Annotated in this window: 58 protein-coding genes and 5 pseudogenes (1 of these 63 cut by a window edge); 32 read left to right on the forward strand and 31 right to left on the reverse strand. The window is 63.1% G+C overall.

Going from position 1 to position 56176, the window contains the following annotated elements:
- Positions 1 to 169 precede the first annotated feature (169 nt).
- Complete coding sequence (istA, locus tag AO692_RS27715; RefSeq protein ID WP_054310055.1) at positions 170 to 1705, forward strand: IS21 family transposase; 1536 nt, start codon at positions 170 to 172, stop codon at positions 1703 to 1705.
- Positions 1706 to 1719: 14 nt separating this feature from the next.
- Positions 1720 to 2475, forward strand: coding sequence for an IS21-like element helper ATPase IstB (gene istB, locus AO692_RS27720; protein ID WP_054310052.1), 756 nt, complete (start codon positions 1720 to 1722; stop codon positions 2473 to 2475).
- A gap of 63 nt (positions 2476 to 2538) precedes the next feature.
- On the opposite strand, the gene AO692_RS32505 is transcribed toward istB, so the two are convergent.
- The 4 genes from AO692_RS32505 to AO692_RS27735 all read right to left on the reverse strand — a co-directional run bounded on the left by AO692_RS32505 (position 2539) and on the right by AO692_RS27735 (position 6661).
- Positions 2539 to 3315: a TniQ family protein gene (locus tag AO692_RS32505; RefSeq protein WP_082407593.1), complete on the reverse strand. Its 777-nt coding sequence runs from the start codon at positions 3313 to 3315 to the stop codon at positions 2539 to 2541.
- The gene (locus AO692_RS27725) at positions 3245 to 4126 is read right to left on the reverse strand and encodes a TniB family NTP-binding protein (protein WP_054313279.1); all 882 of its coding nucleotides are present in this window, start codon (positions 4124 to 4126) and stop codon (positions 3245 to 3247) included. Before AO692_RS27725 ends, AO692_RS32505 begins: the two co-directional genes overlap by 71 nt.
- Positions 4127 to 4132: 6 nt before the next feature.
- Positions 4133 to 5749 carry a Mu transposase C-terminal domain-containing protein gene (locus AO692_RS27730; RefSeq protein ID WP_054313280.1) on the reverse strand — a complete coding sequence of 539 codons (1617 nt, stop codon included), beginning with the start codon at positions 5747 to 5749 and terminating at the stop codon, positions 4133 to 4135.
- A gap of 336 nt (positions 5750 to 6085) precedes the next feature.
- Positions 6086 to 6661 carry a peroxiredoxin-like family protein gene (locus AO692_RS27735; RefSeq protein WP_054313281.1) on the reverse strand — a complete coding sequence of 192 codons (576 nt, stop codon included), beginning with the start codon at positions 6659 to 6661 and terminating at the stop codon, positions 6086 to 6088.
- 122 nt (positions 6662 to 6783) lie between these two features.
- Here AO692_RS27735 and AO692_RS27740 point away from each other — a divergent pair, with 122 nt between their 5' ends.
- Positions 6784 to 7374, forward strand: coding sequence for a TetR/AcrR family transcriptional regulator (locus tag AO692_RS27740; protein ID WP_082407594.1), 591 nt, complete (start codon positions 6784 to 6786; stop codon positions 7372 to 7374).
- The gene (locus AO692_RS27745) at positions 7371 to 8474 is read left to right on the forward strand and encodes an FAD-dependent oxidoreductase (protein WP_054313283.1); all 1104 of its coding nucleotides are present in this window, start codon (positions 7371 to 7373) and stop codon (positions 8472 to 8474) included. The genes AO692_RS27740 and AO692_RS27745 overlap by 4 nt, the downstream gene beginning before the upstream one ends.
- Positions 8475 to 8503: 29 nt before the next feature.
- On the opposite strand, the gene AO692_RS27750 is transcribed toward AO692_RS27745, so the two are convergent.
- The 12 genes and pseudogenes from AO692_RS27750 to AO692_RS27800 all read right to left on the reverse strand — a co-directional run bounded on the left by AO692_RS27750 (position 8504) and on the right by AO692_RS27800 (position 18315).
- Positions 8504 to 10555 (reverse strand): adenylate/guanylate cyclase domain-containing protein, encoded by a 2052-nt coding sequence (locus AO692_RS27750; RefSeq protein WP_054313284.1) that lies wholly within the window; start codon positions 10553 to 10555, stop codon positions 8504 to 8506.
- Positions 10556 to 10627: 72 nt separating this feature from the next.
- Positions 10628 to 11287 (reverse strand): DUF3047 domain-containing protein, encoded by a 660-nt coding sequence (locus AO692_RS27755; RefSeq protein ID WP_054313285.1) that lies wholly within the window; start codon positions 11285 to 11287, stop codon positions 10628 to 10630.
- A gap of 171 nt (positions 11288 to 11458) precedes the next feature.
- Positions 11459 to 12115, reverse strand: a complete 657-nt coding sequence (locus AO692_RS27760) for a DUF1109 domain-containing protein (RefSeq protein WP_244483513.1) — start codon at positions 12113 to 12115, stop codon at positions 11459 to 11461.
- A 2-nt stretch (positions 12116 to 12117) separates the two neighbouring features.
- Positions 12118 to 12687 (reverse strand): sigma-70 family RNA polymerase sigma factor, encoded by a 570-nt coding sequence (locus tag AO692_RS27765; protein ID WP_200911799.1) that lies wholly within the window; start codon positions 12685 to 12687, stop codon positions 12118 to 12120.
- Between the two features lie 232 nt (positions 12688 to 12919).
- On the reverse strand, positions 12920 to 13696 hold the full coding sequence (locus AO692_RS27770) for a lipo-like protein (RefSeq protein WP_082407613.1): 777 nt from the start codon (positions 13694 to 13696) through the stop codon (positions 12920 to 12922).
- 32 nt (positions 13697 to 13728) lie between these two features.
- Positions 13729 to 14034 (reverse strand): annotated as a pseudogene (locus AO692_RS33950) (DUF6789 family protein).
- A gap of 3 nt (positions 14035 to 14037) precedes the next feature.
- Positions 14038 to 14241, reverse strand: coding sequence for a hypothetical protein (locus AO692_RS33790; RefSeq protein ID WP_244483515.1), 204 nt, complete (start codon positions 14239 to 14241; stop codon positions 14038 to 14040).
- A gap of 9 nt (positions 14242 to 14250) precedes the next feature.
- Entirely contained in the window at positions 14251 to 14760 is a 510-nt protein-coding gene (locus tag AO692_RS27780; RefSeq protein WP_054313379.1) for an RNA polymerase sigma factor, read from the reverse strand.
- A gap of 304 nt (positions 14761 to 15064) precedes the next feature.
- The gene (merBA, locus tag AO692_RS27785) at positions 15065 to 17329 is read right to left on the reverse strand and encodes a bifunctional organomercurial lyase/mercury(II) reductase MerBA (protein WP_054313287.1); all 2265 of its coding nucleotides are present in this window, start codon (positions 17327 to 17329) and stop codon (positions 15065 to 15067) included.
- Positions 17330 to 17333: 4 nt separating this feature from the next.
- Positions 17334 to 17573, reverse strand: coding sequence for a mercury resistance system transport protein MerF (gene merF, locus AO692_RS27790; protein ID WP_054313288.1), 240 nt, complete (start codon positions 17571 to 17573; stop codon positions 17334 to 17336).
- A gap of 1 nt (position 17574) precedes the next feature.
- Complete coding sequence (locus AO692_RS27795) at positions 17575 to 17868, reverse strand: cation transporter (protein WP_054313289.1); 294 nt, start codon at positions 17866 to 17868, stop codon at positions 17575 to 17577.
- Positions 17869 to 17889: 21 nt separating this feature from the next.
- On the reverse strand, positions 17890 to 18315 hold the full coding sequence (locus tag AO692_RS27800) for a mercuric transporter MerT family protein (RefSeq protein ID WP_054313290.1): 426 nt from the start codon (positions 18313 to 18315) through the stop codon (positions 17890 to 17892).
- Between the two features lie 85 nt (positions 18316 to 18400).
- Here AO692_RS27800 and AO692_RS27805 point away from each other — a divergent pair, with 85 nt between their 5' ends.
- Positions 18401 to 18844: a helix-turn-helix domain-containing protein gene (locus AO692_RS27805; RefSeq protein WP_054313291.1), complete on the forward strand. Its 444-nt coding sequence runs from the start codon at positions 18401 to 18403 to the stop codon at positions 18842 to 18844.
- A gap of 93 nt (positions 18845 to 18937) precedes the next feature.
- Here AO692_RS27805 and AO692_RS27810 read toward each other — a convergent pair whose 3' ends face one another.
- Complete coding sequence (locus AO692_RS27810) at positions 18938 to 19573, reverse strand: NrsF family protein (RefSeq protein WP_054313292.1); 636 nt, start codon at positions 19571 to 19573, stop codon at positions 18938 to 18940.
- A gap of 266 nt (positions 19574 to 19839) precedes the next feature.
- On the opposite strand from AO692_RS27810, the gene AO692_RS27815 reads away from it, so the two are divergent.
- Genes AO692_RS27815 through AO692_RS27830 form a run of 4 tightly spaced genes read left to right on the forward strand, consistent with a single transcriptional unit; the run spans position 19840 to position 22443 of the window.
- Positions 19840 to 20163 carry a DUF2282 domain-containing protein gene (locus tag AO692_RS27815; protein WP_054313293.1) on the forward strand — a complete coding sequence of 108 codons (324 nt, stop codon included), beginning with the start codon at positions 19840 to 19842 and terminating at the stop codon, positions 20161 to 20163.
- A gap of 36 nt (positions 20164 to 20199) precedes the next feature.
- Positions 20200 to 21126 carry a DUF692 domain-containing protein gene (locus tag AO692_RS27820; protein WP_054313294.1) on the forward strand — a complete coding sequence of 309 codons (927 nt, stop codon included), beginning with the start codon at positions 20200 to 20202 and terminating at the stop codon, positions 21124 to 21126.
- Between the two features lie 46 nt (positions 21127 to 21172).
- Positions 21173 to 21916, forward strand: coding sequence for a DNA-binding domain-containing protein (locus AO692_RS27825; protein WP_054313380.1), 744 nt, complete (start codon positions 21173 to 21175; stop codon positions 21914 to 21916).
- 5 nt (positions 21917 to 21921) lie between these two features.
- A complete protein-coding gene (locus tag AO692_RS27830) occupies positions 21922 to 22443 on the forward strand; it encodes a DoxX family protein (RefSeq protein ID WP_054313381.1) in 522 nt (173 codons plus the stop codon).
- Between the two features lie 309 nt (positions 22444 to 22752).
- Here AO692_RS27830 and AO692_RS33795 read toward each other — a convergent pair whose 3' ends face one another.
- The 4 genes and pseudogenes from AO692_RS33795 to AO692_RS33810 form a co-directional block, all read right to left on the reverse strand.
- A complete protein-coding gene (locus AO692_RS33795) occupies positions 22753 to 22965 on the reverse strand; it encodes a hypothetical protein (RefSeq protein WP_244483531.1) in 213 nt (70 codons plus the stop codon).
- Complete coding sequence (locus AO692_RS33800) at positions 22901 to 23266, reverse strand: LysR substrate-binding domain-containing protein (protein WP_348271482.1); 366 nt, start codon at positions 23264 to 23266, stop codon at positions 22901 to 22903. The genes AO692_RS33795 and AO692_RS33800 overlap by 65 nt, the downstream gene beginning before the upstream one ends.
- A complete protein-coding gene (locus AO692_RS33805) occupies positions 23242 to 23529 on the reverse strand; it encodes a LysR family transcriptional regulator (RefSeq protein WP_244483516.1) in 288 nt (95 codons plus the stop codon). The genes AO692_RS33800 and AO692_RS33805 overlap by 25 nt, the downstream gene beginning before the upstream one ends.
- Positions 23530 to 23672: 143 nt before the next feature.
- Positions 23673 to 23771, reverse strand: a pseudogene (locus AO692_RS33810) (LysR family transcriptional regulator); the annotation flags it as partial.
- 273 nt (positions 23772 to 24044) lie between these two features.
- On the opposite strand from AO692_RS33810, the gene AO692_RS27840 reads away from it, so the two are divergent.
- Entirely contained in the window at positions 24045 to 24395 is a 351-nt protein-coding gene (locus AO692_RS27840; RefSeq protein ID WP_200911800.1) for a hypothetical protein, read from the forward strand.
- A 431-nt stretch (positions 24396 to 24826) separates the two neighbouring features.
- Here AO692_RS27840 and AO692_RS27845 read toward each other — a convergent pair whose 3' ends face one another.
- Positions 24827 to 25870 carry an IS110 family transposase gene (locus tag AO692_RS27845; protein ID WP_054313382.1) on the reverse strand — a complete coding sequence of 348 codons (1044 nt, stop codon included), beginning with the start codon at positions 25868 to 25870 and terminating at the stop codon, positions 24827 to 24829.
- Between the two features lie 209 nt (positions 25871 to 26079).
- On the opposite strand from AO692_RS27845, the gene AO692_RS27850 reads away from it, so the two are divergent.
- The 5 genes and pseudogenes from AO692_RS27850 (at position 26080) to AO692_RS27870 (ending at position 33810) form a co-directional block, all read left to right on the forward strand.
- Positions 26080 to 26262, forward strand: coding sequence for a hypothetical protein (locus tag AO692_RS27850; RefSeq protein ID WP_054313295.1), 183 nt, complete (start codon positions 26080 to 26082; stop codon positions 26260 to 26262).
- Positions 26263 to 26491: 229 nt separating this feature from the next.
- Positions 26492 to 27466: a DUF3991 and TOPRIM domain-containing protein gene (locus tag AO692_RS27855; RefSeq protein ID WP_054313296.1), complete on the forward strand. Its 975-nt coding sequence runs from the start codon at positions 26492 to 26494 to the stop codon at positions 27464 to 27466.
- A gap of 127 nt (positions 27467 to 27593) precedes the next feature.
- Positions 27594 to 28196 (forward strand): DUF1419 domain-containing protein, encoded by a 603-nt coding sequence (locus tag AO692_RS27860; RefSeq protein WP_054313297.1) that lies wholly within the window; start codon positions 27594 to 27596, stop codon positions 28194 to 28196.
- A 9-nt stretch (positions 28197 to 28205) separates the two neighbouring features.
- Positions 28206 to 28604 (forward strand): annotated as a pseudogene (locus AO692_RS27865) (DUF3085 domain-containing protein).
- Positions 28605 to 28689: 85 nt separating this feature from the next.
- Complete coding sequence (locus AO692_RS27870; RefSeq protein WP_054313298.1) at positions 28690 to 33810, forward strand: helicase-related protein; 5121 nt, start codon at positions 28690 to 28692, stop codon at positions 33808 to 33810.
- A 4-nt stretch (positions 33811 to 33814) separates the two neighbouring features.
- Here the strand turns inward: AO692_RS27870 and AO692_RS27875 are convergent, their stop codons facing one another.
- Both AO692_RS27875 and AO692_RS27880 read right to left on the reverse strand, forming a co-directional pair.
- A complete protein-coding gene (locus tag AO692_RS27875; protein WP_054313299.1) occupies positions 33815 to 34312 on the reverse strand; it encodes an RES family NAD+ phosphorylase in 498 nt (165 codons plus the stop codon).
- Positions 34313 to 34316: 4 nt separating this feature from the next.
- Entirely contained in the window at positions 34317 to 34667 is a 351-nt protein-coding gene (locus AO692_RS27880; RefSeq protein WP_054313300.1) for an MbcA/ParS/Xre antitoxin family protein, read from the reverse strand.
- Positions 34668 to 35014: 347 nt separating this feature from the next.
- On the opposite strand from AO692_RS27880, the gene AO692_RS27885 reads away from it, so the two are divergent.
- From AO692_RS27885 to AO692_RS27900, 4 genes are all read left to right on the forward strand, one after another.
- Positions 35015 to 36769: a ParB N-terminal domain-containing protein gene (locus tag AO692_RS27885; protein WP_054313301.1), complete on the forward strand. Its 1755-nt coding sequence runs from the start codon at positions 35015 to 35017 to the stop codon at positions 36767 to 36769.
- A gap of 97 nt (positions 36770 to 36866) precedes the next feature.
- Complete coding sequence (locus AO692_RS27890) at positions 36867 to 37340, forward strand: hypothetical protein (protein WP_054313302.1); 474 nt, start codon at positions 36867 to 36869, stop codon at positions 37338 to 37340.
- A complete protein-coding gene (locus tag AO692_RS27895) occupies positions 37337 to 38230 on the forward strand; it encodes a hypothetical protein (RefSeq protein WP_054313303.1) in 894 nt (297 codons plus the stop codon). Before AO692_RS27890 ends, AO692_RS27895 begins: the two co-directional genes overlap by 4 nt.
- Positions 38227 to 38631, forward strand: a complete 405-nt coding sequence (locus AO692_RS27900) for a hypothetical protein (protein WP_244483517.1) — start codon at positions 38227 to 38229, stop codon at positions 38629 to 38631. The genes AO692_RS27895 and AO692_RS27900 overlap by 4 nt, the downstream gene beginning before the upstream one ends.
- Here AO692_RS27900 and AO692_RS27905 read toward each other — a convergent pair.
- Positions 38588 to 38893 carry an alkylphosphonate utilization protein gene (locus AO692_RS27905; RefSeq protein ID WP_054313304.1) on the reverse strand — a complete coding sequence of 102 codons (306 nt, stop codon included), beginning with the start codon at positions 38891 to 38893 and terminating at the stop codon, positions 38588 to 38590. The genes AO692_RS27900 and AO692_RS27905 overlap by 44 nt on opposite strands.
- 198 nt (positions 38894 to 39091) lie before the next feature.
- Between AO692_RS27905 and AO692_RS27910 the strand changes: the two genes are divergently transcribed.
- The 10 genes and pseudogenes from AO692_RS27910 to AO692_RS27955 all read left to right on the forward strand — a co-directional run.
- A complete protein-coding gene (locus AO692_RS27910; protein WP_244483518.1) occupies positions 39092 to 39571 on the forward strand; it encodes a hypothetical protein in 480 nt (159 codons plus the stop codon).
- 17 nt (positions 39572 to 39588) lie between these two features.
- Complete coding sequence (locus AO692_RS27915) at positions 39589 to 39891, forward strand: hypothetical protein (RefSeq protein ID WP_054313306.1); 303 nt, start codon at positions 39589 to 39591, stop codon at positions 39889 to 39891.
- Between the two features lie 700 nt (positions 39892 to 40591).
- Entirely contained in the window at positions 40592 to 41176 is a 585-nt protein-coding gene (locus AO692_RS27920) for a hypothetical protein (protein ID WP_054313307.1), read from the forward strand.
- A 356-nt stretch (positions 41177 to 41532) separates the two neighbouring features.
- A pseudogene (locus AO692_RS27925) lies at positions 41533 to 42246 on the forward strand (ArdC-like ssDNA-binding domain-containing protein); the annotation flags it as partial.
- Positions 42247 to 42414: 168 nt separating this feature from the next.
- A complete protein-coding gene (locus tag AO692_RS27930) occupies positions 42415 to 43839 on the forward strand; it encodes a site-specific integrase (RefSeq protein ID WP_054313308.1) in 1425 nt (474 codons plus the stop codon).
- A gap of 77 nt (positions 43840 to 43916) precedes the next feature.
- The gene (locus AO692_RS27935) at positions 43917 to 45623 is read left to right on the forward strand and encodes a hypothetical protein (protein ID WP_244483519.1); all 1707 of its coding nucleotides are present in this window, start codon (positions 43917 to 43919) and stop codon (positions 45621 to 45623) included.
- Entirely contained in the window at positions 45620 to 47788 is a 2169-nt protein-coding gene (locus AO692_RS27940) for a hypothetical protein (RefSeq protein ID WP_054313310.1), read from the forward strand. The genes AO692_RS27935 and AO692_RS27940 overlap by 4 nt, the downstream gene beginning before the upstream one ends.
- 61 nt (positions 47789 to 47849) lie before the next feature.
- Entirely contained in the window at positions 47850 to 48653 is an 804-nt protein-coding gene (locus AO692_RS27945) for a sulfite exporter TauE/SafE family protein (protein WP_054313311.1), read from the forward strand.
- A 419-nt stretch (positions 48654 to 49072) separates the two neighbouring features.
- A complete protein-coding gene (locus AO692_RS27950; protein WP_054313312.1) occupies positions 49073 to 49975 on the forward strand; it encodes a zincin-like metallopeptidase domain-containing protein in 903 nt (300 codons plus the stop codon).
- A gap of 59 nt (positions 49976 to 50034) precedes the next feature.
- Positions 50035 to 50247: pseudogene (locus AO692_RS27955) on the forward strand (zincin-like metallopeptidase domain-containing protein); the annotation flags it as partial.
- Positions 50248 to 50555: 308 nt separating this feature from the next.
- On the opposite strand, the gene AO692_RS33245 reads toward AO692_RS27955, so the two are convergent.
- Positions 50556 to 50696 (reverse strand): hypothetical protein, encoded by a 141-nt coding sequence (locus tag AO692_RS33245; RefSeq protein ID WP_161808137.1) that lies wholly within the window; start codon positions 50694 to 50696, stop codon positions 50556 to 50558.
- Positions 50697 to 51171: 475 nt separating this feature from the next.
- On the opposite strand from AO692_RS33245, the gene AO692_RS27960 reads away from it, so the two are divergent.
- Both AO692_RS27960 and AO692_RS27965 read left to right on the forward strand, forming a co-directional pair.
- On the forward strand, positions 51172 to 51570 hold the full coding sequence (locus tag AO692_RS27960) for a single-stranded DNA-binding protein (RefSeq protein ID WP_054313314.1): 399 nt from the start codon (positions 51172 to 51174) through the stop codon (positions 51568 to 51570).
- A 64-nt stretch (positions 51571 to 51634) separates the two neighbouring features.
- Positions 51635 to 51904, forward strand: coding sequence for a DUF4326 domain-containing protein (locus AO692_RS27965; protein ID WP_054313315.1), 270 nt, complete (start codon positions 51635 to 51637; stop codon positions 51902 to 51904).
- Between the two features lie 14 nt (positions 51905 to 51918).
- Here AO692_RS27965 and AO692_RS27970 read toward each other — a convergent pair whose 3' ends face one another.
- From AO692_RS27970 to traC, 5 genes are all read right to left on the reverse strand, one after another.
- Positions 51919 to 52215: a WGR domain-containing protein gene (locus AO692_RS27970; protein ID WP_348271483.1), complete on the reverse strand. Its 297-nt coding sequence runs from the start codon at positions 52213 to 52215 to the stop codon at positions 51919 to 51921.
- Between the two features lie 78 nt (positions 52216 to 52293).
- Positions 52294 to 52488, reverse strand: coding sequence for an HU family DNA-binding protein (locus AO692_RS27975; protein WP_244483520.1), 195 nt, complete (start codon positions 52486 to 52488; stop codon positions 52294 to 52296).
- Positions 52489 to 52772: 284 nt separating this feature from the next.
- Positions 52773 to 54695: a Ti-type conjugative transfer system protein TraG gene (traG, locus tag AO692_RS27980; protein WP_054313316.1), complete on the reverse strand. Its 1923-nt coding sequence runs from the start codon at positions 54693 to 54695 to the stop codon at positions 52773 to 52775.
- Complete coding sequence (traD, locus tag AO692_RS27985) at positions 54682 to 54897, reverse strand: conjugal transfer protein TraD (protein WP_054313384.1); 216 nt, start codon at positions 54895 to 54897, stop codon at positions 54682 to 54684. The genes traG and traD overlap by 14 nt, the downstream gene beginning before the upstream one ends.
- A 4-nt stretch (positions 54898 to 54901) precedes the next feature.
- The gene (gene traC / locus AO692_RS27990; protein WP_054313317.1) at positions 54902 to 55198 is read right to left on the reverse strand and encodes a conjugal transfer protein TraC; all 297 of its coding nucleotides are present in this window, start codon (positions 55196 to 55198) and stop codon (positions 54902 to 54904) included.
- 247 nt (positions 55199 to 55445) lie between these two features.
- Here traC and traA point away from each other — a divergent pair, with 247 nt between their 5' ends.
- Positions 55446 to 56176, forward strand: partial view of a Ti-type conjugative transfer relaxase TraA gene (gene traA / locus AO692_RS27995; protein ID WP_054313318.1) — the 5' portion only. 2572 nt of this gene lie beyond the right edge of the window; only the first 731 of its 3303 coding nucleotides appear in the window; its start codon is at positions 55446 to 55448; its stop codon lies off the right edge, out of view.

Genomic DNA, 56176 nt, shown 5'->3' on the forward strand with positions numbered 1-56176 from the left:
TGCGGATTCCGACGTTATCCGGCCGGGCATTCCAACTTGAAGCCGGCCACCATTCCGGAATGAAGCCGGCCAGCATTCCGATCAATATCCGGCCGCTTTGAGGGACTGAAGACGCACCACCTGGGTCAGCAACTTTGGCATGACGGACCTTTTCAACAAGGGACGGGCGATGCCGGCAAAGAGAAGGCTGACCATGAGACAATTACGACAGATGCTGCGGCTTGCCGGCGATGGCACGAGCAGCCGCGAGATCGCGCAGATGCTGGGCATCGCGCGCAGCACCGTGCAGGACAATCTGAAGCGCGCGACCGCGGCGGGGTTGCGTTGGCCGCTGTCTGGCGACCTAACCGACGATGCGCTGGAGAACCGGCTGTTTGCTCGCGCCGGGGTCAGGCAGGGCCAGCGCCGCCTGCCCGAGCCGAACTGGGCGGATCTTGCGCTGGAGCTGAAGAAGCCCGGCGTCACGCTGATGCTCCTGTGGGAGGAGTATCGCACCGTCCACCCCGGTGGCTACGGCTACAGTCGTTTCTGTGACCTGTTCCGCGGCTTCGAGAAGCGTTTGTCGCCGACCATGCGCCAGGAACATGTCGTCGGCGACAAGGTCTTCGTGGACTATTCCGGCAAGAAGCTCTCGATCGCCGATCCGCTGACCGGCGAGATCCGCGAGGCGGAGATCTTCGTCGGCGTCCTCGGGGCGTCGGGCTTCACCTATGCGGAAGCGACCTGGACGCAGGCGCTGCCGGATTGGATCGGCGCGCATGTGCGCATGTTCAACTTCTTCGGCGGTGTCCCGCGCCTGATCGTGCCCGACAACCTGAAGTCCGGCGTCAATCATGCCTCCTTCTATGACCCCGAGATCAACCGCAGCTACGGCATGATGGCCTCTCATTATGGTGTCGGCGTGCTGCCGGCTCGGCCGCGACGGCCGAAGGACAAGGCCAAGGTCGAGAACGGGGTTCGCTTTGCCCAGACCTGCATCCTCGGCCGGCTGCGGCGGCAGACCTTCTTCTCGCTGGCCGAGGCCAACGCGGCGATCGCCGGGGCGCTCGATCGCATCAACGACCATGTCATGCGCCGCCTCGGTGTCAGCCGCCGCCATCTGTTCGAGACCGTGGAACGACCCGTTCTGACCAGCCTGCCGGTGCAGGGCTACGAGTTTGCAGAATGGCGTCTGGCGCGCGTCGCCACTGACTACCATGTCGAGTTCAAGGACTTCTTCTATTCCGTGCCGCATGGCCTCATTCGTCAGCAGGTCGATATCCGCGCGACGAGCAGGACGATCGAGATCTTCCATCGCGGCAAGCGCGTCGCCGTTCACCAACGCCGCTATGGCGGTCGCCGCTACGGCACCAACCCCGATCACATGCCCAGCTCTCATCGCCGCTACGCCGAGTGGACGCCGATGCGCTTCCGCCGCTGGGCGGCGTCGATCGGGCCGCAGACGGAAGGCCTGATCATCGCCATTCTGGCAAGCCGCCCGCATCCCGAACAGGGTTTCCGGACATGCCTGGGCGTTCTGCGCCTCTATCGCGATCTCAGCCATGAACGCGCCGAGGCGGTCTCGGCGCGTGCCGTCGAGATCGGCGGGCTGACCTGCAAGAGCATCGCCGCCCTCATCACCAACCACAAGGCCGCCCGAGCCGGTGCCGGTGCCGGCGCCATCATCGATCACGCCAATCTGCGTGGTCCCGGCTACTTCCATTGAGGAGACAACAGATCATGCTGACCCATCCCACCCTCGACATGCTGCGCGACCTTGGCCTGCACGGTATGGCCAAAGGCTTCCAGGACCTCGACGCCCAAGCGGAAGCGCGCACCCTCGATCATGGCGAATGGCTCGCCATTCTGCTCGAGCAGGAAGCGACACTTCGCCGCCAGAAGCGCTTCGAAGCCCGTGCCCGCGCGGCAAGGTTGCGTCATGATGCGCAGGTCGAAGATGTCGACTTCCGTACCGAGCGAGGCCTCGACCGCGCGCTGTTCCTCAAGCTCGCTGGCTGCGACTGGATCCGCCAGCGGCATGGGCTCCTGATCATAGGACCGGCCGGCGTCGGCAAGAGCTGGCTTGCCTGTGCCCTCGGCCACAAGGCCTGCCGCGAGGACTTCTCCGTCGCCTATCATCGCGCGCCACGGCTCTTCGCCGCTCTTGCCCTAGCACGGGGCGACGGCCGTTATGCCCGGATGCTGAAGGCGCTGGCCCGGACCGATCTGCTCATCCTCGACGACTGGGGCCCCGAAAAGCTCAGCGACGATCAGCGCCGTGATCTCCTCGAGATCATCGAGGACCGATACGAGCGGCGCTCGACCATCGTCACCAGCCAGGTTCCCGTCGATCGCTGGTACGAGATCATCGGCAATCCCACCATCGCCGACGCCATTCTCGACCGCCTCGTGCACAATGCTTACCGCATCGAACTGGGTGGCGAGAGCATGCGAAAACAGCGAGCCGTCGCCATGCCGCAAACCGCTCAGGCTTGACCCGAAACGAAACTCGAACCAAACCTCAACAACGACCCAGGTGATGTCCAAAGGTGGCCGGCTTCAAATCGGAATCCCGGCCGGAATGAAATCGGAATGGGTGGCCGGTGATTGTTCGGAATCACTGGCCGGCTTCGTCGGAATTCGCAGGCAGACGGCGCCGAGAACTCTGAAGCGTTCAAGGCATGTATCTTGACTTATGTTTCTGGGAATACGGCGCATAAGTAGTAGTCGCGCTATTTCGGATGGGTTTGCCCAGCTTTGAACACCTTCCTCGCTCTCGGTTTCGAATAGCCTCTGGCCGTTGAGAGCTTGGTTCCAGTAGCGGCATAGAGGGGAGGGGCCATGAGTTTCGGATTTATCGAGCAGGCGTCCTGCGCACAGCGGACATGTGAGGCGCCATCCTTGCAATTGGCTTCGTCGCGTTCCCGCTCGTATGGTCCCGCAGTCGCTGCCAGTACACGCCGGGCAGAACTGGATCGGTTCGGCGGCAAGCATTCTTCGCGTTGATTGCGAGACTGTTGCAAAGCTCATACTACGGATAGCCTTAGGTTCCATTCGGAACATATGGGAAAGCCGAACAGCCTGCTCATCGTTCAGATGGAGATCGATTGCCCGCAACGATCCCGCGGTCGGCAGGCAATGCTGCAGCATGATGATCGGCGGGACGCCATAGAAAGCAGCATGCCGGTCGATCCATGACGACAGAAGTTCGTCGACCACTGGTGCCAATACGACCGGCAATTGCCGGTTCGGGATGGGTCCTTCCTCATGCGAAAGCGGCTTCCACATCGAACTCTGGATGCCATTTTTCGACTGCTTCGTCGGTGAACTGCTCATGCCCGTTCTCGATTGCCTCGACAGCGAGGCTGTTGATCATGTGGAAGATGCTGGCCGTGACGCCTTCCGTGATCTGCAGTATTCGGCGCAACGATTTCGGTGTGAGGACGGATGGACGACGCAGTGGCGTGTTTCGCAATATTGATGCCACAAGGGTCTCGAACTGCTCGTTTGCTGACCATCTGGTCAATGTGAACTGCTCGAACCGGCGCGCCAATTGAACATCGCCGCCGATCGCCTCGCGCGCGTCATTGACGCCAAAACAAACGAGCGAGATCTGGAGGCGGTTGCTCAGGAAGCGAAGCGTGTTCAAAACGATCCGCTGTTCTCGATATGAGCCGGCCAGGATGTTATGCACTTCGTCGATGACGAGCACCTGAACGCCAATTGCCTCCATGATCCTCAATGCCGCCTGCTCCATCTGGGCGATGTCGGCACGTGGTCGTTGCGGCGCGCCCAGAAGGGTGAGCAGTTCGGCATAGAACCGTCGCTCTCCCGGCCGGCTGGTCATTTCCATCGCAAGAACGGGCGTTCTCAAGGTTCCGGTCACGGAATTGAAGCTTGGCGGATGATCGTCCCTGAACCTCTTCATGATCATGGTTTTGCCCATGCCGCTATCGCCGTAGACAGCTACCGATGGCATTCGCGTGCCACGCGGGTGATCGAGGAGCAGGCTCAAACGATCGAGAGCCTGTTTGGCTCGTGGATAGAGAACCCAACGACGCGATCGTATTGCACGAATGCGCCGCTCATCGCTTTCAGCAAGGAGGGCTGCGGCGCCAGCGGTCAGATGGGAATTTTCATCATCCATATCAGTTCAATCCGTATCCTCGACAAAGGGTACAGGTTTGCTGGAATCGACGCCGCGAAGCGAGCCCCAGCCGCTGTCATCCACCTTCGATTTCGAACCACTTGTATTCTGCCGTCGCGCTGCGGCCGTTTTCTTCGCCGCGGTATCAACCAGTTCACGCTGCGCCATGACCGTGCTAACGATCGTACGCGTATTGACTTCTCGGCGCCCCATTTCCAGCAAAGTGCGCCGGGCTGTCTTCGCTTCCCGGAGAGTTACCGACGGCAAGGTCACGTCGGCATAGCGTGCCTCGACAAAATTTCCCGAGGGACGCCGCACGAAGATGCGTGACATGTCACGCGGATCATATTTGACGAGAAGGCGACGTTTGGAACGGCCGACATCAGCGCTCAGGGCAGGTGACCAATAGCGCAAGCCGAACAGATGAATGCCGTCAGGTCGCAGGGTGCGTTCCTCCTCGGGCAGAAATGTCAGCCAGAAGTGCATCCGATCCTGAGGCAGTCGAAGTGGAATTTCGTTCTCGCGCTCCCGCCAGACAGCAATCGGCGGCCGGCCCAGACTGCTATGGATCGACTGATGATACGAGCCGACAATTTCGAGTGCGATATAGCGCTCGAGTTCGCGCAACGTTAGAGCCGAATGTCGCCGCGAATCGTATTTGCCACGCTCTTCTACGTTGCTGAATGTTGTCCCAGGCAGCAGGCGTAGCGCGCCCATCTGGGTTCCGATGATGCGTTCTATGTGGCCACCAAAATGCGGCTCGCCTGGCGGCCGCCATTCGATCTTCATTCCTGCGTCCTGACACCCACGCTCGAAGGCGCGGCTGCGGAAGTCGGCGCCATTGTCAACGTGCAGCGTTTCCGGGAGACCGGCGACAGGCCAGGGTTCGTTGATCTCTCGTTCCCGCAGCCAGGCTGATTTGTCGAATACGGAATGCAGCAGGCAAAGACTGGTCGACAACCGGGACGGCGCTTCCATCGTTAAATGGAAGCCGGTCACCATGCGGCTGCAAATGTCCAGGGCCAGTGTGAGCCACGGACGACCGATGGGCGCACGTGTTTCCTCGTCCACAACAAACACATCGGCTTCCGTGTGGTCGATCTGTACAATTTCCAGCGGGCGCGCCGTGCGGAACTCCCCAGGCGTTGCCGTAGTCGCCTTTATGATCTTGGTCTCGCCACGCCATTTGGCGCGCTTTTGCAGGTCGACGTCGTCGAGGCGAGCCTTGATCGTGCGCCAGTTCGGCGGCCCGAGCCCAGCCGATATACAATTGGCTTGGACTTCGCGGACCAGTCGCGAGAACGGTGGACGGTTTTGCTTCAGATAGACAGCCGCGATCGTCGTGCGGATGATTTCCTGTCGTTGCTCGTCGAGGGTTCGAAATCCCTTGCGGCGTCCGCGCTTGCGATCCAGTAGAGACGTTACCGTCCCGCCTTCACGAAACAACTTGATCAGACGGTAGGTCGTAGCCCGGCTCAAACCAAGCTCAGCGGCGAGTCCATCAACACTGTTGGGCTCTGAGCCGCCTGGCCTTACCTGTAGAAAATCACGGATGGCATCTGCGCGGCGGCACGCCTCATCCCAACGTTGTTCGTCAACTTCGGCGGAAGACGGATCGTTCATGATCACAGAAACTCGGATCAGTGTTGCGAATCCAGATTCGCATACTAAGTGCAGTAAGCCAAGCCGAATTCTCAAATTAAGTACAATGTCTCAATTTAAGTGCAAGGCTAAGCCGCTGAAATTGCTGAAATGCGAGTCTCATGATCAAGTGCAGTGTGACACTCAGTGGGGTCGAGATACCCCCTTGCAAGCAATGCCAGGACAAGGATTGCTGCCAAAAGAAGAACTGCGCCAACGGTCTTCGTCCGGCGGCGAGCAACCCTAGTTCCATGCATGATTAGAGCGGCTTTCTTTACACGGGACGCCACTCACGGCGCCGGACGTTACGTTCTTGTTCTATTTCGCGGCGGCAGACTCAAAAGTTACTCCGTCGACCTCGCCGCGCGCCGGATAATTCGTCTTCAGGACGTAGTCGATCGCCCCGAGGATGTCGGAAAAATGAGGGCGCGCAAACGGCATGGTCTGGACGCTGCCAAAGAAAAGGGTGCCGTCAGGGCGCACCAGATAAAGTGCGGGTTCTGAAAATAGCTCCGGCTCCTCGATTCCAAGCGAGGTCTTTCCACGGCCGCGAGAGAGGTAGAGGCCCCATTCGCGCGCTACCGGCAGTGACAGGCCGTAACCTATGCGAAGCTGTGGCAATTGCCATTCGAGGTTCGTCATGACCGCGCGCTCCTCGACGTCTGTCGAGATCGCAACAACAGACACGCCCCGCCGATCGAACTCGCCGATCTTTGCGTCGAGGTCCTTGAGTTGGGTTTTGCAGACCGGACAATGCAGCCCGCGGTAGAAGACGACCAGGGAGAATGCTGTCGGCGTCTCGTTCCGAATGTCGTAGGTGCGTCCTCCGACAACCGGCACCCTAAGTTCAGGTACGGCCCGGCGCGGAACAAGGTGGGGAAATGCGGTGTTCATTGCAGACGTCCTTTCGACCCTGCGCCAAGCGGTAGAGGTTGTAGTTTTAGATCGACCGCTATAAAACGCGCACAGCTCCATTGCATTTGCAAGGGGCGGTGAGACGCAGAAGAGTTCACAAAATGGGGAGACCACGAACTTTTGATCAGCCGGCGGCGCTAGCGGCGGCGTTGGACCAGTTCTGGCGTCGCGGATACGAGGCAACATCCGTCCGCGATCTTGCCGGTGCAATGTCGATCACCGGCGCCAGCCTGTACAATGCCTTCGGAGACAAACGCTCCTTGTTCCGGCGCTGCCTGCACGCTTACGTGGACACATACGCGCGGAAACGCATCGCAGAACTCGACGCCAGCGATGATCCGATCCGTGGAATCCGGGCGTTCTTCGACGATCTCGTGAAGGCATCGTTGCGTGACCGTCGCGGCTGCCTTCTCGTCAATTCCGCGATGGAGGTCGCACCATGGGATGCCGAGTTCGCCACCTTGATCGAACAGTGCCTGCTGGAAATCGAGGATGGTTTCTATCGCGCGCTGAAACGGCTCCCGGTTTCAGGACCGCGTCAATCTCCGGGCAACGAACGGTCGACGGCAAGGCTGATGCTGTCCACAGTCATGGCATTGCGCGTGCTCGCCCGCGCGGGTGGTGAGGAGGAACGGCTGCGCAGCATCGCCAGATCCGCGGTTGCGCTGGCCGAAGGAGGTCCGCACCTGTGAACACACGCGTCGTGCTTGTCGGGGCTGGCCATGCCCACCTTCATCTCCTGAAGAACGTCACCTCCCTCATTCGGCTCGGGGCCGACGTCACCATCGTGGCACAGGATGACTTCTGGTATTCGGGTATGGCGACGGCTATGCTCGCCGGTCTCGTCAGCCCACACGAGGATCACGTCGACATAGCCCGACTCGTGGCCGGCACCGGCGCTGTGCTTTGCCGCGGCACCATGATCGGGCTTGATAAGGACACTCGGGAAGTGCTGCTCGACGATGGGAAGCGATTGGCCTTCGATCTCCTCTCGCTCAATCTCGGAAGTCGGCCGCCTCCGCTGCCGGCGCAAGGGCAAGTCGTCTATTCGGTGAAACCGGTTCGTTCGCTTGTCGAGCTGCGGCGTCGCATCGAGCAAGCCTGGCAATCCCGGATCAACGGTGTACTGCGCGTTGCGATCGTCGGTGGCGGCGTTACCGGTGTCGAGGTAGCCGCCAATCTTCGCGCTCTGGCTGACCTCCACCGGCAACAAATGCAAATCTGCATCTACAACCGATCCGAGCCATTGAAGCAGCTCCCACATGGTGCGGCGGCCGCGCTCCTGCGCCATCTTCGTAGATCGGGAATAGAGGTTCGCTGGCCGGTTTCCATCACGATGGCCGGAGCGAGTAGCGTCCATTTCGACGACGGGACGTCTGACGATTGCGATGTCGTCATCAATGCAACCGGCCTGGTTCCGCCCGACCTTACGCGCCGACTCGGGCTGCCGACCTGCGGCGACGGGGCGCTGGTCGTCGATGAGTACCTGAGATCGGCTGGGGACGCCTCGATCTTTGCCGCCGGCGACTGCGCGGCGTTGGGCGGGTTTTCCCTACCGCGCGTTGGCGTTTATGCCGTCAGGCAGGCGCCCGTCCTGCTTGCCAATCTCTGCGCAACGTTGTCCGATACACCGCTGACCGAATTCGTGCCGCAACGACGCTTCCTGTCCATCATTGGGCTAGGGCATACGTCCGCACTGATGCAGCGGGGTCCGCTCTGGTTCAAGGGGCCGCCAGCGCTGTGGCTCAAGCGCTGGATCGACCACCGGTTTGTCGAGGACCATCGGACCTGAGCAGGCCGAAAGGCTGTTGCATCGACATCCTATTTGGACTCCATGACCGTGACCGGCTGCCAGGTTTCATCCGGAGGTAGCTCATGCAGCGCACGGCAACGAGCGATCATCCGGCGAGATGGAGGATCATCGCCGCGAGCCGCCAGTGTCTCCTGGAACTTGCTCTCCGCGTCGCACCACCTTCTCGCCCTGTAGAGCTCAAGGCCGGCTTCGTACGGACCGATCCATGACGGCCTCTTCTCCCCGGACAAGCCGATAAGCTCGAAAATCGCGATGCCACCTTCGCGGCCGTAGACGGCGATGCGATCGAGCTCGCGCACGATGATGTTGGGGCCAGCAGCCTTGCGGACCTCCTCTCCCATTATGATGCCTGTCCCGTAGAGCTTGTTGGCGGTTTCGAGCCGGCTTGCTACATTCACCGCGTCGCCGATGGCGGTATAGCTAAGGTGTGTGGCAGACCCGATATTGCCGACGAGGGCGACCCCGCTGTTGATCCCGATCCGGACGATGAGCGCATTGCCCGCGTCGTCTCTCGGTCCCTTGAGTGCCACGGCCCGGCAGATTCCCAGTGCTGCCCTGCAAGCGGCAATGGCGTGATCGTGTCTTCCGCGCGGAGCGCCCCAGAAGGCCATCACGGCGTCGCCAATGAACTTGTCGATGGTGCCGCCCTCGGTTTCGATCGCCTGCGAGGCGAGGTCGAGGTAGCCACTGATCACCGGCACGATGTCCTTGCCGAGCCGTTCGGACATCCCGGTAAATCCCGCGATGTCGGCGAAAAGTATGGTGAGGGGTTTCATTTCCCCGCCGGGTCTTGCCTCAATGCCCTCCGTCACCAGCGTCCGGACGAGATCGGTGGGAATGTATTTCGCAAACGCGCTCAGTCCGGTTGCCATGCGAACCAATGCGGCGGAAAGCGTGTCGAGTTCGATCAGCCATGAACTCCGTTTCGCAATGCGGTTCAGTTCGAAGGTCTCGACAGCTCGCAGATCCTCAACGACCGCGCGAAGGGGCTCGGTTAGAAGACGTCGTGCAATCGTCACCGACACGATACCCGCCACCACAACGAGCGCCAGTAGCGTCAGGGCCAGGCGGGCAGTCGTGCGATCGATCTCAGCGAGAAACTCCGCTTCTGGAATGATGACGGCAACATGCCAGTCGAGGAAATCAAGCGGCGTCAGGGTCACGTTGTACGACACACCCTGATCGACAATGCGCACCCTGATCGCCTCGTCAGACGCGGCCTCCGTGCGGCTGGCAAGACGCTGACCGAGCTGATGCGCGACCCCGAGAAGGGGGTGACCGCCAAGATTGGCGCCATTGACCTCGTCGGCTGTCTTGTCCGGGCCGGCTACGATGTCGCCTCCGGACGACATGATGAAGGCGGCTCCGGTGCGGGCGACCTGAAGGAAGCCGAGGAAGCGTGACAGACGATCGAGTTCGATCATCGTGGCGAGCACGCCCTGACGTCTCTGGTAGACGTCGATGGGGCCCGCGAACGCGGCCGCCGAGCGCGTGGCAACCGGGTGTTCGGTGACGATGAACCACGCGGGCGCATTGGCCTTGATGGCCTGTTGGTACCAGGCATGGTCGGTGACGAGGTAGTCGGTCGGCTCGAACTTCCTCTGGTAGAACTCGATGTCGCCCGGCACGACCTTATAGCGGTCGACGCGCCGGGTCCTGGCGCCGTCCTTGACGTAGATCTCCATCATTTCCAGTTCGCCGTCGCCAAGCTTGTGGGAGGCGAAGAAGTTCGAATCGGGCCATCCGAAAGCGACCCACGAAAGCGCGGGCTGCGCTTGCAGTTGGGACAGGAAAACGAACTCGCGCTTGTCGGCCTGTCGCGTCTCGATCACGTTCTGCAGGAAGATTGTGCGAACCGCGCCGAACGCCGCTTCCGCGCTTGTGATGCGTCCCGCCACTTCGCTGCGCACCGTTTCGGTGATCTGGTGGTCGAGGGTCGCCACGAGAAGACGACTGTTGCTGTCGGCAGTTCGCCGCCACAGTACATGCACCGCTATCGCGCTGACGGCGATGCAGCACAACAGAAAGACCGAAATGGCGACGCTGACCCTTACCCGCATGTACCGCTCTGTCGCTTGCCGGGCGGACCGTTCCGTCGGAGCGATCCCTAAGCAAAGACGGAGTGAAGCTCATTATTCCGGACTAAACCAGATGTCACCGTAGAAGGTCTGTGCGCGCCCCTTGTGATCATCGGCGTCTGTCATGATCGCAACCGCATCGATCTCACCGATCTCCTCGCCGAAGACCCTCCGCAGGTCGTCCCGGACGTTGCGCTTGTATTGGACCCAGGAGCCGAGCCCCTTTTGCCCGCTATCGACCGCGATCAGGCGGACCTGAGCCGTGTAGGGGCTTGGCCACTCGCTTCCCGCGCCGTGTTGGCTCGCCCATACGTAGTTGAGAGCGAGAGAGCGGGCTCCCAGGAGGCCGCGTTCGACGACAACATAGATACGTGCCGGGAAGTCATCACCTGCCTTTTGCCCTTCGTCGATCCCCTCGAAAATATCGGTCACCTTCCAGGACCAGTTTAGGAACGGTGTTTTTGTCAGATCAATCCTGATCTCGCGGTAGCGGCCCGATGCTGCCGCATTCGTCGCCGCCGCGAGCACGACGGTTCGCTGACTGGTATCCTCGACGAGTTCGTAGCTTGTCTCGCCCTTGAAGGAGCGGCTGCTCCAGTCCGAGAGCGAACCTCGCGAAAAAGAGCCAACCGGGATGTCCTGGCTGTCCGCTCGCGCAGGCGGGAAGTTCACGACGATGACAGACAAGAGAATACAGATCAGCCTCACCGTCATTTCTCCTCGCTCCACTGCTCCGTCACGATCGCGGAGGTCTGCAGGTTAGTTCGGTTGTCAAGGACGGAAAGTTACATCACCGGGCAGCGACGTAGCCGTACTCCGGTTGAAAAGGTCGCGCGATCTTCGGGTGAGCTGTTGCCGGCGGCGAGCACGTGCAGCGGATCTAAGTCAGGCGCTCCCGACGTGCCGCCAGGCCAGTATCTGACGGCCTCCCCAGCCTGCAAGCAGGGACAGGAGCGCCACGCTCCCGAACTGCCAGACAAGAACCATGAGACTGGCATCCTGAGGATGGAACAGGCGCAACCCGACGTTTCCGAGAGCTGCGGCCGCCAGCGCGCCCAGTATGACGGTCAGTCGCGGGGCGATCGGCGCGCCCCTCCGCAGCATGACGACCATCGTCAAAGCCGGTATGGCGCCGACTACCGCAATTGCCGGTAGACAAACCCAATCGGGCGAGAGCCGCCAGGCCTCGTCGCCGAAGTTGAGCCAAGCCTGCCAACAGCCTTGTCCGAGGCTACCCAGCCATATGGCCAGCGATGGCGTGGGAAGCAACGCCACGGCTCGGCTGTGGCCAGGAACGATCAGACAGAACGCAGAGAACGCCGCTGCCACCGCGGTGGCGAGCGCGGCCACCTCTTCGATCAAGAACCGGGTATCGGTCAGCTTTGCGGCCAGGTCGTCCCGCGGCGACATCAGCACCACGACGGCTGCCACGCTGCACAGCGCGATCGACAGCCAGTGCAGAGCCCGGTTCCGTGGGGGCGCCAGACGGCGGATCGGCTGGTGGCGAGTCGCCAGGAGCTCAATCAGGTCATCTGTTTCCAAGTTCAAGTCCCTTTGCTCAGCACTTCGCGCAACGTCCCCATGGCTCTGTGCACGGCGATCTTCAGGGCGCCGACGCTCGTGCCGCTGACAGCTGCGGCCTCCTTCAGGGACATTTCGCGCAGCTTCAGCAACTCCATTGCCCGGCGTTGCTGGTTCGGCAGACCGTCAATGGCCCGCCGCAACGCCTCGGGATCGCGGTACACGTCCGTTGACATATTCGCTCCGGGATCCAAAAGGGTTTCGGGTACTTGCTCGACAATTTGCTCGTGCGCTGCCCGCCGGGCATGGCGGCGCACCGCATCTGCAATGCGATTGCGAGCGATTCCCATCAGCCAAGGTATGAAGGGCCGCTCGGGGTCGTAGGTCGCCCGGGCGGCGTGCAGCGACATCAGGATGTCCTGCACGACATCTTCCACGTCCTGGCGATTGTAAACGGGGTACTGCCGGCGAGCTGCTGCACGCAGCATCGGTGTGACTGCGCGAAGCAAGTCAAAATAGGCTTTGCCATCGCCGTCTTGCGCGAACCGCATGAGATCGGTGAGGCGCTGGCTCTTTTCGGGAGTCTCGGTCATTGGAGCGTCGACCTCTGCAATGGGCCGAGAAGCAAGCACTCATACGATCCTTGCCCTGGGACCGACCCGCCCAGATCTGGTCTGATGGAGGGTCGATGAGGAGCGCGCGTCTGGCCAGAGCCCGACCGTGCGGCACAGGCATGCGCCGCCCCGAGCCGATCCTTCGCACCGACCGCCCAGTGGTCGGAACGAGGACCGGGATGCTTTGCAAGACAAAAGCACGGCGAGGGCATCACAACCCTACCATCTGATCGACCTTTGCCCAGGTCAAGGTCCGGTAGTCGACTGTATGCATCAATGATGGCTTGATCACTGAAAAGTATGGCGACACGTCGAAGTCCCGCGGCACGAAAAGGCTATGATGGCGAATGTGATAGATTTCGCGCATACAATCGCGACAGTCCGGTACGGAGCCTACCTCAGCACTGATCACGGGCAGGATCGGAAAGCCAACCGACTGGAAAGCCTGGGCAATCAGCGTTGAGCAAATGGCTCGTGTCGGGTCGCCGCTACCCAGTGCCAGCATACGCCTCCTCCAAGGGGCCGGCACCGGCGGCGTCGGCAGAAGATAGCGTGCAAGGTCGACTACATTCTTGAGATCGTATCGGTCGCCTAGTCTGGCCAGCACGTAGTCGATCACGCGGAGGGCGTCCTCCGGAGCCAGCCCGGCTGGCCGACAGATGCGGAGGTGGTAGCCCTTGAGCTCATCAAGGGGAAATGCTCGTATCCCATGCTCGGTGTCAGCCTCAGCGAGAGCACGAACGCGCCCTTCTGCATCGACGCCACCGCGCTCGCCTACAAAGAGCGCCGCATGAGACCAGGTTGATTGGGTCAGGTACTTGATCGCGCCGCTGATACGCCGGTCGCCTTCGACCAGTACCACGTCCGCTGGCTGCAGAAGCTGACGCATTGCATCCAGGTCTGCCGCGGGGTGTGGGTACGGACCGCGAGCCCGAGCACTCAGATAGCGGGCCAGCAAAGCGCCTACTGCACGCGACAGACGATTCATGTCCATCCCTCCGGTCAACCGGGATCTCGGCGTCAGGCCGGCATCACCGCCTCGGCCGGCAGCATGCGGAACATGACGCCGAGCACAGCCCCCCAGATGAAGTGCAGGATGAGGGTCATGACCGGCGCCATCATACCAAGCGCCAACCCAAACAAGCCTGCGCCTGCCATCGGCATCGGCAGGATCATCATCAGCAACCACGCCGAAGGAGATGCCCTTCAATACAGCTCGGAGCCTGGCAGCTTCTCATAGAGGAGGGTGAACAGAACGCCCCACAATACCGTTCCAATCAGGAAATGGGCCAGCCAACCGATGCCGGCGCCGCCAATGCCCATCATGTCTTACGACATCTCACTCAACATCGAAATAACGTCGAGCTGCGGCATCACGCCCATCGCGGCTTTCATGATCATGAGCACGGACAGGACAATGGTCGCAGCAAAGCCGGCAATCATCGAGCGAACGTAGATATTCATGGTGATATCCTTCCTTTGGTTCGCGCCGTCGCTGATCAATGCCCCCCGCTGCAGGACATTCTCCGGCACGTGGGCTTCCTAATCGTTCAAATATTCGCGGATCATCAAACGGGCCCGGTGAATGCGGCTCTTGACGGCCTCGCGGGTCAGCCGCAGCTCGATTGCAATCTCACTGATCGAGAATTCTTGGATGTCTCGCAGAACGATAACGTCGCGGTATTTGTCCGGCAGCGAGTGGATTGCCGCGATCAGGTCTTGGCGTAATTCTGGGTCCGGCCGGAGGATGAAAATAGGATCATCGTCCGGCGGCAACGCGGCTTGGCCATGCATCCGCCGCCACAAGTGACCGCATTCGCGCCGGACGATTGAGAACACCCAAGCTGAAAACGATGTGACTGTGCGCAGCGCACCAATGCGCCGGTACACGAGCCACAGAGTCTCCTGTACGGCATCGTCGGCATCGCTCGCCCCAGCGCACTGCGTCTTTGCATACCGTCGGATGTCAGGTTGAGTGACGGCAAGGAGACGCTCCAACGCCAGGCGATCGCCATGCCGGGCGGCGTCGATCAGTGTGTCGCGTTTTTCCATAGGCCGCCTCATGTATCCGCGCCGCGCCAAGGTGGTGCCGTTAGCCATTGCGGGCCTCTTCAAGCAGTTAAATGCCAGGCCAATAATTTCGGCCTTTGCCTGATAGAGGCTCCCAAAAAGAAAAAGGGTTCGGCTAGGTGGAAAGAATACTATCACAGCTGCGTGATGAAGGCCCGCAGGCCATGCTCACATGGCAATCGGGTGCGTCGAGGAGCCCGGTATGGGCCGGTCCTGCAAATGCAGTCGGAACCGTTAAGTCGCCGTCTAGGATCACCAGCGCCACATTGTAATTTGCCGCGACCGATCAGCCGGCGCAGCACGACAGCTTTGTCACATCCTTGTCAAAGGCCAATGCCGCGAGTTTCAGGCCCTCGACGGTCGTGAGGTAGGGAAAGATCGTGTCCGCGAGATCGTCGATGGTGAGGCCCTTCCGGATCGCGAGCGTTGCGGTCTGGATGCTGTCGGCGCCCTCCGGTGCGAGGATATGCGCGCCGAGGAGGCGACCGCTTCCAGCGTCAGCGACGAGCTTGATGAGTCCGCGAGTGTCGCGGGCAGCAAGCGCACGCGGTATCTGGTCGAGACCAATCATAGAGACGCGGACGGCATGTCCGGCGGCGCGGGCCGCGGCCTCGGCCAGCCCGACGCTCGCTACCTGCGGGTCCGTGAACACGATGGCGGGCATTGCGCTATTGTCGTAGCGCAGGCTGTCGCCGTTGAGCGCATTCTTTGCCGCGAGCTTGGCGCCGTAGGCAGCCATGTAGACGAACTGGTCGCGACCGGTGACGTCGCCGGCGGCATAGACGCCAGCCTTGGTGGTTCGCATGCGGTCATCGACGACAATGCCGCCCTTCGGCGAGAGGGCGATGCCGTGCTCGGCGAGCCCAAGGCCTTCGATATTGGGCGTGCGCCCGGTGGTGATCAGCACGTGATCGGCATCGATCGTCGTGTTCTGGCCGCCGCGCGAAACATCGAGCGCAATGCCGTTCTCGGTCTTGTGGACCGCCCGGTAGGCGATGCCGGAGACGACTGTGATCCCCTCGTCTTGGAAGTATTTCGTCAGCGCCGCGCCGATCTCGGGCTCGGCCTCGGGGAGCAGGCGGGACCGGCAGACGAGCGTCACCTTGACACCGGCACGGGCGAACATCTGGGCGAGCTCCGTGCCGATATAGCCGCCGCCGATGACGAGCAGCGATTGGGGCAGCTCCTCGAGGTCGAGCGCCGTCGTGCTGGTCAGATACGGCACCGTGTCGATGCCGGGAATAGCGGGGACCGCCGGTCGTGCGCCGGTAGCGATGATGATCCTGCCGGCGGGAATGTGCGTTCCATCCACCGCGACGCCGCCGGCCACGAGGCGTGCCGGCCCGTCGCGATAGGCGATGCCGTAATAGGCCGGCAGCAGGTCAACATACTTGGCCTGGCGCAGATCGGAAAGCAGCGCGTCCTTCTGGCGGATGGTTCCGCGCCAGTCGGTCAGTTCGGCCTCCGCCGTGATGCCGGCGAAACGGGCTGCAGCCCGGGCGTTGTGGAGCGTCTCGGCGGCACGGATCAGGGTCTTCGACGGCACGCAGCCGATATTGACGCACGTGCCCCCGATGGTGCCGCTGCCGATGAGCGCCACCTGCGCGCCCTGGTCGGCGGCCGTGATCGCCGCAGAGAAGCCGGCTGACCCGGCGCCGATCACGATGAGGTCGTAGGCACCCCTATTGCCACGGTTCTTGCGGACGGGGCGGTCCCTCACTGCCGTGCTTGCCAATGTCGGCTCACCCGGCGGGCGCGGCGCTGTCTCGGGGCCGGCGAGGCTCGGCCCGAAAAGAGCGCGGCCGGCCTCCAGCCCTTCCTCGGTCGACAGTCGAAATCCGGGCTCGCCTGCGGAACGTTCGCGGTGCCACGCGGCGAGGTGATCATCTGAACAGAAGAACGACGTTGCCGCGCATAGCGAGTTCGCGGCGCATCCGCCTTCATAGCGGACGCTGAGCCATACGACCGCCGTCACTGGAGCAACGTCGGCCAGCGCCCGTCCTTCGTCGTGCGTGGTGATCCGGATCGGTGTACCGCAATGGCGGCAGCGCGAGGCAATCGTGATGTCGCGACCGGTCATGGCGCCGATGCCGAGCGCGTCGACCGCGCACATGGCATTGAGAACGCGCCCGTCCAGCATTACCTGATGACCCGTGTCCTGGTCAGTGAAGGGATAGGCGCCGACGATCCGCTCGCCGTCGAGAACGACCAAATCGCGGCGGCGGAGCTCTTGCAGCAGAGGCCGGATAGCAGTCTCACTCAAGCCGGCGCGCTCGGCGAGCGCGCCAATGGCCGGGGCGCGTCCATCTTCGGCGTAGAACTGAAGCAACGCAACGCGCACGCGATCCGTGGCGGGATCATAGCCGCTCCAGCGATTGAGCACATGGTCGGAGCCGACCATAGCCAGAAGGGCCTCCTTCACCACGGGCGACGAAACCACCGACCAGTCCGGAAACGTCACACCCGGCCGCACCGCAAAGCTCGGCAGCGTCGCGGGAGCGGAAGCAGTCACGTTGTTCCGGGACGAGGAGGATGCACAGCAATCGTTCATGACTTCAGGCTTCCTTCCGGTTCTCGTTCTCGCTGCTCGCCGGATCGGCCCGGCGGCGGTAGAGGCCCCACGCTATGAGTCCCAGGCTGACGGCGAGCAGCGAAAACGCCAACAGATCGGCGCTGGCGAGCCGCGCGCCCAGACCGACAAGCGGTAGGAGCACGGCGAGAATGGGCGTCACGCAGCAGATCGCGGCAACAATGGCGCCGGCGGAGCCGGTGCGGATCAGGGCGCGGTCATTCATCTCAGCTGCCCTGTTGCCGAGGGTGTGCGGGATAGCCGGCATTGGCGCTGGCAGCCGCGATGGCGTCGGAGTTCGTCTTCGTGTCTTCGAAGGTGACGGTCGCGGTCTGGGCCTTGAATGAGATGACCACATCCGAAACACCGGGGACCGCCGCCATCGACGTCTTCACGATGTAGGGGCAGGAAGCGCAGTACATGTTGTCGACGGCGAAAGTAACGGTGCGTTCAGCGGCGAAGGCGGCTGAAGCCGCCATGATCGGGCCGATCAGGGTGAGCGTGCTCAAGAGCTTGTTCATCGGGCAGGTCTCCTCTTGATATCAGGCGGAAAGCAGCAGCGGTGCGACGTAGTCGAAGGCGAAGGCGGCCGCGACGAGAACCGTTGCGATCCAGAGCGCGATCTGAACAATGCGATTGGAGATTGGGCGTGCGCAAGCAGCGTCGTCGGCGCAGGCTCGCCGCGGCTTCCAGTAGACGAGATAGAAGCCGTAGCCGAGGACGCCCGCTGTTCCTGAGACGAACAATGGCTTGTAGGGTGCAAGCGCGGTCAGATTGCCGATCCAGGCGCCGCCGACGCCGAAGCTGAACAGAACGAGTGGGACGATGCAGCAGGAAGAGGCCGCGAGCGCGCCGAGGAGGCCGCCAACGGCGACCAGGCGCTGCCGTCCCACCGCGCTTTGCTGCGACGCGGAGACCTCCGCTTCGGCCCGTGCGACCCCTGCCGTTCCAATTCGTGTTGCATCCATGTCCGACCTCGTTGTGCTTGCCGAAAACCTTATTGCGCCCTACCATGCGGTCTGTAGCAACTACAGAGTCAAGAGGGAGTCTGCGATGCGCGATCACGCTGGCGTGAAAGGCTTGCAGCGGGCTGAGTTCGCGCGGCGGACGGGCAGCAACCTGGAGACCGTGCGCTATTACGAGAAGGTCGGACTCTTGCCCGAGCCGCCGCGCACGGCGGCAGGCTATCGCAGCTACGACACGACGCACGAGCGGCGCCTTCGCTTCGTACTGCGGGCGCGTGAGCTCGGCTTCTCCCTGGATGAAATCCGTGAACTGCTGCGTCTTGTCGACGAACGGGACCGGCCTTGCGCCGAGGCGAGCACGATCGCCGCCGTTCACCTCGGCGACGTGCGGGCAAAGATCGCCGATCTGAAAAGCATGGAAAGAGTGCTGAAGGACGTAGTGGCCCAATGCGCCGGCGGCACGCGGCCGGAATGCCCGCTGATCGAGACATTGTTTCGCGATGGAAGTGGCCCTCATCGGACCAGCCCCTGATCTCGGGGGCTTCGTTCAATCCGGGCATCCCGAGATCCACGACTCGTCGGCGAGCTCGCCAGGCTGCAGTTCCGGGCGGATGAGGTTGCAGATCTACCAACGGATCAGTCGATGAGCGACCGTCGCTCCCAGCGCAGCCAAAATCGCGGCGGCGAGCGTGTACCACGTGGCCACGAACAGCAATGAATCGCTCGCGCAGTGAGCCGCGAAAAAGGTAGCGACGATGCTGCCTGCCAAAAGCCCCGCAGCCGCCCCCGCTATGGCCGGGCGTGTTGGCGCTCCCTGGCGTAGCGCCGCAACGACGATACCAAGAGGGGCGAGGCCGGCCAGAACGATGCCGGCAAGGCAGACGAAGCCGTTTGGATTGGTTGATACGGTGGACAGCATCGCCGAGCCCGGAAGGAAGTCGGCGACACTCCCCATCACGAGCAGCATGGGCGCAACCGTCAGATTTGCAGCAGCCGGACGCCAATCGTCCCCCGGTCGAGACAGCCGCAAGACAAGACCGAATGCGCTCACGCCCAGAGAGACCGTTGAGGCGAGCTTCCACGCGAACCCCGGTGTCTTGGCGACTATGGCGAGATCGGGCCTGATGCTGAATGTCAGGAGGACAATGGCTGCCGCAAGTGCAGTCGCAAGGACAGCCGCACGTCGCAAGGCGAGAGTAGGGTCAGGGGGCCACTGCCGCCTCTCTCCCGCAAGGGTTTCGATGAGCCTGTTCGTGTCCATCGCCACCACGAGATAACTGGCTCAGCCGCCTTGGACAGCCGAACAATGCCGACCTGCGAGCACTGAGTCATTCGCGGTGCCGACCTACGAAGCTTCCTCGCAATATTTCGCTAGTCGATGACGGAAAGTTACGCTTCGCCTTCAGAAAGGCGGAGATCACAGAATCGTGTGTTGGGTCGGCGTAACCTGCGGCCCGTTTCGACCGAATTATCTGTCACGCACGCCGCAATCCGCGTGCGAATAACCCCAATTTGGAGGATCACTTGATGTCTATGAGATTGACCGCAAGCGCTTCTGTCTTAGCTGGCGCCGTCGCGACGGCACTGGCGTCTTTTGCGGCGGCAGGGCCGCTGACGGAAGCGGAAGGAAGCGCGGCGATGGCCGCAGGCAAGGAGAAGTGCTACGGCGTTTCTCTCGCTGGTATGAACGACTGCGCGGCCGGACCTGGCACCACTTGCCAGGGCACATCGACCGTCGACTTCCAGGGCAATGCCTGGGCGTTCGTCGCGGGCGGCACGTGTGCCTCGATCAAGGCACCGGGCGACCGCACTGGATCGACGGAGCCGCTGACCCGCGACGTTCCGTCGTAAGCAAAAATCGAAGTGCCGGAAACGAAGGAAGAGCCGATGAACGATCTGGCTACTCACCGCGCCTCACTGGCGTCGGCAACCTCGCGCTTTCCGGCACATCCGATTGCCGGTCTTGCCGGCACCAGCTTCAAGCATGAGCATCTGCCGGCGATTCTGGCCGAGGGGAAACACGAAGGGTTCTTCGAGGTCCACGCCGAAAACTACATGGGTGCCGGCGGGCCGCCCCACGACGCATTGACCCGCATCCGCCGCGACCACCCCGTATCGCTCCACGGGGTGTGCATGTCGATCGGCGGGCCGCAGCCGCTAGACAAGATCCATCTCGGGCGTTTCAAGGTGCTCGTCGACCGCTACGAGCCGGCGCTTGTTTCAGAGCACCTGGCTTGGTCGACTCACGACACCACTTTCTTCAACGATCTTCTGCCGCTGCCATATACGCCGGTAACACTTGCGCGCGTCGCCGATCACATCGACGAAGTGCAGCAGACGATCGGCCGTCCAATCCTTCTGGAGAACCCATCGACCTATGTCGTCTTCCCGGAATCGACGATGAGCGAGACTGGTTTCATCCGCGAAGTCGCGCGAAAAACGGGATGCGGGCTTCTGCTCGACGTGAGCAACGTTTTTGTCTCGGCAACGAACCACGGCTACTCGCCGCTGGCCTATCTCGCAGCCTTTCCGCTGGATCAAGTCGGGGAAATCCACCTGGCGGGACATGCGCGGCAGACGGACGACGAGGGTGACCTTTTGCTGATCGATAGCCACGACGGTCCGGTCGCAGATGCGGTCTGGAAACTCTACGACCTCGTGATCGGCCGTTGCGGACCAAGGCCGACGCTGATCGAGTGGGACAGCGAAATTCCAGCTTGGCCGGTGCTTCGAGCTGAAGCCACCGCTGCTCAGGCAATTCTCGACCGCCACGCGGACTGCGTCGCCCAGGAGCGAATCCGTGCGTCCCATTGAACCTGGCCAGCCGGGCGGTTCCGATCCGGAATCCTCTTTCCCCGAGATGTTTGCCCGGGCGCTGCTCGACCCCGACTGCGAGACGCCTCCTGTTGTCGCCGGCCCACGCGGAAAGGCGGCGGCCAAGCGCTATAACGTGTACCGGAACAACGTCACGGTCAGCCTCATCAATGCGCTTGCGGCCATCTTTCCCGCCACGCAGCGCATCACCGGCATCGAGTTCTTTCGCGCCATGGCGCGGTTTCACGTGCGCGCCACACCGCCGGTTTCACCACTTCTTTTCGAATACGGTCGCGACTTTCCCGACTTCATCAAAGGCTACGAACACGCCCACTCGCTGCCCTGGTTATCCGACGTGGCACGGATCGAACGGGCATGGCTCGACGCGTACCATGCCGCGGATGCCGAGCCGTTGACGCCGCAGACCTTTGGGTCGGTCCCCCCGGAGCACTTAAGCGACTCCGTTTTGTTATCCCACCCGGCGACGCGCATCGTCCGCTCGCGCTATCCGGCAGTCACGATCTTCTCGGTGAACCGCGGGAGCGATCCCGTCGGACAGATCGAGGCGGCCGCCCCGGAGGATGCATTGGTGACGCGACCCAAGCTCGAAGTCGTCGTCCGGCAGCTTCCACCCGGCGGCGCGGTCTTTCTCACACATCTGATATCGGGCGAGCCGCTGGGTGCTGCCGCGTCTGCTGCGATGGCGGACAGTTCCGCGTTCGACCTCGCTGCCAACATTGCCGGAGTTCTCGCGGCGGGTGCGTTCATCGGGGTCAAGTTCGGAGGATGACGGGGATGGCTAGTGAACCGCGGCTTGCCGATGACAAAGGACGGAGCTGGATCATCGATGTTGTCGAGCGGATTACCGCCGTCATTCAGGCCATTGCTCAACCGTCCGTCACCCAATTCGCCCTGCGTTTTGGCCTTGCGGTGCCGTTTTGGCGGTCTGGCGTCAACAAATGGGACGGCTTCCTGCAACTAAACGACGTCGCGGTGTTTCTGTTCAGTTCGGAGTTCCAGTTGCACCTCCCGGGCGGCCCTTATCCCTTCCCGGCGCCTGCCGTGATCGCATTTGCATCCGGCTCGGCCGAGATACTGCTGCCCATCCTGCTGGTGCTCGGCCTTTTCTCTCGTTTCGCGGCCTTGGGACTTCTTATCATGACGATAGTCATACAACTCACGGTTCCAAGCGGTTGGCCGATTCATGTCACGTGGGCGGCAATGGCGCTCGGTATCATGGCTTGGGGTCCGGGCAGACTTTCGGTCGACCAGTGGCTTGAGCGTCTCACGAGCCGGCTGGCGAGGGATGCAAGCTAAAACGTGCAATCGCTCGCCGTGCGGCATAATTCGGCCGGAGAGACGGTGGCGCCCTGCAGTAGAGCAGATAGGCGATCAAGTTGCGGATGGGAACGAAACGCTGGCATTGCCTGGCTGAACCTGGACCGCTTCACGTTCCACTATCGGCATCGCTACCGTCGGGCCTCATCAGATCTGAAGCACTTGTCAGGGCAAGCCGGTCGAGCGTTGCTTTGAGGCGCGGGTCGGCGAAGTCGATGAAGGCGCGGATCTTCGGCGCAACGAGTCGGCTTTGAGCGTACACGAGGTGAACGGGCCGTGGCGTCGGCGTTACGTCATCGAGGATCGGGACCAGCTGCCGTCGCGGATATTGTCATGGACCATGTAGGAAAGAGCGATAGTGATCCCATGGTCCATTTCTGCAGCCTCGATGGCGGCAAGCGCATCGTTGATCCCGAATGTCGGATTAAGCACGATGCTACCCGGACCTTGTTCGTTGAAGCGCCATTCGCGATTGGGCATCAGGCCGGTGAAGGCAATCACCGAATGAAGTTTCAAAGTCTGCGGACGCGGTGGGCGTTCCTCGCCTGGCCAAATAGTCGGGGCTTGCGACTAGAACCCGGCGTACAGTTCCGATCCGCTTTGCAATCAGATTCGAGTCCGGCAAGGATCCGATCCGCACAGCCACGTCGATGCCTTCCTCGACGAGGTTCACGACCCGGTCGAGAAGCACCATCGATGCTGTGACGCGCGGATGCTGACCGAGGAAGCTGCAAACCACCGGTGCTAAGGCTGACCGCCCGAAGGTGACAGGCGCGGTTATTGCCAGATGTCCCTGCGGCACGGCGGTTTCGCCGGCTTCCCCCTTTCGGCCGCATCCAAATCCGCCAGGATGCGCTTGGCGCTTTCCATGAAGCGTTGGCCGGAATCGGTGATCGCAAGGCTACGCGTTGTGCGGTTGAAGACACGGACGCCAATGCGGTCCTCAAGTGCGGAAATCGCCCGCGTTACTGCGGGCGGCGACAGGCGTAGCCGGATTCCGGCCTTGGCAAAGCTGCCGGCATCGGCAACCGCGACAAAAACCTCGAGCTGATGAAGGCGATCCATTTTATTCCTCTACGGAGAATAATGAGTTTCACACATCGAGTATTCTTGCAAGAACGCGCGGGGCAGAGGGGCACCGTCGAATGCAACGACGCGGTCCCTGCCACCGCTCTCAGCCGCCTCTCGGCCGTAGCAGATGAATCTCGCAGCAGCGGCGCAGGCTTCGGCACGAGAATTGTCTCGATCGCATTTTCAGTCGCTGTGATCCGAATGGTACCAGCGGGATTTTCCCGAAGTTCGCTCACGAGCGCCCGATTCTCCCCATGCTGTCGTTGGGAATGAGCGCAATCCTCAAAATCGCTCGATCGCCCAAGGACTTCCTTTGGTATTGGAACAGTCGATCTCATCGCGTTGTCCGGATGTCTCGGTTGACGCATCGTATGCGCATACAGGGCGTCGCCCTTCGGGCCGGGCTGTCGGCTGCGCCGAAGCGCCGTGCCGGGTCTTCTCCCTTGCGGGCTGTCATCCCTGACGCGGCCAGAGAGATCATTGCGCGAGGAAGGGCAGGGCGGGAAAGCATGCTGGGTGCGCTACGACGCTGGATGGAGGCCCGAAGGGAAATCCGCCTGAGATGGCGGGCAGATGCGCGGCGTCTGGTGCAGCGTGACGAGGCCGGCGCCTATTACGAGGCGCAGCGTTTGGCCGCTCTGGCCTGGGCTTCAGGGCAAGCCGGCGAGTTCGTCCATTCGGCCAAGGTGGCGGCCGAAGTAGCGAGGACCTCGCCCCGTTCGCACCTGGATATCGCAGTGGTCCAGGCGATCGTCGACGATGAGACGCGCGCAGAAGGGCTTCTCGCAGCTATGACAATTGAACTGACGGCCGCGTCGAGATCGCTTCGGCAAGGCACGGAAGCCGTCCTTTCGACCTGAGGCGCTGGGCGGGACCGGATGTGTCCCGGTGCGGCATTGTGGTTCGGCGTCCGGGAAAAGAGCGCGCGAGATGCCGCGGACCACCTTCGCAGCAAGTCCGACCCCGCTCTTCATGGATGGCTTTCCTGATCCTCCGCCCGGCCTTCCACGATCAACCCGCATATGTGGAACGGCCCGCGGTGCAAGGATGCTTTTCAGTCGATTTCACCACATGAGGACGGTGCGGTCATATGTCCGGCCTGTTTGTGCGGTCATGACCGCTGGCCTCGATGAAGTCCGCGAAGCAGGTGGCTGGATCAAGGGGGCGCGCTTTGTGCGCGTCACGGGTTTCGGCCTGGCCTGTTTCGGGATTTCGTCCCGTGGTTCATCGTCTGTTTAGCACCTCGCTTCTGCCGGCTATTGCCGGTCAGCTCGTGTTGGCGGCCATGCGCCTATACGGCAACAGGTTCCGCCTCAGTTCCTATGGGATTCCGGTAGACTCCACCTCTGTTCAGCAATGCCCAGATCATCCGGGCGATCTTGTTGGCAAGCGCAACTGCCACGACCTTGAAGGGGCGGCGCGCGAGCATGTTCTTCAGCCATGGCCATACTCGGTCGCGATACCGCACATGGCGAAGGACCGATGCTGCTCCCGTCGTCAGTAACGATCGCAACACCGGGTTCCCCATCTTCGATATTCGGCCCAACCGCTCCTTGCCACCGCTGGAGTGCGCTTTCGGAGTCAGGCCAATCCAGGCTGCGAAGTGACGTGCCGATTTGAAGCCAGCGGGGTCGGGAACGAACGCCTTCACAGCCATGGCGATAATAGCGCCCACGCCGGGAATTGTCGCAAGGCGCCGCATCTCATCATCTTGCCGAGCTTGGACGACGATCTCACGCTCGAGCTTGTCGATCTGCGCGGCAAGCATCTCGATTTGATCGACGATTTCAGTGAGGGCAAAGCGCGCGGCTGGAGGCAGTCGAACATCCTCCTCTTCCCGGATGATGACTGCCAGTGCTTTGACGTTGGCGATCCCGGTCGGAGCGATAATGCCGAGCTCTCCCATATGAGCGCGTAGAGCATTAATCGCCTGGGTTCTCTGACGCACGAGCAAGGCGCGCGTTTTGAGCACCATCACCGCTGCTTGCTGCTCAGCCGTCTTGACGGGAACGAACCGCATCGTCTTTCGCGTCACCGCCTCGCTGATGGCTTCAGCGTCGGCAGCGTCGGTCTTGCCACGCTTGACGAATGGCTTCACGTACTGAGGCGGTAGCAGTCTGACATCGTGGCCGAGCGCAGCAATTTCACGCGCCCAATAGTGCGCACTGGCGCATGCTTCCATCCCGACCAGACACGGCGGCAATTTCTCGAAGAAGCGTAAAACCTCGGCGCGGCGGAGCTTCCGGTTGAATAGCGGCGCGCCTTCAGCGTCCGCGCCATAGGCCTGGAAAACGTGCTTCGCTAAGTCCAATCCAATAGTGGTAACATCTTTCACGGAACGGTCCCTCCTTGTGGCGTTTGCAACAACGACCACGTTCTTAGCACTTCGATGCTGTCGGAGCGGGCCGTTCCACCTCATCAAGGGGTCGGCTATGCGGAGCATGCCGCCGCTGTGGCTTCGCCTGCGCGGTGATCGCGGCCGGTTGAGGACACTGACGGAGCCATCGAGCGGGGATCGGCCTCGCTCCAAGGTGGAGCTCTCAAATGTCGCACGATCTTTCCCTCGCCCAGTCCCACGCATTTCAGCTCGCCCGCACCCTGATGGTCCCGGTCACACTGTTTCAGGTCGATGGAGAGTTCGGCGTCATGCTAAGCGATGAACTCGACGACGCCGACGTGGTGGTCATCCATGAGTACGATCCCCACCAGTACGGCCCGGCTCATTGAGCCGGGTTCGCCCTGGCGGGCGTGTGCCGCTTGCGAGCGGGCGGCCGCAAGGGAGGCTGCGCCGCGTCGGTTGATGTCACGGCGCTGCGCGCCCTGCATCTTTTGTCAGTTGCCAGACGCGCCCTTGCCCCCTTCGCTCTTCGCGGAGGCTGAGATGGTCCCGCGAGGTGCGGGAAGAGGAAACTCGAGCGGGAAAGGTCTGGCGTGGAGACGCGTCGGGAAGAGAAAAATGGAAAAGAAGGATATCGAGGAACTGAGGGAGCGCGTGCTCTGCGCGGCCGTGCTCGAAAAGGCCGGATTTGCGATCGATCTGAAAGAGAGCACACGTAAGGCCGTCAAATACCGGCGCGGTGACGACATCATAATCGTGATCCATGACGGTAAGGGTTGGTTCGATCCTCTCTCCGACGTCAAGGGCGATGTGTTCAACCTGGTCGAGCATCTCGACGACATCGGCTTCGCAGAGGTGCTCCAGCGGGTCTCGGAACTGGTCGGCTTCGTCCCGAAGGAGCCGATCTGGACGAGGCGGTCCCGCGAACGCGATCCGGACCTCGGAATTCCTGATCGCTGGCGTGTACGGCGTAGCCCATGGCGGAGCTCCATGACCTGGCGCTATCTGCGCGACGAACGTGGTCTTCCGGAGACCGTTCTCCGCGCCGCGATCCGGCAGGATCGGCTACGCGAAGGGCCTCGCGGCAGCATGTGGGCGGCGCATGTCGATGATGGCGGCGTCGTCACCGGCTGGGAAGAACGCGGGCCGGAATGGCGCGGTTTCGCCAGCGGCGGCGGAAAGGTGCTGTTCAGGCTCGGCCCTGTGACGGCGCAGCGCATCTGCATCACCGAGGCGGCGATCGACGCGATGAGCCTTGCCGCGCTCGAAGAACTGCGATCCGACAGCTTGTATCTTAGCACGGGTGGCGGATGGGCGCCGGCCACGGAGGCCGCCATTCGGGCGCTTGCGGCCCGTCTCGATGTGCAGCTCGTCGCTGCAACCGACAACAATGCGCAAGGCGAGGTCTATGCCGGCCGCATAGAGGCGATCGCCGTTGCCGCGAGCTGCGGCTACGAGCGGCTGAAGCCCGCCCGGGAGGATTGGAACGAAGAACTGCGCGATCAGAAGGAGGGAAAAGAACGGGGGACAGAAGAGGGAAACCCGGCTGCCGCATATCCGGCCGCCGCGTCAAGGGAGGCTTCGCTCGGCTAGCGCCGACCCTTGACCCGGCGGACCGGAGAGGCGGCCGCGGAGGAGGGTCCGGAAGGGCTGAAGTGAAGGAAAGATCAGTTGGGTCGCTCCCGCTTTCAGCCTCGGCAAGGCCGAAGGAGCCGCTCCCATGCTTCACCTCTCAATCCGCAAGATCTTCTTTGGATGCGCCGATCGGCGCCAGATGTTTCGCATGTTCGACCGTCACGCGCAGCGGCCCAACCGCTGGGACGCCGACGCGAGCGCGCTCTATGCGGGCGAATGGTTCGAGATCGGCGCGGTCGACCACGACTATATGTTCGAGATCCTGCCGCCGCTCTGGATGCGCGGCGATATGTTCGCGATGCGCGAATTCCTGACCGACAGCGTCACCAGTGTCTTCTTCGCGCTGACGATCGACGGCGAGGTCCGCCACTTCCACGGCTATTGCGATCTTTCCGACAGGGGTTCAGCCGTGCGGATGCGTGTCGCGATCATCGACCGGGAATCGCGGCCGGTGAAGGCGATGACGCGGCCCGAGCGCCTCGATCACATCTGGAGCGCCACCCACGATGATTTTCGCGGCTATGCCGGTGAACGCTGGCCGGAGACTGCACGCGGCAGGCGCACTATCACCGTCTACGGCGGAAGCCGGAGCACGCAGCTGAAGCTGCTCGACGATCTCACCGACGAAGAGATCTCCGCCAAGCTCCCGGTGCATCTGCGCTACCTCCCCGACGCGATCGCGGCGTGAGGGACGGCCATGTTCACGTTTCCCATTCTCGGCGTTCGTAAAGTCGTCGAACGCGGAAAGGCGGATGCCGCCGCCAATGGCGGATTCCGCAACCCGTAATACGGCCTCAAGCCCGGCACGGGCGAGATCCCCGGCCTCTGGCTGGTCGGAGACCAGGGGGTCTACATCATGTCGAACGGAAGACTCGCCGACGGCGACCGTCCGCTCGTGGTCTATTCCGACGAGTGCCACCCGGTCGGCAACCCCGACTGGTTTCACTACAAACACCGCCATTTCGGCGGCGACGACGGGATCGAATTCATCGACGCCGAGAGGCTTATCCCGCTGTTCGACCGGAATTTTTGCTGCACGCATCTGCACGTGCGGCTGACCGAGACAGAAATCTCGCTGTCCCTGATCGCCCGCTAGCCCGCTCTCACCCTCGCCAGCCTTTCACGCGGCCGACAACGCCGTCCGCCTGCTCGCGCTCACCAAAAATCCAAGGAGATTTCCCATGTCACACGACGACCCCTTCACTCTCGACCTGTTCGGAAACACGGCGCTGTCCTCGGGCCTCGGGGTCGGGGTAACTGCCTTTTCGACGTCCTTCGCCGACAATCCGGACGATGACGATCCGCCTCCCGACTCACCAGCCCCGGCCATACCAATCGCCGCGGCGGCATCGCCCGCTCCGGCACAGCAGGCCGACAAGGGCGAGAACTTCCATCTGGCGACGACGCGTGGCCTTGCCAAATCCTGGCGAAACCGGGCTCGTGACAATCTCGCCGCCATCCGGCTCGCCGCCGATATCGTCGACCGGCAGCGGCTGGCCACGCCGGAGGAACAGGCAGCGCTGATCCGGTTCACCGGCTTTGGAGCTTCCGAACTGGCGAACGGAGCGTTCCGCCGCCCCGGCGAGCAGACTTTTTGCAAGGGCTGGGAGGAGATCGGCATCGAGCTGGAGGAAGCCGTCGACGGTGCGGACTACGCCTCGCTGGCCCGCTGCACCCAATACGCTCATTTCACACCGGAATACATCATCCGGGCGATCTGGGCCGGCGTGCAGCGGCTGGGCTTCTGCGGCGGCCGCGTCCTGGAGCCGGGCATGGGCACGGGTCTGTTTCCGGCGCTGATGCCGGAGTCACTGCGTGCTGCCTCGCACGTCACCGGCATCGAGATCGATCCGGTCACGGCGCGGATCGCAAGACTCCTGCAGCCGCGGGCAAAAATCCTCAACCGGGATTTCGCGCGAGCCGATCTGCCGGCAAATTTCGATCTGGCGATCGGCAATCCGCCGTTCTCGGACAGGACCGTCCGATCCGATCCCGCATATCGCTCACATGGCTTCCGGCTGCACGACTACTTCATCGCAAAGGCCGTCTCTCGACTGAAACCCGGCGCGCTCGCGGCCTTCGTGACCTCGAGCGGCACGATGGACAAGGCCGATGCACGAGCCCGCGAGCACATCGCCACAATGGCGGATCTGATCGCTGCCATCCGCCTGCCGGAGGGCAGTTTTCGTGCCGAGGCCGGAACGGATGTCGTCGTCGACATTCTTTTCTTTCGCAAGCGCAAAGAGGATGAGACGGAAGGAGATGTCGCCTGGCTCGACCTTGAGGAGGTGCGCCCGGCGTCGGAGGATGAAGCGGCGATACGCGTCAACCGCTGGTTTGCCCGGCATCCTGACTTTGTTCTTGGGCAGCACGCCCTGACGGCTGGTCCCTTCGGCGAGACTTATACCTGCTTGCCGCATGCCGGGACGGACCTCGATGCGGCATTGACTGCCGCGGTGCATCTCCTTCCGGAAGCCATCTATGACGGCGAGCCGGAAGAGATCGGAACGGACGCCGGCGGGCATGTTGAAGCGCCAGCCTGCAACGCCGCGGACGGCATGGCAATCCGCGAGGGCAGCTACTTCATCGGCCAGAACACCGCGCTGATGCAGATGGTCGACGGCGAGGCCGTGACGATCGATGTCCGCAAGGGCAGGACCGGCGACGGCATCCCGGAAAAGCATGTCCGCATCATCCGCAAGTTGGTCCCGATCCGCGACGCGGTTCGCGAGGTGCTGAAGGCCCAGGAGTTCGACCGGCCGTGGCAGCCGGCGCAGGTCAGGCTGCGCATCGCCTGGTCGAGCTTCGTGCGCGCGTTTGGACCGATCAACTTCACCACGATCTCGACGACGGAGGACGACGAGACCGGCGAGGTGCGCGAGACGCACCGCCGTCCCAACATCCAGCCGTTTCTTGACGATCCCGATTGCTGGCTGGTCGCCTCGATCGAGGATTTTGACATCGAGACCAACACCGCCAAACCTGGGCCGTTCTTTTCCGAGCGGGTGATCGCACCGCCTCCGGCCCCGATCATCACCAACGCAGCCGATGCCCTCGCGGTCGTTCTGAACGAGCGCGGACATGTCGATCCCGATCACATCGCCGAACTGCTGCATCGGGATGTCACCGAGGTGATCGAGGAGCTGGGGCAGGCGATCTTTCAGGATCCGTCGTCGGGTGCGTGGCAGACGGCTGATGCCTATCTCTCCGGCGCCGTCCGCACCAAGCTCGTCGCGGCCGAGGCCGCGGCAGCGCTCGACCCGGCCTTCGCCCGCAATGTCACCGCGTTGAAGGCGGTCCAGCCGGCAGACCTTCGGCCTTCGGACATCACCGCGCGTCTCGGCGCACCCTGGATTCCAGCCGCCGATATCGTCGCCTTCGTCAGGGAGGCGATGGATGCCAATATCACCATCCATCACACGCCGGCGCTCGCCTGCTGGACGGTGAACGCACGCCAGCTTGGGTGGAGCGCCGCCGGCACCACGGAATGGGGAACACATCGCCGCGATGCAGGACAGCTCCTGTCCGATGCGCTGAACTCCTCCATCCCGCAGATCTTCGACACGGTGAAGGATGGCGATACAGAGCGCCGCGTGCTCAACACCGTCGAGACGGAAGCGGCCAAGGAGAAGCTGCAGAAGATCAAGACCGCTTTCCAGAACTGGATCTGGTCCGACCCCGATCGTACCGACCGGCTGGCGCGGCTTTACAACGACACGTTCAACAACATCGCGCCACGAGCCTTCAACGGCGATCATCTCCAGCTACCTGGCGCTTCCAGCGCGCTTTCTCTTTATGGCCACCAGAAGCGGGTCATCTGGCGCATCATCTCTTCCGGAAGCACTTACGTCGCGCACGCCGTCGGCGCGGGCAAGACCATGGCAATAGCCGCCGCTGTCATGGAGCAGCGCCGTCTCGGGCTGATCAACAAGGCCATGCTGGTCGTGCCCGGCCACTGCCTGGCGCAGGCGGCCCGCGAATTCCTGGCGCTCTATCCGAACGCCCGCATCCTCGTCGCCGACGAGACGAATTTCAGCAAGGAGAAGCGCCATCGCTTCCTGTCGCGCGCGGCAACCGCGAACTGGGATGCGATCATCATCACGCATTCCGCGTTCCGCTTCATCGCCGTGCCCTCGGCCTTCGAGGCGCAGATGACCCAAGACGAACTCGAGCTCTACGAGGACCTGCTCACCAAGGTCGACCGCGAGGACCGCCTCTCGCGCAAGCGCATCGAGCGCATGAAGGAAGGCCACAAGGAAAGGCTGGAGGCGCTCTCGACCCGAAAGGACGATCTGTTGACCATTGCCGAGATCGGCGTCGACCAGATCATCGTCGACGAGGCGCAGGAGTTCAGAAAACTCTCCTTCGCGACCAACATGTCGACGCTTAAGGGTGTCGATCCGAAGGGCTCGCAGCGGGCCTGGGACCTGTTCGTCAAATCCCGCTTTGTCGATACGAAGAATTCGGGCAGGGCGCTCGTGCTGGCATCCGGCACGCCGATCACCAATACGCTCGGCGAGATGTTCACTGTGCAGCGGCTGATGGATCACGCGGCCTTGTCACAGCGTGGCCTGCACGAGTTCGACGCCTGGGCGAGCACGTTCGGCGATACGAGCACCGAACTGGAACTTCAGCCGTCCGGCAAATACAAGCCGGTCACCAGGTTTGCCCAGTTCGTCAACGTGCCCGAACTGATCGCCATGTTCCGGTCGTTCGCCGATGTGGTGCAGCCAGCCGATCTGCGCACCTATGTGAAGGTGCCGGAGATCATGGGCGGGAAGCGCCAGATCATCACGGCCGAGCCGACGGCCGCCTTCAAGGCCTATCAGCGACATCTCGACCAGCGCATCAAGGCGATCGAGCTGCGCGAGGGACCGCCGCAGCCCGGCGACGATATTTTGCTCTCGGTCATCACCGATGGCCGTCATGCGGCGATCGATTTGCGTCTTGTCGATGCCGGCATGGACAACGAGCAAGCCAACAAGCTCAACGCTCTCATCCAGAACGCCTTTCGCATCTGGCAGGAAACGGTTGACGTCGAATATGTCCGCAAAGATGGCAGGCCCTTCGACAAGCCCGGCGCCGGCCAGCTGATCTTCTCCGACCTCGGCACGATCAATGTCGAGGCGAGCCGTGGCTTCTCCGCCTACCGGTGGATCCGAGACGAACTGGTCCGCATGGGCGTTCCCCCCTCGCAAATCGCCTATATGCAGGATTTTCGGAAGTCCGAGGCCAAGCAGCGCCTGTTCAACGATTTCAACGCCGGCAAGGTCCGCGTGGTGATCGGCAGTTCAGAGACCATGGGCACCGGCGTCAACGTGCAGGCGAGGCTGAAGGCGCTCCACCATCTCGACGTGCCCTGGCTGCCGTCCCAGATCGAACAGCGCGAAGGCCGCATCGTGAGGCAGGGCAACCAGCACGACGAGGTCGGCCTCTATGCCTACGCGACCCTCGGCTCGCTCGATGCGACCATGTGGCAGAACAACGAGCGCAAGGCCCGCTTTATCGCCGCCGCACTCTCCGGCGACACCAGCATTCGCCGGCTGGAAGACATGGGCGAGGGGCAAGCGAACCAGTTCGCCATGGCCAAGGCTATTGCATCGGGCGATCAACGCCTGATGCAGAAGGCGGGACTGGAGGCCGAGATCGCCCGCCTCGACCGGCTGCGCGCGGCCCATACCGATGACCAGCATGCAATCCGCCGGCAGATCCGCGACGCCGAGCGCGACATCGAACTTGCGACCCGGAGGATCGGCGAGATCGCGCAGGATATCGGTCGCCTGGCGCCAACGACAGGCGATGCCTTCGCCATGACCGTGACTGGCGAGGCGTTCGACGAGCGAAAACTCGCCGGTCGGGCGCTGATGAAGGAAATCCTGACCCTCGTGCAGCTCCAGCAGGACGGCGAGGCGGTCATCGCCTCGATCGGCGGCTTCGATCTAAAATTCTCCGGTGAGCGGCTCAGTAAGGACGGCTTCCACTACGCCACCATGCTGCTGCGGACCGGCGCCGAGCATGAGGTAGAGCTTCCCGTCACCGCGACGCCGATCGGCGCCATCGCCCGACTTGAGCATGCCCTCGACAATTTCAAAGGCGAACAGGAAAACTATCGCAGGCGGCTCGAGGCCGGCCACAAGCGCCTCGCGTCGTATCGACCGCGCGTCGGTGAAGCCTTCGCCTTCGAGGCCGAGCTGGCGATGAAGCTCGAGCAGCTCGCCGACGTCGACAAAGCTCTCGCGGCGGACTCGGAGGATTTGGCCGGCAACTGCAATGGCCGGCCGGCTGAGCGGAAAGCCGCATAGGCTGCTATCTCGACAGGCGGTTCTCGTCGTCGATCAGGGTCACGCGGGCCGGGGCTGCATCGCTCCACCTCCAAAGCACCAGGTTAAGATCGTCGGCGGTCGCACCGGGGGCGAAGCTCCTTACCAGCAGGCCATGATAGCCGCCGGCAATTAGCCTTCTCGCAAAGGCTTGTGTTCTCGCCTCTCCGGTTGCCTTCATCTTGTCGCGCCATGTGCCGTCGGCGAGCGCCGCGGCGTCCATTCCCTCCGCCAACAAGGCGGCTTCGTCCCGGCTGTCAAAAACACTCTCGATCTCAGCGTCGTAGGAAACGAGCGTCGTCGGCTGGAGATTGCCGACCTGGTTCGCTTCGCGCAGCGCCGTCATCACCGACAGCGACGCATAGAGCGCCGGCACGCCCTTCGGATTGAACCGTCCACCGTAAAATTCCGCGCCGCGTCCCGACAGCGGCTCGCGCGCATAGATAGGGTTCAGCGCCCGATAGAGCTTTCCATGATAGAGCACCGTGTCAGGCGTGCACGCCGGCGTCGACCGCGTCGAGATAGTCCAGCACGTCGTCGGCACGGCCGCCGCGCACGAGCTGCATGGCCGTCTGGCCAGAGAAGCCCGGCAGCGGCTCCGAGCGATACCAGGCATAAGCCATCAACTGCGAGCCGAAACGCGGCTCGACCTTGTTGATCACCTCGACCATCTCGCGCAGCCGGCGCTGGGTCTTGTCCGACCGAATGCGGTCCTTGCGCTGGACGGCGTCCTTGCCGAGACCAGCTGTCCGGGCGACTTCCTCGCTGGTTGTCTGGAAGGCGTCAGCGATCTTCCGGGGCGCGAAGAACCCGTTGTCTGAATACTGGACGAGACCCATAGCCATCTCCTGCCGTTGTCGATGCCAATCGTTATGACGCAATATAGCGTCTGCGGAAGCGGCATTCAATGGGAATGGTGAAGCTCGGAGGGGAAGGGGGAGGAGAGGAAAAAATCCGGTTCGCCGATCGGCCGAACCGGTGACGCTTCCGCTCAACCGCGCCTCTCGCGATCCCGGCCGCGGCGTCCCGCGCAGGGCTGTCAGCCCCGCTTGGCCGGCCGGGCAGGGATGCTCGCCCGCAGTTGCACCGGCTCGTCCGCTCCGCGTGCCGGGGGGTGTCTTCGAGATGAAGACGAGGAAGGGCCGCCCGAGGGCTGGTCCGCAAAACCCGAACAGGAGAACTTATCATGCACCTTATGAAGGTCGATCCGCGCGCATTGAAGGACAATCCCGACAAAGCGCGCCAGGCCAAGTCCACGCCGCAGGCGGACGCGTTGCTTCTCGCGACGATCAAGGCCGTCGGTCTCGTCCAGCCTCCCATCATTGCGGCCGAGAGCGGCGGCGGCAATGGCCATATCATTGATTCCGGCCACCGCCGCGTGAAGCAGGCCATCGCCGCTGGGCTCGAAGAAATCGATGTGCTCGTCGTCGAGGCCGCCAATGACAATGGAGCGATGCGCTCCATGGTCGAGAACATCGCGCGCGAAGCGCTGAATCCGGTCGACCAGTGGCGGGCGATCGAGCGCCTCGTCGCGCTCGGCTGGACCGAGGAGGCGATCGCCGTCGCGCTGGCTCTGCCGGTGCGTCAGATCAGGAAGCTGCGGCTTCTCGCCAATGTCGCGCCCACCATGCTCGACCATATGGCGAAGGGCGACATGCCGAACGAGCAGCAGCTTCGCACGATCGCTTCCGCCTCGCTCGACGAGCAGAAGGAGGTCTGGAAGAAGCACAAGCCGTCGAAGGCCGATCCACAGGTGTCGTGGTGGAGCGTTGCGCAGGGCCTGACCAAGACCCGTATGTTCGCGCGACATGCCAGCTTCGGGGACGATCTGGCGCAAGCCTACGGCATCGCCTGGGTCGAAGACCTGTTTGCACCGGCCGATGAGGACAGCCGCTACACCACCGATGTCGAGGCCTTCCTCGGCGCGCAGCAGGAGTGGATGACCAATCATCTGCCGAAGCGGGGAACAATCGTGGAGGCCGACACGTGGGGCGGGGCCAAGTTGCCTCCGAAGGCCGAACGGGTTCACGGCAAGCCCGGCAAGTCCGACCATGCGGCGATGTACCTCGATCGTGACGGTCGCGTGCAGACGGTCCACTACCGCATGCCCGAGGCCAGAAAGCCTAAGGGAAGGAACGGCGCTGCGGCGGATGTCGACGGCGATGATGTCGTCGTTGCCGCAAAGAAGCGGCCCGACGTGACCCGCAAGGGTGTCGAGATGATCGGCGATTTGCGCACGGACTCGCTCCACGAAGCGCTGTCCAGCACACCTATCGAAGACGACACACTGATGGCGCTGCTCGTGCTGGCCTTTGCCGGCCGCAACATCTCCATCGCCTCCGGATCCGGGGACGATGTCTATGGCTTTGCCAGGATGGAACGTCATGCCGTGCGGCTCATAGGCGAGGACGGCAAGCTCGGCTTCGACCGTGAGACGCTGCGGCAGGCGGCGCGCTCGGTCCTGATCGACGTGCTGTCGTGCCGCGAGAACCGCTCCGACTCCGGCATTGTAGCCCGGATCGCTGGCGATACGATCGGCGCGGACGGCTTCCTGCCGAACATGGGCACGGATGAATTCCTCGCATGCCTGTCGCGTCCGGCGCTGGAGGCCTCCTGCAAGGATACGCCGGTTCTGCCCCGCCAGAAGGTGAAGGATACGCGCGCCGCACTTATCCAGCATTTTGCCACGGCGCACTTCGTCCATCCCGCAGCGGTGTTCGCGCCGGCGACGCAGACCGTCACGGCCTGGGTCGCGAAATACGAGGGCGCCGAGCTGGAGGGCGACGAGGACGCCGACGGCACGCTCGACCACTTCGACGAGCTCGACGGCGACCAGTCGACCGCGAAGGCGCACGACTATCCCGGCGAGGACGATGAAGAAGCCGGCGACGCCCACCTCTCAGACGAGGAGCTGGCAGCCATCGGCGTCGCGGCGGAATAGCCACTGCACGTCTCACTTCCCTTCCGAACGATCCCCGCCGCCGGTCTCATCACCGGCGGCGGTTCCGTTTTCACAATGACCAACAAGGAGGACCAAGATGTCCGCTCAACTGATTTTCGACCTCGTGCCGCTTGGCTCGATCGTGAGATATTCCGACGGTACGCCGCAGCCGCCAGAGCGCTTCCGCAAGAAGCTGGCTGCCTGGGAAAGCCGCAACAGCGGCGGCCGGCTGATCCGCAAGCAGGCCGCGCGCCGTGTCGGCGACACCGTGCTGCCGGCCAGTATCACCCTGCACGAGGGGAACTACGGCGGTGGCGGGGTTGTGGTGCTGACCGTCCACAGGAGCTTCTCGGTCTCTACAGACCTGAAGTTCGTCGTGACCGAGCGTCCGACGATCGGGTCTGTTCGTATTCTCGATCGGCCCGGCGAGGACGCCGAGCTGCTCCATCTTGCCGAGAGCCGTGTCCATGCGGAATCGTGGCTCACGAGGCATCGCTACCCGAATGCTGTCCTTGACGAGGTAACAGCCGATACCGTCGTGGCGGATTCGGTAGAGGGGAGGGCCGCATGAACGCTCCCGCTCTTGCAAATAGCAACCAAGAAACCCCCGGATTTCCGGGGATTTCCTTTGGCCGCAGCCGCGAGGGCTTTCCCGTCGCGCTGGTCGGCGACAACGCTTTCGCCATGATGTCAGGCCGCGACGGCCGGCACTATCTCGCCACGGGCTGGCGCATTGCCCGCCCGCTCGAAAAATGGACGCGCTCGGACTTCTATGGCCATTCAGGCGAACTGGCCGACGAGGCAGCGTTTCGCGCGCGCGTCGAAGAAAACGCGCTGCACCAGCAGCAGCGTACGGCCCTCGGTCGGCGCGAGATCTCGTCGCGAGCACGCACGCCATGGGGAACGTCGCAGGGCACCACTGTTTATGCCGATGGTGTCGCTTTCCACTCGACGGCCAGCCATGGCGGCTTCCATCTCAGCCCGGACCGCAATGCGAAGGTTCATCCGCTGCTGCGCGCCGGAGCGGCCTGGTACGAAGAGGACTGCCATTGGGCGGCCGTTGCTCATGCCTTTCCGGAACTCTTCACCGACTCTGAAATGGCCAGCGCGGAGTCCACGATCCGAAACTGGTATCCGGAGGCGTGGGAAGCCATCCACGGCAAGGTTCTCTTGCCCGGCCAGTCGTCGACGAAAGACGAACGCGAGTTCCAAAAACGCCATGTCGATGACTGGATCGTCGTATCGGCGATCCGATCCGACCATGAGCCGGGCTTCACTGAGGTCGTAGCCACGATGGGCGGCGATCGCTCGGGAAAACGCGGCACACGCCGCTATCTGGTTCCGTCGGAGGAGTACGGCACGAGCGGCTGCCGCTTCGGATTCATCATCGACGAAGCCCGTCACCATCTTTTCGAAGGTCCGTCGAGCTTTGCCGGCTGGCAGGGAAGGGAGGCGCCATGAAGGGCGATCCCGAACTGCGCTCCCAGCTTTTCCGCATGGAGGAGGCGCGCCGACAGACCCAGCGCCAGCTCGATTTGATAGACCGGCAGATCATCCGCCGCATGACCGCTCTGATCCCGCACCTGGGACATCGACAGTCGGGCTATCGGCGCGGCAGGGCTCCCGACCCGAGCGCATTCCTCGAACGATATCGTTCGAACCTTGCTGCGATCACCGCCGCGCGGCAGCCGGAGATCGATGCGCTGTCACGCAAGCTCGCCCGGCAGGATGCGGCTGTCGAGGCATTCAAGGCAAAGAATCTGTTGGACTCGGGCCACGACCGACCATGTGCTGACGATTGCGGCCGGCCGGCAATGGTCAGCGCTTGCGTACGAACTCCGTGCGAAGGACGAGTCCCTTGATGGCGTCATGCCGGCAATCGACCTCGTCCGGATTGTCAGTGAGGCGGATCGACTTGATCACGGTTCCCTGCTTCAGGGTCTGGTTGGCGCCCTTGACCTTGAGGTCCTTGATCAGGACCACCGAATCCCCGTCGGCAAGCACATTGCCAGCGGCATCGCGCGCCACCACAGGCCCTGTCTCCGCGACGGCAGCCATCTCCGAAGCCGGACGCCATTCGCCGGTGACTTCATCGTAGATGTAGTCGTCGTTTTCATCGGCCATGATCGCCCCTGTCACCGGAGTCGAACGCCTTGTCCGACCCCGTGCGGCAGTGTGGCGTGAGCCATCGTTAGCAGGCGAGCGCTGTTCACAACCGCACTTGCCGGACGCGACCGATACCGGCCCTGGAGGCGGTCGTTGCACCGGTAGCGAAGCTCTTCGCGTCTCCGTGCTCCGCAGCCGGCTCCGGATCAAGACCATTTGCGCGGCCTGACATCCGCGCGATCACAACCATCACTGACAGGAGGCATCATGCCGCTCTACACGATCGAGACCACCTATCACCTTCCCGTCTATCGTCAGGCCACCTATGAGGCCGCGTCCGTCGACGACGCCTGCAAACTCGCCATCGACGATGATGACTGGTCATGCGAGCTTCCTGATCATGAGACGGCCAGCCAGACATTCGTCACCGGAATCTGGCGAGGACGGGATAGGGCATATCAAGGCGAGCCTGTCGCTGCTTCCGGGCGGTTCGGCCAGACAGTGCAACGCAAGGCCGAGCTTTTCGATACGCTCGTGCGCTTGTTGAGGGAGCCTGCCCAGCCAATGGGCCTGTCGCGACATGATTTCGATTCCTGGCTGCTGCGCGCGCTCGCCGCCATTGCCGTGGCCGATGGAATTTTTCGCGACGCCAACGTCGTGCAGTCGCGGGAAATCTCGGCTATAAATTCCCCCTGACGACAGGGAAGACCATGATGGACAACACGACACGCACAGCCTTCGAGCGGTTGCTCAAGATCGCCCAGTCGGACACCGGGCAGTCGCGCCGTGTCGCTTCCTTTGTCCTGGCCTGGTGGAACGCTACCGACCACGGCGGTTTCGACATCGCCGATCTCTTCGCCGTCGACGCCGAAATCGGCCGGGATATGGCCACCGTCTTCTCCTATCTCGTGGACCGGCCCACGGCCGAGTATCCAGAGGCGTATCGCGTCGAGATCGAGGCGGTCATTCGCCGATGGCGGCCCGAGGTCTGGGAGCGCTACGCCGAGTCGGCGTGACGTCGTGACGGCGACTGCCAATCCACCAGTCCGATCACATCCGCGCATATGACGGTCATCGCGATGCCGTGTTCCAGGCGCGGACCCAGCCCATCTGAAAAACCTGCGCGTTGATGCAGACGGCCCAACAACGAGCGCGCGGGATTGGCTCGGCTTGCATGTCCTTTCGCCGTCCGGTCTTGCAGCGCGGCGCAACGCTGTCGGAACGCCCACGCAGCGGCGACCCGTCATGGGGGCACCGTTCCTTCCCTCTTCCCGAATGAGATCGGGCGCGTCGGCGGCGAAAGGCGAACGCGCGATTTGGGAACGCATGTGCCTGGACGTTCGCGGTCTGCCGGGAGGTGAGCGGCTTGGGCGGTTCAGCCCTTCCTCGATCGGCTGCTCTTTCTGACATCGCTGCCGTGCCGGTCCCCCCGTCGGGTTTGCTGCGGTCTGAACCGGCGGCCAGCCGCTTCAAGGCCGCTGCGCGCCGCGGAGCGGCCGGGTACCGCCATTCTCGGCAAAGCAGGCCCGCGTCCAGCGTCGGAGCTCCAGCAAGGGGCTGGGCACCGCTTGTCCGCAAGCCGGCTTCGCTCGCCTGCCGGTCCCCGGACCCTGAAGCGTCCAGCTTCCGCCGGTTCGGGTCGACCGCACCCGAAGGGGAGACCGGCAAGGACCGGCTCGATCCCGAGGGACGCAACCGAAGGAAAGGATTTTTCCCATGACCAAGACCAGCCGACCCCGGCAGACCGCCCGCGTCGTCCAGCTGCGCAAGGGCTCCACGATCGAAATGGTTCGCCTCTCCTGCCCCGACAGCAACCAGGCCGCCCTCATCTCGGAGAGCTTCGGACTTCCCGTCCTCGACAGCGACGGCATCCGCAGCCTGCATGAGCGGTTCTTCAACGAGACAGCCGACTCGCTCCGCGAAGGCCTGAGCGACCGGGCCATGCAGATCCATCTCCAGCGCATCGTCGGCTCCTATGTCGGCTCCGCCCACGGCGCAGGGCAGTTCTACAGCCGGGCGGTATCCGAGGCGCGGGACGCCACGGCGAAGCTCGCCAACGACGCCCGAGACGAAGACCGTGACGGGCCGGTCGGCTTCGACAGCCAGGCGCAGAGGAAGCGCGAGTTCGCCGCCGACATGGCGCTCCAGGCCCACGCACTGCGCATGGCGGCCGAGGCTGCCGTCGTCTCCTACGAGCATATTGTCGGCGAGACCTGGAAGCCCTTCGAGCGCCCGGTTGAGAACGCCGGCGAGACCGTCGGCCGCCAGGCGGCCGAACTCCAGATGGCGGCCCTCGGCTAGCCATTCCGGCGGGGCTCCGGCCCCGCCGATCACATCTTCGACCCACAGCACAGGCCGGTCCCTCGCGGGGCCGGCCTGTTCGCATGTCCCGTCAACGGCAACACCGATCGCGGAAGATGAAATGATGGAGAAGGAGAAGGAAGTCGGGCACGCCGAGCGTGCCCCGTCCCGGATGGCGGTCCTGCCGGGGCTGGCGGACAGCGCAACGGCTTCGCCGTCCTCCACTTCGTTCCGGCCTGTCGTCTCTCGCCCTGCGGTCGCGCGCCTCCCGGTGCGCGGTCTCGCCTGTAGCCCGGCCGTCGGACCCCGTGACGGGGCCGCGATCGGCGCGGCCTCCAAAACGGAGGTTCAGGAAAATGAACAGGAAAGAAGAGAAGCCGCGCGTCGACATCTACGCGAGGATCACCGATCGGATCGTTGCCGATCTCGAAAAGGGCGTCCGGCCTTGGCTGCGCCCCTGGAGCGTGGCAAACACTGCCGGGCGCATAACCCGGCCGCTTCGCCACAATGGCGAGCCCTATTCGGGCATGAATGTCATCCTCCTCTGGTCGGAGGCGGTCGCGCGTGGCTTCGCCTCGCCGGTGTGGATGACGTTCAAGCAGGCGGGCGAACTTGGCGGCCATGTCCGCAAGGGCGAAAGCGGCAGCCTCGTCGTCTATGCCAGCCGCTTCACCAAGACCGAGAGCGACGGCCGTGGCGGCGAGGTCGAGCGGGATATCCCGTTCCTGAAGACCTACACCGTCTTCAACACCGAGCAGATCGACGGCCTGCCCGATCGTTTCCACGTTCGGCCGCAGGCGGTAGCCGATCCTGTCGAGCGCATCGAGCACGCGGATCGCTTCTTCGCCAACACCGGGGCGGTCATCCGGCATGGCGGATCGGCGGCCTTCTACTCGCCCTCGAGCGACCACATCCAGATGCCGCCCTTTGAGAGTTTTCGCGATGCCGCGTCCTACGTGGCGGTGCTCAGCCACGAAACGGTGCATTGGACGGCGGACTCCCAGCGCGTCGGGCGCGATCTCAGCCGCTATGCGAAGGATCGCACGGAGAGGGCGCGGGAGGAATGCGTTGCCTTATCTTGACAGTCTGCACCGACTCCCAGTGTCCTGCTGGCGTCGATGCAACAGGACTGACGGAGGCGTTATCCAGGCCGGCCGCAGCGCTCCCACATAGCTGGCGGAGGCCGGCCTGGATAGCGCCGGGCAAGTTGAACTCCTTCGTTGATGCTGGCTCCCCGGATGGGGGTCCGGGGGAAGGTTGAACAACTTGTGGACAATATAACCGCAGCTTCGAGCATCATCATTCAGGAGCGCAGATCGGCGGAGGGGCTTGACGCCCATGTGCCAATGATCCTTCGGGACGGGGCGCTCTACGATCCTGACCTGGATCGCTTCTTCCGCGACCTGCCATTCAACGGGGTTCGCTCCCGTCATTCCCTTCGTGCCTATGGCTATGACGTCCTTGTGTGGGTCCGCTTTCTTTCGGAAGCCTGCGCCAAGACAGTATGGCAGGCTGATCGGCACGACGTCCTTGCCTATCATCGAGTTCGGCGCCGCGCCGAAGCCGGACAACGCATCTCGGCCGCTTCGTGGAATCGTGCCGTCGCCTGCCTCGACCGCCTGTATCGATGGGGTGTCCATGAGAAGCTTACCGCGGAAGCGCCGTTCACGCATCAGTCCGTCTGGCGACAAGGGTATGCCGGCCGGCGAGCGCAGATCACGGCGCGGAACGATGCGTATGAACCTGCAGCTCGCCGAGCGGATGTCAGCTTCGTCACGCTCGACGACTATCGGAGATTTCGGGATGTTGGCTTGCGAGGGCTCCTGCCTGATGGCGGAACGCGTGTCGGCGCTCGGGATCGCAACGGCATTCGCAATGCATTGTTTTCCGACCTTCTCGTCACGACAGGTCTGCGGCTGGAGGAAGCTTCTTTTCTCTTCGCTTCCGATCTTGCTTTCACAGATCAGCAGCCAGGCCGTCAGGTCTGGCTGGATTTGCCGGATGCCCTGACCAAGGGTGATCGCGGCCGCCAAATACTCGTTCCCGCGCGACTGCTCGAACAGGTGCGGGCCTACATCGGTGTCGAGCGTGCTCATGCGGTTGCAAAGTTCCAAGGCCGTTCGGGTTGGCGATCATTCGACCGCCCGATCCTCGTACACCGGGAGCGAAGCAATTCCCGGCTACGACTGCGCGATGGCGGCGATATTGCGCTTGACCTGCTCAGTCCCGAGGAGCGCAGCCGGATCATTATCTGCGCCGACGATGGCACACCGAAGGAACCGGCGGTGTTATGGCTCTCCGAGATCGGCTTGCCGGTGCAGACGAACTCTTGGGAGGTCATCTTCGCCCGTGCCTCCGAGCGATGCAGATCCTTCGGCTTCGATGTCAACATCAGCCCGCATCAGCTCCGCCATACCTTTGCCGCATATATGCTGGCGATGCTCATTCAGCACCGCCTCCGTGACGCTGCATTGCCGGCCGGGCCGATGGAGGGATACCGGCAGATTCTCGGCGATCCTCTTCAGCAGGTCCAACGGCTCCTTGGTCATGCCAACCTGACAACGACCTACATCTACCTCGATCACATCGCGACACGCGCCGATACTGTCGATGCCGCAGTCGAGGAACTCCTGGCACTTCTTCCCTCGGAGACCTCGCTATGACGGGGCGGCCGCGGAAGGGATCCTCAGTCCGATTTGCCCCAATCGATGGTATCGCTCCCGCTCACGCCAGCGATCCAGTGCTCGGTCTGCGCTTTAACATCGCGGCGCGCTACGGCGGCAGTGTCGAAGTCGATCTTACCGACGTGCATCCGCGACCGCTCGCTATCGCTTTCGCAGGTGCCCTTCGCCGACAGTCTGGACTTGGTGGTTCACTGGGCGCGCGGAGCACCATCAAGGTGCATCTGAACGCATATCTTCGGTTTTTCGCATATCTGCGCGAGCACTCCAGGGCCATGACGCCTGCTGATCTGCTCGCTGACGATATCGACGGATACGAGGATTTTCTCGAAGCCGGGGGGATGAAGCCTATTCACCGCCACATGGTACTTGCCAAGGCCATTCTCGCCTTGCGCTCGATTGATGCCGACCAGCCTGGCCTTCTTGATGAAGGGGTCCGTCGTCGGCTGAGCTATACCAGTGCACAGTCCGCCGGCCGCTCGCAGCCGCGCGACGCCTACAGTCCGTTCGTCGCAAGGCAGCTTCGCGATGCCGCCCGCGCTGACATCGGCAAGATTTTCAGGCGGATCGGGAAGCCGCTCGATGATGACGGTGGCGATGCTAATCTCCGCAGAGTGACCGATGAAGCCAACGCCAGAATCGTGGCCTCCGGCAAGCTTAGTAGCGGGGACAGAGCGTTCCATCGCCTGTACTTCATGCGGGCGCGCCGCGGTCTGCCTGTCTCAACCTTGGCCGAAGATATCCACGGTCGTTATCATCTGCGGGCCACCGACATTCCACCGCTTCTAACCTTCCTATCGCTGGAGACCGGCCTGGAGATCGAATGTTGCAAGGCTTTGACGATCGACTGCCTACAGAACCCCGGACCCGGAACCATCGAGATAGCCTATGTGAAGCGACGCGCTCGAGGTGCTGAGCACAAACATATCCGTGTGCGTGACGGCGGAATCGGAACGCCGGGAGGTCTCGTTCGCAAGCTGATCGAGGTGACGGCCTTCACGAGGCAGTTCGTACAGAGCGATTGCCTTTTGCTCTATTACTATACCGGTCGGAAGCAACTCCGCGCAGGTGTTGATCATCCGCATGAACGCGTTGACCAATGGACCGAGAGCCATGGGATCGTCGATGACGACGGAAAGCCTCTTCGGCTCGTTCTTTCCCGCTTGCGCAAGACGCACAAGGCGCTCTGGTATCTGAAGACAGAGGGCCATATGGCCCGCTTTGCGGTCGGGCACACGCCCGAGATCGCCGCTCGCCACTATGCCGACATTCCCTCGCTGCGACCGCTTCATGAGGCAACTGTGGCGGCGGCGTTTTCCGAGGCCGCCGCGACCTTCGACCCGATCATATTGGCGCCTGACGACGAGGTTTCCTGGCGCCAAAGCCACACCGCTTCGGAAGGAAGCATTGATGTCGACGCGCTTCTGGGCGGCGAACAGGATGTTTGGCTGGCTGCATGCTCGGGCTTTGACCGCAGCCCCTTCGGAGACCTGGGATCACCTTGTCCGCAACCGTTTTGGGGTTGTCTCGAATGCCGCAACGCCGTCATTACCGCGCGCAAGTTGCCGGCGATCATCGCGTTCCTGCGGTTTATCGAGGAGCAACGGGTGGGTCTCCCTGCCGCGGACTGGGCCATGAAGTTCGGCCGCGCGCATGATCGCATCGCGAAGCAGGTTTTACCCGCTTTCCCGGAAAGTGTGATTGCCGAAGCCCGCCGCGAGGCGGAAGGGCATTCCCTCTTTCTTCCGCCGGAGGCCCGGCAATGATCCGATCGGCGCCAGCACTTTCCGCCTCCCAGGAACTTGATCGTCGCCCCGTTCTCGCAACCGCTGCGTTGAAGCCGGGCTTTGATCGCGATACCCTCTCGCGCTACGGCGATCCGAGCTGGGACCTCGGACCGGCCGTATTTCGCGAGAACGCGCGCCGCTGTCACGTCACCGTGCATTTCGGCGCGGTCGAGGATGAAGGTGTCCGCGAGGCGCTTCGCGAGTTCCTCTATGCCCGGCTGAACGTCGACATGCCGGGTCATCGCAAGATACTTCCTCCCGGCAGTGTCCGGCAGACCTTCAACCGCGCACGACGATTCTTCGAGTTCGTGCGTGACGAGCTTGGTGCTGTCGATCTTCGCCGGGTCGGCCAGCCGCTTCTGGATCGCTACGTTCGCCACCTCAAGACAGACCGTGCCCGCCGGCCGGTTATAGTCGGGCACCTTCTGGAAGTCCCGGCTGATCTCTACGTCTATCGTGATCATCTCCCGTACATAGGCTTGGGATTCCAGCCATGGGCCGGGAGCGCACCAGCCCGTGTCGCTGGCTACCGTCATGTTCGCGAGAATCTCACACCTCGTATTCCCGAAGCGATCATCTCGCCGCTGCTGGCCTGGTCGATCCGTTATGTCACCCAGTTTGCCGCGGATATATTCGCTGCGCGCGAGGAGATGGACCTTCTCGAAGCCCACTGCGCGGCCCTCATAGAGGCGGATCGCGGCCTCAAGCCCAAGCATCGTCGAGAACGACAGCGCAAGCGCCTCGGGGACTATTTCGATCGACTACGCACCGAAGGGCGCGGGGTTCCAATCTGGGGAACCGCGCACAACGGAACATTTCTCCGGCACCCTGAGACGGGAGAGGTCTCCCCGCCCGTCAACTCCCATTTGCTTCACCTGCACATTGGCCTCGACGCTCAGGCCGAGCCAAAGATGCATATTCAGCTGACCGGCGGGGCGCCTCGCCAGATCAGGGCCGCGTTGCTCGAGCTCGGCGTCGAGACAGGTGGCATGGAGACGCCGATCTCCATTCTCCCGGAGACCGGCAGGCCTTGGCGGCCTCGTTTCGACGCCAAGACCCTTGCCCAGGAAGAGAGGATGCTGCAATCGGCAGCCTATATTCTATGCGCCTACCTGACCGGCATGCGGGACTGCGAGGTTCAGGCAATGCAGCGCGGATGTCTTGCGCTGACCCGCAGCGAAGACGGCATGATCATGCGTCATCGCGTTCGCTCCGTCTCCTACAAGGGAAAGTCGAGCCGAGGTGAGCCGGCCGAATGGATTACCATCGAGCCTGTAGCCAAGGCGATAGAAGTGCTGGAACGTTTGTCCTTTCGGGCGGCATCGGCGCGCGGGCTCACGACGCTCTGGCCGGTTCTCGCTGTCAAATCTGTGTGCAAAGACCACCTATCCGCAGAGATCGTTCGGCAGCTCAATCACTTCCGCGATCATCTCAATCATCTTTTCGGCACACCGGAGACGCCGGCAGTCCCGAACGGGCCGGATGATCAACCCTGGCGGATCACGACGCGGCAGTTCCGGCGCACCATCGCATGGTACATTGCCAACCGCCCCTTCGGCACGATCGCTGGCATGATCCAATACAAGCATGCCTCCGTCGCCGCTTTCGAAGGCTATGCCGGCTCCAGCCGATCTGGCTTCCGTGCAGAAGTCGAGAACCAGCGCAGCCTCGGCCAACTCGACGACCTGCTGACCTATTTCGACGAGCGTCAGGCCGGAGCGACGCTGTCCGGGCCAGCGGCAGCGCGGATAGCGAAGACGCTCGACGGTGTATCGTCAGAACTCGGTCCGCTTCCGGCCATGATCGCTGATCGCGCCCGGCTCCGCACGATGCTCGCGAGCCTCGCGCGAACATTGCATGTCGGGGTGTTGGCCGATTGCTTCTTCGATCCCGGCACGGCCGCCTGCCTGAAGCAGGCCACCGGAGCCAAAGGCCCGCTGACCGCGCTCTGCCAGCCGACCCTTTGTCCAAATGCCTGCATCACCGCGAGACACCGGCCAGCATGGGCCCGCTCCGCGCAGGAGGCCACGAGCCTGTTGAAGGAGAAGCGGCTCTCTCAGCTTCAGCGGAACATTCTACAGCAGGAGCTCGAGCGAACGATGACGATCTTGACCAATATAGACGAAGGCGCCGGATCGCGTTGAAGGCCCATGGGCCACCATAACAAATGGCCAACATCGTCATATCTGTGCATATAGAACGCCTATGACTGACGCTGCCAATAAATCACTTCCCCGTCATCCTACTGCTGCTTTCGGCGGAGGCGCCATTATTGGCGCCCTCGGAGGCCTAATCGGCCTGGGAGGCGCCGAGTTCCGCCTTCCGATCCTGATCGGGTTTTTCAACTTCGCAGCCCTGGAGGCGGTCATCCTCAACAAGGCGATGAGCCTTGTCGTCGTCGCGACCGCGCTCCCCTTCCGGGCGGGCACGGTGCCCTTCAGCGCCATAGCCGATAACTGGCCGATCGTGCTCAACCTTCTCGCGGGAAGCCTGATCGGCGCCTGGTTCGGCGCAGGCTGGGCGACAAGGCTGCGGTCGGAGACGCTTTACAAAGTCATCGCCATCATGCTCGTGGCGATCGCGATCGTCCTGGTGTTCGGGCACGAGGCGACAGCGGGGCAACCTTTGCTGACGGGCGCGAGCCAGCTCGTCGCGGGTGTTGTCGCGGGCTTCATCATCGGCATCGTCGCCTCGCTCCTGGGTGTCGCGGGCGGCGAACTGCTGATCCCGACGCTGGTCCTCCTCTTCGGTGCGGATATCAAGCTCGCCGGTAGTCTCTCGCTTGCGGTGAGTCTGCCAACCATGCTGGTGGGGTTCACCCGCTACAGTCGCGACGAGAGCTTCTCCGTTATCGGCCGCAACAAGGTTTTCCTGCTCATCATGGCTGCCGGATCGGTCGTCGGTACGTTTATCGGCGGCCTTCTGCTCGGCATCGTTCCAAATGCGTTTTTGCTGCCGGCTTTGGCAATCATCCTCCTAATCTCCGCGGTGAAGGTGTGGCGCCATTAGCCGCAGTCCTGCAAACTTACCGATCGAAGTGAAGCTTCCGCAGCTCGCATGCTGACGGCACAGCGAACCTGAACCCCAGCAACTGACTGGTTTCGACCGCAGGCGGGGCGTGCCCGTGGCTTGCCGGTGGCCCCGCCCGGCGTTGTCGGAGCGCGCGATGCCCGGCGCATCCGCGCAACGGCTGGGCGCCGTCCTCCGCTTACGCTTCGGCTCTGCGAGTGCGCGGCCGCACCTGAGGCATCGCAATCCGCTGCTCCGACGCCGGGACAGGCCCCGGCGGAGAAGGAGCAACGATTATGACAAGACAAAAAATCAGGAACAACCGCCCGTACGGGCGGGAGAGGAAGAGGAAGGCGGGAGTCGGGCGGTCGGTTGAAGGAGCGAGAGAGGCTCGCGCCGCCGGCCGCGGAGATTCCCCAATGTCCAGCACTTCCACTTCGGCCAAGCGCGCCGATGTCTATTCCCGCGTCACGGCCGAGATCATCGCCGCCATCGAGCAAGGCACAGGTGAATGGCGTGCCCCCTGGTTCCACAACGGCACCAGCATCGCGCGTCCGACCAACATCGCATCCGGCAAGCGATATCGCGGCATCAATACGCTGGCGCTCTGGGCCGCGGGCTTCGCGGCCGGATATGGTGACGGCCTCTGGGGCACCTATAAGCAATGGCAGGATGCTGGCGCGCAGGTGCGTGAAGGAGAACGCTCCACCACAGTCGTCTTGTGGAGGGAGATCCATGTTTCCCGGCAGGGCGACAACGAAGACGACGATGAGGGGCATCGGCGCATGTTCGCCCGTGCTTTCTCCGTCTTCAACATCGCGCAGGTTGACGGCTACGAACGCCCGGCAGTTCCAGCACTGCCCGAGGCGGAACGTCTCGCCCAAGCGGAAGCATTCATCGCGAACCTGGGCGTCAAGACCGTGTTCGGTGGATCGGAAGCCTATTATCGCCCGTCGGCGGATACCGTGTTCATGCCGCCATTCAATTCGTTCCGTGATGCCGCGTCATTCTACGGTGTCTGGTTGCACGAGAATGGCCACGCAAGCGGCGCCAAGCACAGGCTCGACCGCGATCTTTCCGGGCGATTTGGATCAGCGTCCTATGCCGCCGAAGAATGCTGCGTGGAAATTCTCAGCGGGCTCATCCTGGCGGACTTGGGTATCGCACACCATCCGCGCCCCGATCATGCCGCCTATGTCGTCTCGTGGCTCAAGGTCCTGAAGGACGATCCCAAGGCCATCTTTACCGCTGCCAGCAAAGCGCAACAGGCAGCCGACTGGATGCATGCACAGCAGCCCCAGGCAGAGGAGATGGCCGCATGACCAGCACCGTCTTCACTACCCAAATATTTCGGATAGGGGCTGTACTGTCAGGATATACGGCCGAGCTCGGGAGCTGCTTTCTCTCCGCCGATCTCGGTATCGTGCCGGAGCTCGAGCCGCGTCCGGATCATGCGAGCTATCTCGATTCCTGGTTGAAGGTCCTCGCCGACGACAAGCGGGCGATCTTCTCGGCCGCTGCTCACGCGCAGCGCGCCGTCGCCTTCCTGCACGGCCTTCAGCCGGCGGCCTCGGAAGAACGCGAGGCCGCCTGATGTTCCACGCATCCATCATCGGCGGCGAAGGTGACGCACCTTCCCCGATCGGCCTGCGCGCCCTCTCGCTCGGAGTGGGTGTGCAGCCGCCACGAAGCCATCGAGCTGTCGCGGCTCTACGCGGTGCGGCCTGATCTGTCCCGCGTGACGTTGCGCATGTGGCGCGCCATCGTCTTCCCGGCGCCGTGCCAGGAATGCGGTTTCGTCTGGGCGGTGAGCTATCAGGATCCTGCGATCCCATGCCGGCAACGTCTATCGCTCCGACGGCTGGGTGCAGCCCGCCACATCGCAGCGGCATCGATCCGCGCTCAGGCAGGAAAGGTCGCCGTAAGGTGGTCTGGGGCTGGCGCGACGAGGCCAGCGAGCGACGGCGGCGTCGTGCGATCGGGCTGGTGGCCAGTTCCGACCTCGGCGCCGTCCACCGCCATGATGTCCGTGACTTCGCGCACTGTGCACTCATCAGCCCATGAAGGCAGGGCCACATCCCCTCGCGGGGACGTTGCCGAGCGCAATGTCGCGGAGCATGTGACGCTGTTCGGCGGCGCGGGCACCCAAGGCCTCATCTTGATGTCAGTTCGCCGGGGGCAGGGGTCACCGGGTTTCAGCGATCGGCCGCGTCTCGCGGGTCAGGATTCCCGGAACGGCGCGAATGCCGGCGGTGGAAACGGCTGTGCCAATCCCGCCCCATCTGAGCTGCCGGTGGATCTATCCCTCCGAAACGAATTGAGCCCCTAAGTCCATTCGGTTTCCGCAAGCAACCCCGCGCGGCGGCGGACCGAGTTGGCGCTTCGCGCCTGCCCGCACCACTCCTTGCCTTGGGGGCGAGCCGTCGCGTTCCGCTCCGGTTGCAGGCGTCTCCCGCTGTCCTTGGCCGGGTCTCGTTCGGAGGGACGGTCCCCTGGACGAGCAAGATGGAGACAGGAAATGACCAACATCGTTTTTCTCGCCGGCAACATCGGCAACGACCCCGAAATGGTGAACACCCGCGGCGGCACCAAGATCACCGACTTCCGGCTGGCGACCTCCCGCCCGAAGCGGGCCGACGGCAAGGTGGTCAAGGGCGAAAACGGCTACGCCGAGCAGGACACCGAATGGCACCGCATCAAGTGCTTCAACGGCCTCGCCGAGACGGTGCAGAAGCACTGCGTCAAGGGCATGAAGGTCGCGGTGCGCGGGCGCATCCACTACACAAGGTGGACGGACAACGACGAAATCGAGCGCTTCAGCTCCGAGATCATCGCCGACGCCGTCGACTTCCTCGCCTGGCCCAAGCGCGACGGCGCCGGCAACCACACCGAGGGCACGGACGACATCCCGTTTTGAGCCCGGATCGGGACGGCCCCGCGGTGAGGCGGGGCCATCCCTCATGCAGAAAGGAGCATCGAGGATGTGCAAAGTTCTCAATGCCCGCATCGTCGGGAAAGCGCCCGCTCCCGCGCGCGTCTATATCGGGCGGCCGAGCAAATGGGGAAATCCCTTCGTCATAGGCCGCGATGGTTCGCGCGAGGAGGTCATCGCGAAATATCGCGCGTGGCTCACGTCGCAACCCGAGTTGCTCGACGCGCTCGACGAACTCCGCGGCCGCGATCTGGTCTGCTGGTGCGCGCCGCTAGCGTGCCACGGCGACGTGCTGATAGAGCTCGCGAACCAGGCCTGACCTCTCCGGCCCGGTCACGCCGACGGGGCCGTCTCTGCATGCCGAGCGCCAAACTTGGGTCGATAACCGCGGCGCCGCTTGGCGCGCAACAGTTCCAGGAAAAGGCCCACGGCCTCGCCCTCGTCGTCGAAGGAGTGCTGCACCATGCGGCCGGTCGTTCCGATCCGTCCCCAACGGCGCACAAGCCGGGCGTGGCCGAACAGCGTCTCTTCGATCGACAGTACATAGAACCGGGCCATGTTCCGGCCCGGATCCCGACGTTCGATGTAGAGCCGATACTGCTGCGCGATCATGCGGGCAGAATCGCGCACCGGGAATCCGGCGTCCAATGATAGGTTTGAATCACTGGACCCGGACCGATTCATTTCGTTGATGAGTGGGCGCGAACGTCAGCCGTTCAGTGTATCCTTAAGCGCCTTCGCCGGCGTAAAGGAGAGCTTCCTGGAGGCCGCGATCTTGATCGTGGCGCCAGTCGATGGATTGCGTCCCTCACGCGCCGGCGTATTCTTGACCTGGAATTTTCCGAAACCGGGGATGCTGGTCTCGGCGCCCGAACGCGCCGCGTCCAAAATTTTCTTGAACACTCTCGACGATTGCCTTGGCCTGCGCCTTGGTCAGTTCTGCTCGGCGGCGATCTTGTCGGCGATTTCGGTTGTTGTTGTCATTCGGTTCGATACTTCCTTGTTGATGAGGGCGACCCTAGAACACTATTCTCACACTGACGATACCGACAATTCGGCGGGTCTATTGGTCGTCAGCATCTTCCATTACGGATGCGAGGGCCGAAATCGCATTCTTCAGCCGATGGCGGCCAAAGCCCGTCCAGATCGACCGACACGGAGGTCCCCGATGAAGGGGCAAGCCGTCATCAGCCTTTTCCATTTCGGTGGAAACGGTTCTCGGCGACAATGGATTTCATGTCCGCCCGCCGGAACCAGATCGCCCGCCCGCAGCGCAGCGGCGCATTGCCGGCCGTGAAGACGATCTGCTCGTCGCTTCGCATGCGCAACACTTCCTCGGGCAGGATCAGCGGCCGCGCCGTGAGATGCTTCGAACGCGTCCGCGACGATCCGGACATCTGTGACGATCGGCTGAGCTGGTCGACCTCTACGGTCGTTTTGCCGCAGCGACGCGAGATGTAGTCGGCCGTATCGGGATCGTTGATGGCGGCGAATGAGACCCAGGATGCAGACTCGAACCATTTGCTGGTCGCATCGCGGCCACCATAGGCCTCGCGCATCTGGCCGATGGACTGGAACAGAAGTACGAGGCTAATGCCATATTTGCGGCCGGCGTCCCGGGCCGTTTCGAGGATCCGCAGGTAGCCGAGCCTCGCCACCTCGTCGAGCAGGAACAGGGTACGCCCGTCTACCTCGCCATTCCGGTTATAGATCGCGTTGGCAAGAGCGCCGATGATCGTGCGCGCAAGGCCCGGATGCGCTTCCAGAGTTTTGAGATCGAGACTGACGAAGACGTCGGTCTTGCCATTGGCGATATCGTCGGTCGCCAAGCTCGAACCCGAAACCAGCGCCGCGTAGTTCGGATAGCTCAGCCAATGGGTCTCCTTGACCGCGTTGGCATAGACGCCGGAGAAGGTTTCAGGCGTCATGGCAATGAAGGGGGCAACGTTTTCTTTCACAAACTCCGATCCCGAATTGTCGTAGATCGCCTGCAGCCGCTCACGCAGTTTCGGCTCCGGCTCCGAGAGGTTCGCCCGCATCTGCCGAAGATGCTGGTTCTCTTTTTCCGTATGTCCTGACAGGCAGACGTCGGCGATAAGCGCGGTGATCAGCTGCAGCGCCGAAGCGCGAAAGAAGTCATCGCGGATCGAGGCCTGCCTGCCGGTGTCGGTCACCACCCAGTTGGCCACGGCGACCAGGTCCTCCTCCTTGGAGCTGCCGAAGCGGCCGATCCAGTCGAGCACATTGAATCCGGTTGACGGGTCGCGCGGATCGAGGATGAAGACATCCCGACCGGCCCTGCGCCGATGCTCGATCACCATCGGCGCCACCTCGTTCGAAGGATCGAGGGCGACGAGACTGCCGCCCCATTTGAGCACCGTCGGCACGGTGATCGACGTTGTTTTGAATCCGCCGGAGCCGGCGAAGACGAGACCGTGCGTCGAGCCGAACGAGGCGTCGAAACACAGCAGAGGCGGACGTCCGCCGGCGCCCCAGGTCTCACGCTGGTCGGCGCGAAATCCCCGCTCGGCCACCGTGTCCCTGTCAACGCGGTAGGCTTCGCCGACGACGATGCCGCCGGCTTCGGGGAACAGACGCCTGGCATCCTTCAGCGCCATCCATTCGGCATCGCCATGGATTGAGCGCTTGCCGTGGATACGGCGTGGCGTAGCGGAGGCGAACGCGGCATTGCCGCGGATCGCGACGCGCAGCGCGAACACGCCGGAGACAGCCACCAGGGTCACGCCGATCGAGGTCGCGGCATCGACGTAGTTGAAGATACTCACGCCAGCGGGCACGTCATCCGCCAGGCTGGACAGCCGCACGGCCTCGCGCACGAGTGCGGTGGTAACAACCACAACCGCGCCCGCGAGCGCGCCGGCGCCCGTGCTGCGGATCGACAGAGCGCCCCTGGCCGCGAAGAGGAAGACGATCCCGATCGCGGCCGCGGCAGCGTAGGGCAGGGCGATGCCGATCCGGCCCAGCATCAGGCGGGCGTCGGGGGTCGAGCCGAGCGAGGCCGTCCATTGTTCGATGCCGCCGAGACCGAGCAGCGTCATCAACATCAGCGCGGCCGGCGCCACGAAAAGGGCGATCCTAGTCGGCGTCATCGATGAACGCCTTTTCGCCCAGCGCCAGGAGGCGCGCGCGCTCCGTCTCGTCGCAGCGAATGCGATCGGCGGCGTCAATCAGCAGGCCGAGCAGCAGTGCCCGTTTCTCGTAACGCAGTCCGGCCTTGGCGATCAGCCCACCGAGCTGGATCTTCTCGCGCGTGTCCCTCTTGCGCGCCTCGCTGGCCATGGTCTGGTTCATGCGTTCAAGCCTCGCCAGCGCCGCCCGCATCCGCGCCAGACGCGACCGTCGTGCCCGGGACTCCGGCGCTCCTGCCCTGCCCGGCATTCTTCTTCCCGGACGACTTCCCGCTTCCCGCGCGAAACTGGCCGGCAATGTCCTCGAACGCCGATAGCAGCGCCGCCTCCTCGATCTCGATCTCGCCGAGACCGGCCTTCAGCGCGATGCGTCCGATGCGTTCGGCCTCGCGCGTCTCTGCCTGTCGGAGCTGTTCCTGGAGGCGGTTGATTTCTTCCCTGATCTTCGATGACGGCTTCTTCATCCCGGTCGCCTCTTGTTTCGTTCTTCGCCTTCGTGGCGAGGCAAGACTCGCCCGAAACTCAACGAGGGACGACTAGAAGAAATGCTAGTCGGCGGAGCCGACGCTTTGAGGAATGATCCCGCCGTTCCGAAGGAGCGGCATCCAAGGGCGCAGTAATACGTCGCTGACGCGACGTCCTGCTTCAGCCCGCCGAGCACGGCCCACTCCCGACGAACACGATGCTCGTTTTTCCGGGAGCCGGTTCACCGTGGCGATCACGCATTTCACGCCTCAGCTCATCGGCCGCAGCAGCGGCCGCAGCGCCGTGCTGGCCGCCGCGTACCGGCATTGCGCGAAGATGACCTACGAGAGCGAGGGCCGCACCGTCGATTTCACGAACAAGGGCAATCTCGGCCACGAGGAATTCCTGCTGCCGCCCGATGCGCCGCAATGGGCGCGGGCGCTGATCGCCGACCGTTCGGTCGCGGGCGCGGCGGAGGCGTTCTGGAACAGGGTTGAGGCTTTCGAGAAGCGTGATGACGCGCAGTTCGCCAAGGAGTTCATTGTCGCGCTGCCGGTCGAGCTCTCAAGGGAGCAGAACATCGCGCTGATGCGCCAGTTCGCCGTCGAACAGGTGCTCGCGCGCGGGCAGGTCGCCGACTGGGTCTACCACGACGAAGCCGGCAATCCGCATGTCCATCTGATGACGACGCTGCGGCCGCTGACCGAGAAGGGCTTTGGGCCGAAGAAGATCGCAGAAATTGGCGAGGACGGGCAACCGCTGCGCAACAAGGCGGGCAAGATCCAGTACCGGCTGTGGGCCGGAGAGAAGGCGGATTTCCTTGCGCAGCGCAACCGCTGGCTCGATCTTCAGAACCAGCATCTGGCGCTCGCCGGATTGGAAATCCGCGTCGATGGCCGCTCTTATGCCGAGCGCGGCATCGATCTGGAGCCGACCGCGCATGTCGGCGCCGGCGCCCGGGCGATCCAGCACAAGGC

The organism is Mesorhizobium sp. 1M-11, from assembly GCF_001303895.1.
GTDB lineage: Bacteria > Pseudomonadota > Alphaproteobacteria > Rhizobiales > Rhizobiaceae > Mesorhizobium.

Coding starts and splice junctions, on each gene's coding strand:
- AO692_RS33805 (WP_244483516.1), bottom strand. CDS start 23,529: ATGGATCGCCTTCATCAGCTCGAGGTTTTTGTCGCGGTTGCCGATGCC.
- merBA (WP_054313287.1), bottom strand. CDS start 17,329: ATGAACGATTGCTGTGCATCCTCCTCGTCCCGGAACAACGTGACTGCT.
- AO692_RS27755 (WP_054313285.1), bottom strand. CDS start 11,287: ATGACGGTGAGGCTGATCTGTATTCTCTTGTCTGTCATCGTCGTGAAC.
- istB (WP_054310052.1), top strand. CDS start 1,720: ATGCTGACCCATCCCACCCTCGACATGCTGCGCGACCTTGGCCTGCAC.
- AO692_RS27795 (WP_054313289.1), bottom strand. CDS start 17,868: ATGAACAAGCTCTTGAGCACGCTCACCCTGATCGGCCCGATCATGGCG.
- AO692_RS27840 (WP_200911800.1), top strand. CDS start 24,045: ATGCTGGGTGCGCTACGACGCTGGATGGAGGCCCGAAGGGAAATCCGC.
- AO692_RS27855 (WP_054313296.1), top strand. CDS start 26,492: ATGGAAAAGAAGGATATCGAGGAACTGAGGGAGCGCGTGCTCTGCGCG.
- AO692_RS27725 (WP_054313279.1), bottom strand. CDS start 4,126: ATGGATGATGAAAATTCCCATCTGACCGCTGGCGCCGCAGCCCTCCTT.
- AO692_RS27920 (WP_054313307.1), top strand. CDS start 40,592: ATGACCAAGACCAGCCGACCCCGGCAGACCGCCCGCGTCGTCCAGCTG.
- AO692_RS27905 (WP_054313304.1), bottom strand. CDS start 38,893: ATGGCCGATGAAAACGACGACTACATCTACGATGAAGTCACCGGCGAA.
- AO692_RS27870 (WP_054313298.1), top strand. CDS start 28,690: ATGTCACACGACGACCCCTTCACTCTCGACCTGTTCGGAAACACGGCG.
- AO692_RS32505 (WP_082407593.1), bottom strand. CDS start 3,315: ATGAGCAGTTCACCGACGAAGCAGTCGAAAAATGGCATCCAGAGTTCG.
- AO692_RS27930 (WP_054313308.1), top strand. CDS start 42,415: ATGGGGGTCCGGGGGAAGGTTGAACAACTTGTGGACAATATAACCGCA.
- AO692_RS27885 (WP_054313301.1), top strand. CDS start 35,015: ATGCACCTTATGAAGGTCGATCCGCGCGCATTGAAGGACAATCCCGAC.
- traC (WP_054313317.1), bottom strand. CDS start 55,198: ATGAAGAAGCCGTCATCGAAGATCAGGGAAGAAATCAACCGCCTCCAG.
- AO692_RS27950 (WP_054313312.1), top strand. CDS start 49,073: ATGTCCAGCACTTCCACTTCGGCCAAGCGCGCCGATGTCTATTCCCGC.
- AO692_RS27895 (WP_054313303.1), top strand. CDS start 37,337: ATGAACGCTCCCGCTCTTGCAAATAGCAACCAAGAAACCCCCGGATTT.
- traG (WP_054313316.1), bottom strand. CDS start 54,695: ATGACGCCGACTAGGATCGCCCTTTTCGTGGCGCCGGCCGCGCTGATG.
- merF (WP_054313288.1), bottom strand. CDS start 17,573: ATGAATGACCGCGCCCTGATCCGCACCGGCTCCGCCGGCGCCATTGTT.
- AO692_RS27960 (WP_054313314.1), top strand. CDS start 51,172: ATGACCAACATCGTTTTTCTCGCCGGCAACATCGGCAACGACCCCGAA.
- AO692_RS27945 (WP_054313311.1), top strand. CDS start 47,850: ATGACTGACGCTGCCAATAAATCACTTCCCCGTCATCCTACTGCTGCT.
- AO692_RS27770 (WP_082407613.1), bottom strand. CDS start 13,696: ATGAATCGTCTGTCGCGTGCAGTAGGCGCTTTGCTGGCCCGCTATCTG.
- AO692_RS27880 (WP_054313300.1), bottom strand. CDS start 34,667: ATGGGTCTCGTCCAGTATTCAGACAACGGGTTCTTCGCGCCCCGGAAG.
- AO692_RS27890 (WP_054313302.1), top strand. CDS start 36,867: ATGTCCGCTCAACTGATTTTCGACCTCGTGCCGCTTGGCTCGATCGTG.
- AO692_RS27860 (WP_054313297.1), top strand. CDS start 27,594: ATGCTTCACCTCTCAATCCGCAAGATCTTCTTTGGATGCGCCGATCGG.
- AO692_RS27730 (WP_054313280.1), bottom strand. CDS start 5,749: ATGAACGATCCGTCTTCCGCCGAAGTTGACGAACAACGTTGGGATGAG.
- AO692_RS27740 (WP_082407594.1), top strand. CDS start 6,784: ATGGGGAGACCACGAACTTTTGATCAGCCGGCGGCGCTAGCGGCGGCG.
- istA (WP_054310055.1), top strand. CDS start 170: ATGCCGGCAAAGAGAAGGCTGACCATGAGACAATTACGACAGATGCTG.
- AO692_RS27765 (WP_200911799.1), bottom strand. CDS start 12,687: ATGACCGAGACTCCCGAAAAGAGCCAGCGCCTCACCGATCTCATGCGG.
- AO692_RS27735 (WP_054313281.1), bottom strand. CDS start 6,661: ATGAACACCGCATTTCCCCACCTTGTTCCGCGCCGGGCCGTACCTGAA.
- AO692_RS27810 (WP_054313292.1), bottom strand. CDS start 19,573: ATGGACACGAACAGGCTCATCGAAACCCTTGCGGGAGAGAGGCGGCAG.
- AO692_RS27820 (WP_054313294.1), top strand. CDS start 20,200: ATGAACGATCTGGCTACTCACCGCGCCTCACTGGCGTCGGCAACCTCG.
- AO692_RS27900 (WP_244483517.1), top strand. CDS start 38,227: ATGAAGGGCGATCCCGAACTGCGCTCCCAGCTTTTCCGCATGGAGGAG.
- AO692_RS27825 (WP_054313380.1), top strand. CDS start 21,173: ATGTTTGCCCGGGCGCTGCTCGACCCCGACTGCGAGACGCCTCCTGTT.
- AO692_RS27815 (WP_054313293.1), top strand. CDS start 19,840: ATGTCTATGAGATTGACCGCAAGCGCTTCTGTCTTAGCTGGCGCCGTC.
- AO692_RS27940 (WP_054313310.1), top strand. CDS start 45,620: ATGATCCGATCGGCGCCAGCACTTTCCGCCTCCCAGGAACTTGATCGT.
- AO692_RS27750 (WP_054313284.1), bottom strand. CDS start 10,555: ATGCGGGTAAGGGTCAGCGTCGCCATTTCGGTCTTTCTGTTGTGCTGC.
- AO692_RS27850 (WP_054313295.1), top strand. CDS start 26,080: ATGTCGCACGATCTTTCCCTCGCCCAGTCCCACGCATTTCAGCTCGCC.
- AO692_RS27915 (WP_054313306.1), top strand. CDS start 39,589: ATGGACAACACGACACGCACAGCCTTCGAGCGGTTGCTCAAGATCGCC.
- AO692_RS27965 (WP_054313315.1), top strand. CDS start 51,635: ATGTGCAAAGTTCTCAATGCCCGCATCGTCGGGAAAGCGCCCGCTCCC.
- AO692_RS27805 (WP_054313291.1), top strand. CDS start 18,401: ATGCGCGATCACGCTGGCGTGAAAGGCTTGCAGCGGGCTGAGTTCGCG.
- AO692_RS27800 (WP_054313290.1), bottom strand. CDS start 18,315: ATGGATGCAACACGAATTGGAACGGCAGGGGTCGCACGGGCCGAAGCG.
- AO692_RS27780 (WP_054313379.1), bottom strand. CDS start 14,760: ATGGAAAAACGCGACACACTGATCGACGCCGCCCGGCATGGCGATCGC.
- traD (WP_054313384.1), bottom strand. CDS start 54,897: ATGAACCAGACCATGGCCAGCGAGGCGCGCAAGAGGGACACGCGCGAG.
- AO692_RS27830 (WP_054313381.1), top strand. CDS start 21,922: ATGGCTAGTGAACCGCGGCTTGCCGATGACAAAGGACGGAGCTGGATC.